Annotated in this window: 41 protein-coding genes and 1 pseudogene; 20 read left to right on the top strand and 22 right to left on the bottom strand. The window is 64.5% G+C overall.

All coding sequences use genetic code 11. The features are described from left to right. Positions 1–177: 177 nt before the first annotated feature. The 4 genes from lpdA to FJ957_RS30540 all read right to left on the bottom strand — a co-directional run bounded on the left by lpdA (position 178) and on the right by FJ957_RS30540 (position 5,462). Positions 178–1,590, bottom strand: coding sequence for a dihydrolipoyl dehydrogenase (gene lpdA, locus FJ957_RS30555; RefSeq protein ID WP_140837027.1), 1,413 nt, complete (start codon positions 1,588–1,590; stop codon positions 178–180). A gap of 295 nt (positions 1,591–1,885) precedes the next feature. After that, the gene (locus FJ957_RS30550; protein ID WP_140837025.1) at positions 1,886–3,199 is read right to left on the bottom strand and encodes a dihydrolipoamide acetyltransferase family protein; all 1,314 of its coding nucleotides are present in this window, start codon (positions 3,197–3,199) and stop codon (positions 1,886–1,888) included. A gap of 14 nt (positions 3,200–3,213) precedes the next feature. Next, complete coding sequence (locus FJ957_RS30545; protein ID WP_140837023.1) at positions 3,214–4,227, bottom strand: alpha-ketoacid dehydrogenase subunit beta; 1,014 nt, start codon at positions 4,225–4,227, stop codon at positions 3,214–3,216. A 2-nt stretch (positions 4,228–4,229) separates the two neighbouring features. Continuing rightward, the gene (locus tag FJ957_RS30540; RefSeq protein WP_140837021.1) at positions 4,230–5,462 is read right to left on the bottom strand and encodes a 3-methyl-2-oxobutanoate dehydrogenase (2-methylpropanoyl-transferring) subunit alpha; all 1,233 of its coding nucleotides are present in this window, start codon (positions 5,460–5,462) and stop codon (positions 4,230–4,232) included. Here FJ957_RS30540 and FJ957_RS30535 point away from each other — a divergent pair. The 3 genes and pseudogenes from FJ957_RS30535 to FJ957_RS30525 all read left to right on the top strand — a co-directional run bounded on the left by FJ957_RS30535 (position 5,433) and on the right by FJ957_RS30525 (position 7,403). Beyond that, positions 5,433–5,756 carry a hypothetical protein gene (locus FJ957_RS30535; RefSeq protein WP_140837019.1) on the top strand — a complete coding sequence of 108 codons (324 nt, stop codon included), beginning with the start codon at positions 5,433–5,435 and terminating at the stop codon, positions 5,754–5,756. The two genes, FJ957_RS30540 and FJ957_RS30535, sit on opposite strands and share 30 nt — an antisense overlap. Positions 5,757–5,815: 59 nt before the next feature. After that, positions 5,816–6,859 (top strand): DNA polymerase III subunit delta, encoded by a 1,044-nt coding sequence (gene holA, locus FJ957_RS30530; protein WP_140837017.1) that lies wholly within the window; start codon positions 5,816–5,818, stop codon positions 6,857–6,859. 256 nt (positions 6,860–7,115) lie between these two features. Next, positions 7,116–7,403: pseudogene (locus FJ957_RS30525) on the top strand (GIY-YIG nuclease family protein). 125 nt (positions 7,404–7,528) lie between these two features. Here FJ957_RS30525 and FJ957_RS30520 read toward each other — a convergent pair. The 6 genes from FJ957_RS30520 to mnmE all read right to left on the bottom strand — a co-directional run bounded on the left by FJ957_RS30520 (position 7,529) and on the right by mnmE (position 13,814). Next, on the bottom strand, positions 7,529–7,756 hold the full coding sequence (locus FJ957_RS30520; protein WP_281407705.1) for a DUF2182 domain-containing protein: 228 nt from the start codon (positions 7,754–7,756) through the stop codon (positions 7,529–7,531). 307 nt (positions 7,757–8,063) lie between these two features. Further along, complete coding sequence (locus tag FJ957_RS30515) at positions 8,064–8,957, bottom strand: ParB/RepB/Spo0J family partition protein (RefSeq protein WP_140837015.1); 894 nt, start codon at positions 8,955–8,957, stop codon at positions 8,064–8,066. Positions 8,958–9,023: 66 nt separating this feature from the next. Beyond that, entirely contained in the window at positions 9,024–9,821 is a 798-nt protein-coding gene (locus FJ957_RS30510) for a ParA family protein (RefSeq protein ID WP_140837013.1), read from the bottom strand. Between the two features lie 17 nt (positions 9,822–9,838). After that, a complete protein-coding gene (gene rsmG / locus FJ957_RS30505) occupies positions 9,839–10,474 on the bottom strand; it encodes a 16S rRNA (guanine(527)-N(7))-methyltransferase RsmG (protein ID WP_140837011.1) in 636 nt (211 codons plus the stop codon). After that, positions 10,471–12,345 (bottom strand): tRNA uridine-5-carboxymethylaminomethyl(34) synthesis enzyme MnmG, encoded by a 1,875-nt coding sequence (mnmG, locus tag FJ957_RS30500; RefSeq protein ID WP_140837009.1) that lies wholly within the window; start codon positions 12,343–12,345, stop codon positions 10,471–10,473. The genes rsmG and mnmG overlap by 4 nt, the downstream gene beginning before the upstream one ends. Before the next feature lie 161 nt (positions 12,346–12,506). Next, positions 12,507–13,814, bottom strand: a complete 1,308-nt coding sequence (mnmE, locus tag FJ957_RS30495; RefSeq protein ID WP_140837007.1) for a tRNA uridine-5-carboxymethylaminomethyl(34) synthesis GTPase MnmE — start codon at positions 13,812–13,814, stop codon at positions 12,507–12,509. Positions 13,815–13,941: 127 nt separating this feature from the next. Between mnmE and FJ957_RS30490 the strand changes: the two genes are divergently transcribed. Beyond that, positions 13,942–15,960, top strand: coding sequence for a thioredoxin domain-containing protein (locus FJ957_RS30490; protein ID WP_140837005.1), 2,019 nt, complete (start codon positions 13,942–13,944; stop codon positions 15,958–15,960). 218 nt (positions 15,961–16,178) lie between these two features. Here the strand turns inward: FJ957_RS30490 and rho are convergent, their stop codons facing one another. The 3 genes from rho to hemE all read right to left on the bottom strand — a co-directional run bounded on the left by rho (position 16,179) and on the right by hemE (position 19,249). Continuing rightward, a complete protein-coding gene (gene rho, locus FJ957_RS30480; RefSeq protein WP_140783138.1) occupies positions 16,179–17,444 on the bottom strand; it encodes a transcription termination factor Rho in 1,266 nt (421 codons plus the stop codon). 234 nt (positions 17,445–17,678) lie between these two features. Beyond that, positions 17,679–18,224, bottom strand: a complete 546-nt coding sequence (gene hemJ, locus FJ957_RS30475) for a protoporphyrinogen oxidase HemJ (protein WP_140837003.1) — start codon at positions 18,222–18,224, stop codon at positions 17,679–17,681. Beyond that, a complete protein-coding gene (gene hemE, locus FJ957_RS30470; RefSeq protein WP_140837001.1) occupies positions 18,221–19,249 on the bottom strand; it encodes a uroporphyrinogen decarboxylase in 1,029 nt (342 codons plus the stop codon). Before hemE ends, hemJ begins: the two co-directional genes overlap by 4 nt. A 403-nt stretch (positions 19,250–19,652) precedes the next feature. Here hemE and FJ957_RS30465 point away from each other — a divergent pair, with 403 nt between their 5' ends. The 5 genes from FJ957_RS30465 to dnaQ all read left to right on the top strand — a co-directional run bounded on the left by FJ957_RS30465 (position 19,653) and on the right by dnaQ (position 23,591). Further along, positions 19,653–20,474 carry a pyruvate, water dikinase regulatory protein gene (locus FJ957_RS30465; protein WP_140836999.1) on the top strand — a complete coding sequence of 274 codons (822 nt, stop codon included), beginning with the start codon at positions 19,653–19,655 and terminating at the stop codon, positions 20,472–20,474. Positions 20,475–20,778: 304 nt separating this feature from the next. Beyond that, the gene (locus FJ957_RS30460) at positions 20,779–21,378 is read left to right on the top strand and encodes a Maf-like protein (RefSeq protein WP_140836997.1); all 600 of its coding nucleotides are present in this window, start codon (positions 20,779–20,781) and stop codon (positions 21,376–21,378) included. Continuing rightward, positions 21,371–22,207, top strand: a complete 837-nt coding sequence (locus FJ957_RS30455; protein WP_140836995.1) for a shikimate dehydrogenase — start codon at positions 21,371–21,373, stop codon at positions 22,205–22,207. The genes FJ957_RS30460 and FJ957_RS30455 overlap by 8 nt, the downstream gene beginning before the upstream one ends. Further along, positions 22,204–22,809: a dephospho-CoA kinase gene (gene coaE, locus FJ957_RS30450; protein WP_140836994.1), complete on the top strand. Its 606-nt coding sequence runs from the start codon at positions 22,204–22,206 to the stop codon at positions 22,807–22,809. Before FJ957_RS30455 ends, coaE begins: the two co-directional genes overlap by 4 nt. Positions 22,810–22,883: 74 nt before the next feature. Beyond that, positions 22,884–23,591: a DNA polymerase III subunit epsilon gene (gene dnaQ / locus FJ957_RS30445; RefSeq protein WP_140836991.1), complete on the top strand. Its 708-nt coding sequence runs from the start codon at positions 22,884–22,886 to the stop codon at positions 23,589–23,591. 309 nt (positions 23,592–23,900) lie between these two features. Here the strand turns inward: dnaQ and secB are convergent, their stop codons facing one another. Then, positions 23,901–24,416 carry a protein-export chaperone SecB gene (gene secB, locus FJ957_RS30440; protein WP_140783131.1) on the bottom strand — a complete coding sequence of 172 codons (516 nt, stop codon included), beginning with the start codon at positions 24,414–24,416 and terminating at the stop codon, positions 23,901–23,903. A 383-nt stretch (positions 24,417–24,799) separates the two neighbouring features. Beyond that, positions 24,800–25,294: an FxsA family protein gene (locus FJ957_RS30435; protein WP_140836984.1), complete on the bottom strand. Its 495-nt coding sequence runs from the start codon at positions 25,292–25,294 to the stop codon at positions 24,800–24,802. Positions 25,295–25,494: 200 nt separating this feature from the next. Here FJ957_RS30435 and FJ957_RS30430 point away from each other — a divergent pair, with 200 nt between their 5' ends. Genes FJ957_RS30430 through FJ957_RS30415 form a run of 4 tightly spaced genes read left to right on the top strand, consistent with a single transcriptional unit; the run spans position 25,495 to position 28,232 of the window. Further along, positions 25,495–26,202, top strand: coding sequence for a Tim44/TimA family putative adaptor protein (locus tag FJ957_RS30430; RefSeq protein ID WP_140659563.1), 708 nt, complete (start codon positions 25,495–25,497; stop codon positions 26,200–26,202). A 23-nt stretch (positions 26,203–26,225) separates the two neighbouring features. Then, positions 26,226–27,332 (top strand): murein transglycosylase A, encoded by a 1,107-nt coding sequence (locus FJ957_RS30425; protein ID WP_140836977.1) that lies wholly within the window; start codon positions 26,226–26,228, stop codon positions 27,330–27,332. Further along, the gene (locus FJ957_RS30420; RefSeq protein ID WP_140836969.1) at positions 27,329–27,853 is read left to right on the top strand and encodes a Smr/MutS family protein; all 525 of its coding nucleotides are present in this window, start codon (positions 27,329–27,331) and stop codon (positions 27,851–27,853) included. Before FJ957_RS30425 ends, FJ957_RS30420 begins: the two co-directional genes overlap by 4 nt. Before the next feature lie 10 nt (positions 27,854–27,863). Beyond that, on the top strand, positions 27,864–28,232 hold the full coding sequence (locus FJ957_RS30415) for a helix-turn-helix transcriptional regulator (protein WP_140836963.1): 369 nt from the start codon (positions 27,864–27,866) through the stop codon (positions 28,230–28,232). Positions 28,233–28,306: 74 nt separating this feature from the next. On the opposite strand, the gene FJ957_RS30410 is transcribed toward FJ957_RS30415, so the two are convergent. The 4 genes from FJ957_RS30410 to FJ957_RS30395 all read right to left on the bottom strand — a co-directional run bounded on the left by FJ957_RS30410 (position 28,307) and on the right by FJ957_RS30395 (position 31,519). Then, positions 28,307–28,543, bottom strand: a complete 237-nt coding sequence (locus FJ957_RS30410; protein ID WP_140836956.1) for a hypothetical protein — start codon at positions 28,541–28,543, stop codon at positions 28,307–28,309. A 242-nt stretch (positions 28,544–28,785) separates the two neighbouring features. After that, positions 28,786–29,403, bottom strand: coding sequence for a transglutaminase-like cysteine peptidase (locus tag FJ957_RS30405; protein ID WP_140836949.1), 618 nt, complete (start codon positions 29,401–29,403; stop codon positions 28,786–28,788). A gap of 190 nt (positions 29,404–29,593) precedes the next feature. Next, positions 29,594–30,871, bottom strand: a complete 1,278-nt coding sequence (locus FJ957_RS30400; protein ID WP_140836942.1) for a polyhydroxyalkanoate depolymerase — start codon at positions 30,869–30,871, stop codon at positions 29,594–29,596. A 285-nt stretch (positions 30,872–31,156) separates the two neighbouring features. Next, the gene (locus FJ957_RS30395) at positions 31,157–31,519 is read right to left on the bottom strand and encodes a septal ring lytic transglycosylase RlpA family protein (protein WP_095767965.1); all 363 of its coding nucleotides are present in this window, start codon (positions 31,517–31,519) and stop codon (positions 31,157–31,159) included. Between the two features lie 309 nt (positions 31,520–31,828). Here FJ957_RS30395 and FJ957_RS30390 point away from each other — a divergent pair, with 309 nt between their 5' ends. The 4 genes from FJ957_RS30390 to FJ957_RS30370 all read left to right on the top strand — a co-directional run bounded on the left by FJ957_RS30390 (position 31,829) and on the right by FJ957_RS30370 (position 36,885). Continuing rightward, positions 31,829–32,014 (top strand): hypothetical protein, encoded by a 186-nt coding sequence (locus tag FJ957_RS30390; protein WP_140836935.1) that lies wholly within the window; start codon positions 31,829–31,831, stop codon positions 32,012–32,014. 474 nt (positions 32,015–32,488) lie between these two features. Beyond that, positions 32,489–33,829 (top strand): FAD/NAD(P)-binding protein, encoded by a 1,341-nt coding sequence (locus FJ957_RS30385; RefSeq protein ID WP_140836927.1) that lies wholly within the window; start codon positions 32,489–32,491, stop codon positions 33,827–33,829. A gap of 453 nt (positions 33,830–34,282) precedes the next feature. Then, positions 34,283–35,719, top strand: a complete 1,437-nt coding sequence (locus FJ957_RS30375) for a pyridoxal-phosphate dependent enzyme (protein ID WP_140836913.1) — start codon at positions 34,283–34,285, stop codon at positions 35,717–35,719. Beyond that, positions 35,716–36,885, top strand: coding sequence for a cystathionine gamma-synthase (locus tag FJ957_RS30370; RefSeq protein WP_140836905.1), 1,170 nt, complete (start codon positions 35,716–35,718; stop codon positions 36,883–36,885). The genes FJ957_RS30375 and FJ957_RS30370 overlap by 4 nt, the downstream gene beginning before the upstream one ends. Positions 36,886–37,042: 157 nt before the next feature. Here FJ957_RS30370 and FJ957_RS30365 read toward each other — a convergent pair whose 3' ends face one another. Further along, positions 37,043–37,330 carry a GIY-YIG nuclease family protein gene (locus tag FJ957_RS30365; protein WP_140836898.1) on the bottom strand — a complete coding sequence of 96 codons (288 nt, stop codon included), beginning with the start codon at positions 37,328–37,330 and terminating at the stop codon, positions 37,043–37,045. Positions 37,331–37,582: 252 nt separating this feature from the next. Between FJ957_RS30365 and FJ957_RS30360 the strand changes: the two genes are divergently transcribed. The 3 genes from FJ957_RS30360 (at position 37,583) to FJ957_RS30350 (ending at position 40,447) form a co-directional block, all read left to right on the top strand. Next, positions 37,583–38,824 carry a D-amino acid dehydrogenase gene (locus FJ957_RS30360; RefSeq protein ID WP_140836891.1) on the top strand — a complete coding sequence of 414 codons (1,242 nt, stop codon included), beginning with the start codon at positions 37,583–37,585 and terminating at the stop codon, positions 38,822–38,824. A 39-nt stretch (positions 38,825–38,863) separates the two neighbouring features. Next, a complete protein-coding gene (locus tag FJ957_RS30355) occupies positions 38,864–39,685 on the top strand; it encodes an aspartate/glutamate racemase family protein (protein WP_140836884.1) in 822 nt (273 codons plus the stop codon). 585 nt (positions 39,686–40,270) lie between these two features. Further along, complete coding sequence (locus FJ957_RS30350) at positions 40,271–40,447, top strand: hypothetical protein (protein WP_140645956.1); 177 nt, start codon at positions 40,271–40,273, stop codon at positions 40,445–40,447. 10 nt (positions 40,448–40,457) lie between these two features. Here FJ957_RS30350 and FJ957_RS30345 read toward each other — a convergent pair whose 3' ends face one another. Next, on the bottom strand, positions 40,458–40,763 hold the full coding sequence (locus FJ957_RS30345) for a UBP-type zinc finger domain-containing protein (RefSeq protein WP_140681002.1): 306 nt from the start codon (positions 40,761–40,763) through the stop codon (positions 40,458–40,460). Further along, entirely contained in the window at positions 40,763–42,436 is a 1,674-nt protein-coding gene (locus FJ957_RS30340; protein ID WP_140836876.1) for a cyclic nucleotide-binding domain-containing thioredoxin-disulfide reductase, read from the bottom strand. The genes FJ957_RS30345 and FJ957_RS30340 overlap by 1 nt, the downstream gene beginning before the upstream one ends. Positions 42,437–42,695 lie beyond the last annotated feature (259 nt).

The raw sequence follows: 42,695 nt of genomic DNA, 5'->3' as shown, positions 1-42,695 counted from the left end.
TGCGCCTGGAACGACGACTATCTCATCAATGCGATCACTCATATGCGATAGCCCTGCCCTCCGGAGGGAGAGGAAAGGAGCTTGGCAGACTAAGTTCGCGCGTTTCCTCTCCCCCGTCGACCGGGGGAGAGGTGTCGAGCGAAGCTCGACGGAGTGGGGGGTCGACCTGCGCCGGACTCAAACATGCAGCGCGTGGCCGAGCGCCTTCAGCGCCGCTTCCTGGAAACCTTCGCCCTGCGTCGGATGCGCATGAATCGTGCCGGCGATGTCCTCAAGCCGCGCGCCCATTTCCAGCGCCAGGCCAAAGGCGGCCGCCAGCTCCGAAGCGCCTTGCCCGACCGCCTGGATGCCCAGCACCAGATGATTGTCGGCCCTCGCCACCACGCGTACGAACCCATCCTCGCCTTGCTTGGTCATCGCCCGGCCGTTGGCGGCGAAGGGGAACTGGCCGATCTTGATCTCGCCGGCGAGCGCCTTCGCCTCTTCCGGTGACAGGCCCGCGGTGATCAGCTCCGGATCGGTGAAGCAGATCGCCGGAATGGCGCGCTTGTCCCAGCTTCGTTTGTGGCCGGCGACGATCTCGGCCACCATCTCGCCTTGCGCCATGGCGCGATGCGCCAGCATCGGCTCGCCGGTGACGTCGCCGATGGCAAAAATGCCGCGCATCGAGGTGCGGCACTGGTCGTCGATGCGGATGAATTTTCCCGCCTTGTCGAGATCGATCTGCTCCAGGCCCCAGCCCTCGGTCAGCGGCCTGCGGCCGACCGTCACCAGGATCCTGTCGGCGGCGAGTTTGGCGTTCTTGCCATCTGGAGTCTCGACCAGCAGCGCGTCGCCCTTGCCCGCCTGTCCCTGGGTCGACAATCCCTTCGCCTTGGCCCCCAGCATCACCTCGACGCCGAGCTCGCCGAGCCGTTTGAGCACCGGCCGGGTCAGCTCGGCATCATATTGCGCCAGCACGCGCGGCAAGGCCTCGACCACGGTGACCTTGGCGCCCATCTTGGCGAAAGCCATGCCGAGCTCGAGCCCGATATAGCCGCCGCCGACGACTGCGAGCTTCTTCGGCACATCGCTCAGCGCCAGCGCCTCGGTGGACGAGATGACCGGCCCGCCAAAAGGCAGGAACGGCAATTCGACCGGCGCCGAGCCGGTGGCGATCACCACCGTCTCGGCGCGGATCACCTGCGTGCCGGTCTCGGTCTCGACCTCGACGGTCTTGCCGTCCCGGAACGTCGCCCAGCCTTGCACGGTCTTGACCTTGGCCTTCTTGAGCAATCCGGCAACGCCGCTATTAAGCCGGCTAACGATCCCGTCCTTCCAGGCGACGGTTTTTGCGAGCTCCAGCGTCGGCGCGGCGACCTTGATGCCCAGCGGATCCTTGCCGCCTGCCATATGCGCGACCTTCTCGAACTCCTCCGCCGCATGGATCAGCGCCTTGGACGGGATGCAGCCGACATTAAGGCAGGTGCCGCCCGGCTTGCCTACCTCGACGATGACCGTGTCGACGCCGAGCTGTCCGGCGCGGATGGCGCAGACATAGCCGCCCGGACCGGCGCCGATGACCAGCAGCTTGCAGGAGATCTCTTTCATGGGGTCCTCGTCGCTAAGCACGGGGATTTTGCCAAGCGGGCACACGACGGCGAATGTCGAGAGCCCAGGCGGGAACCAAGGTGGTTGGCGGATATCGTCCGAACTTCGTCATTCCAGGGCGAAGCAAGGAGCGAAGCGACGCGCGCAGACCCTGGAATCCATGCCGTGACGTTCGAACGTTGCAACGGTGCAGAATTCTGCGCCGCTGCGTCCTTCGCCGTCGGGCGCGGCATGGATCCTCGGGTCAAGCCCGAGGATGACGAAGGTGCGCGGGCAACGTCTCTATCCATAACCTCTAATCCACGAAGATCAGCGCCGGCGTCTCGAGCAGCGCCTTGATCCGCTGCACGAACACCGCGGCATCCCAACCGTCGATGATGCGGTGGTCGAAACTGGACGACAGGTTCATCATCTTGCGCGGAACGAACTGCGTGCCGTCCCATACCGGCCGCACCATGATCTTGTTGACGCCGATGATCGCCACTTCCGGATAGTTGATGACCGGCGTGGTCGCGACGCCACCCATGGCGCCGAGCGAGGTGATGGTGATGGTCGAGCCGGACAGCTCCTCGCGCGTCGCCGTACCGGTCTTGGCCGCGTCGGCCAGCCGGTTGACTTCCGCAGCACTATCCCAAAGGTCGCGCGCCTCGGCATGTTTCACGACCGGCACCACCAGTCCGTTGGGCGTCTGCGCGGCGATGCCGATATGGATGCCTTCGTGCTGGTGGATGATGCCGGCATCGTCGTCGAACAGCGCGTTGAGATTGGGCTGCTCGCCGATCGCCTTGACCATCGCCCGCATCAAAAACGGCAGCAGCGTCAGCTTGGGCCTTTCCGCCCCCCTGGCCCCGCGCTTCTCCTTGTTCAGCGTCGCGCGCAATTCCTCCAATGCCGTGACGTCGATCTCCTCGACATAGGTGATGTGCGGAATGCGCGATTTGGCGAGCGACATCTTTTCGGCGATCTTGCGCCGCAGGCCAACCACCTTGATGTCCTCGACGCCGTCCTTCCGGGCAAGCCCGGTCGCGCGGGCCAGTTGCGGACCACGCGCGACGAACGCATCGATGTCCTCATGGCTGATGCGCCCGGCCGGACCGCTGCCCGCGACCTGGCGCAGATCGATGCCGGCCTCCCTGGCGCGCAGCCGAACGGCAGGCGAAGCCAGCGGCTTTTCGCCTTCCGCACGCGGCGCGGCGGAAACGGGGGCGGGACGCGTGGTTTTCGACGCGCCGGCGGCCGTCTTCGGCGCCTCTGTCGGCTTTGATGCCGCCTCCGGCGCGGCCGGCGCTGGCGCCGGCTTTGTTTCAGCCGGCTCAGCCGGAGCTTTCGCCGCGGGCGCGGCCTCGGCGCCCTTCACATTGCCCTCGCCGGCTACCTTCAACCGCACGATCGGCGAGCCGATCGCCACCGTGTCGCCGATCGCCGCGCCGAGCCAAAGGATTTCGCCATCGACCGGCGATGGGATCTCGACGGTCGCCTTGTCGGTCATGACGGCGGCGAGGACCGTGTCCTCGCGCACGAGGTCGCCGACCTTGACGTGCCACTCGACGAGCTCGGCCTCGGCGACGCCTTCGCCGACATCGGGCAGTTTGATGATATGTTCGCCCAACCAGGCCTCCCGCTCTAAGCTTCCAATGTTTCGATAAGCGCGCGCCCGACCCGCGCCGGGCCGGGGAAATAGTCCCATTCCTGCGCATGCGGATAGGGCGTGTCCCAGCCGGCGACCCGCGCCACCGGCGCTTCCAGATGGTAGAAGCAGTTTTCCTGCACCAGCGAGACCAGCTCGGCGCCGAAGCCGGAGGTGAGCGTTGCCTCGTGCACGACGACGCAGCGGCCGGTCTTCTTCACCGAGGCGACGATCGTGTCGAGGTCGAGCGGCAAAAGCGTTCTCAGATCGATCACCTCGGCGTCGATGCCGGTCTCCTCGGCCGCGGCCTGCGCGACATAGACCATCGTGCCGTAGGCAAGCACCGTGACCGCCGAGCCTTGCCTGCGTATCGCAGCCTTGCCGAGGGGGATCGTGTAATGGCCGTCGGCGACTTCGCCGAGCTCATGCTTCGACCATGGCGTCACCGGACGGTCGTGGTGACCGTCGAACGGACCGTTGTACAGCCGCTTCGGCTCAAGGAAGATCACCGGATCCGGATCCTCTATCGCCGCGATCAGCAGACCCTTGGCGTCATGCGGGTTGGACGGCACCACCGTCTTCAGGCCGGAGACATGGGTGAACAGCGCTTCCGGGCTCTGGCTGTGCGTCTGGCCGCCGAAGATGCCGCCGCCGGTCGGCATGCGCACCACGATCGGGCAGGTGAAGTCGCCGTTCGAGCGGTAGCGTAGCCGCGCCGCTTCCTGCGTCAGCTGGTCGTAGGCCGGATACATGTAGTCGGCAAACTGAATCTCGACACAGGGCTTCAGGCCGTAGGCGGCCATGCCGATGGCCGAGCCGACGATGCCGGATTCGTTGATCGGCGCGTCGAAGCAGCGGCTGCGGCCATACTTCGCCTGCAGGCCCTGCGTGGCGCGGAACACGCCGCCGAAGAAGCCGACATCCTCGCCATAGACGATGACTTTGTCGTCGCGCCCCATCGAGACGTCGAGCGCGTCGCGGATCGCCTCGATCATGGTCTTCCTGGGCATGGTCAGACTCCCGCCTGCTGGCGCTGGCGCCTCAGATGCGGCGGCATCTCTTCGTAGAGCCCTTCGAACATGTCGCGGGTCGATGGTTTGCCGCCGGCATGCAGCGTGCCGTGGCCCTCGGCCTCCTTCTGCGCGGCGATCACCGTTTCGAGGATCTCGGCTTCGGCCTGGGTGTGACGATCCTCCGACCAGACGCCCTTGTGGATAAGATGGTTCTTCAGCCGGATGACCGGATCGCCGAGCGGCCAGGCATCCGATTCCGCCTTCGGCCGGTAGGCCGACGGATCGTCCGATGTCGAATGCGCGCCGGTGCGGTAGGTGACATATTCGACCAGCGTCGGCCCGAGATTGGCGCGCGCCCGCTCCGCCGCCCATTTCGCCACGGAGTGCACCGCGAGATAGTCATTGCCGTCGACGCGCAACGCCGGAATGCCGAAGCCAAGGCCGCGCGCTGCAAACGTGCCAGAGCCGCCGCGCGCGATACCCTGGAAGGTCGAGATCGCCCACTGGTTGTTGACGACGTTGAGGATGACCGGCGCCTTGTAGGTCGAAGCGAAGACCAGCGCGGAATGGAAATCGGACTCCGCTGTCGACCCGTCGCCGATCCAGGCGGCGGCGATGCGCGAATCGTTGGAGATCGCCGAGGCCATCGCCCAGCCGACCGCCTGTATATATTGCGTCGCCAGATTGCCGGAGATCGAGAAGAAGCCGTGCTCCTTCGAGGAGTACATGACCGGCAGCTGCCGGCCTTTCAGCGGATCGGCCTCGTTGGAATAGATCTGGTTCATCATCGTGACCATCGGATAGCCGTCGGCGATGAGCAGCCCCGCCTGCCGGTAGGTCGGGAAGTTCATGTCGCCCGGCTGCAGCGCCTTGCGGAAAGCGCAGCTCACCGCCTCCTCGCCGAGATGCTGCATGTAGAAGGAGGTCTTGCCCTGGCGCTGCGCCATCTGCATGCGCGCATCGAAGGTCCTGAGCGTCATCATATGGCGCAGGCCTTCGAGCAGTTCCTGGTCGCTGAGCAGCCCGGCCCATGGCCCGACCGCCTCGCCGGCGCGGTTCAGCACCCGGATGATGGAGAAAGCCATGTCGCGGATGGTACGTGGATCGACGTCGATCTCCGGACGCGGCACCGAACCCGCCTTGGGAATGGTCACATTAGAGAAATCGGGCGTGCCGCCGGGCCGAACCTCGGGCTCGGGCACATGGAAGCGCAACATTCCAGCATCGGCCATGAGCTCACATCCTCCAATGTTGCCGGTGCGATCTTTGCACATCCGCGCCGCCAGACCAGTGCCAATTCGCCGGGTCTGGGCACGGCCTTCCCCTTCGGCCGTCGGCTCGTGGAACCGATGCGGCACACAAGCGCCAAGATGCAGATATGGCGGCGAAATTTCTTGTCGATGTTTTTGCGCTGCGCGCAATTTGGCGGAAGTTTGCGCACGGTTTCCCGCCAGATAAGGCAATTAAAGAGTGGCGACGGCCTCGCGCGGTCTTCCCTTCTCCTCTTGTGGGAGAAGGTGGAATGAGCGGCACCGCCACCCGATCTCCGGTTCACCACACCGGCCCGCCGTGCTAACCCACCCGCATGGCACAGAAGAAAGGATACGAGGTCGATTCGTGGCTGGCGAGGCCGGATCCAGTCATGGCGATCGTCCTGCTTTACGGCCCCGACCGCGGCCTCGTCGCCGAGCGGGCGAAGACCTTCGCCGCGAAAACCGGCCTGCCGCTCGACGACCCATTCTCCGTGGTCAGGCTGGACGGCGCGGAAGTCGACCGCGACGAGGGCCGGCTGCTCGACGAAGCCCGCACCGTGCCGATGTTTTCCGACCGGCGGCTGCTTTGGGTGCGCAATGCCAGCGGCCAGAAATCGCTGGCCGACGACGTCAAGGTGCTGACCGCCGAACCCGCGCGCGACGCCATCATCCTCATCGAAGCCGGCGACCTGAAGAAGGGCACCGGCCTCAGGGCCATCGTCGAGGCCGCCGGCAACGCCATCGCTTTGCCCTGCTATGCCGACGAGGCCCGCGACCTCGATACGGTGATCGACGACGAACTGCGCAAGGCCGGCATGTCGATGACGCTCGACGCCCGCCAGGCGCTACGCCGCAATCTCGGCGGCGATCGCCTCGCCTCGCGCGGCGAGATCGAGAAACTGGTGCTTTATGCGCACGGCCAAAAGGAGATCGACATCAGCGACGTCAACGCCCTGTCCGGCGATGTCTCCGGCGCGTCTTTCGACGCCGCGGTCGACGCCGTACTGGACGGCAAGGTCGGCGACTTCGACATCGCCTTCAACCGCCATTGCCAGTCGGGCGGCCATCCCTTCCTGGTCCTGTCCTCGGCGATGCGGCAACTGCAGGCGATCCAGGTGATGCGCGGCCAGATGGAGACCGGCGGCCGCAATGCCGCCTCGGTCGTCGCCGGCGCCCGTCCGCCCGTCTTTTTCTCGCGCCGCAGGCTGGTGGAAAAGACGCTGGAGCGCTGGACTGTCGAGGCGCTCGGTCGCGCGCTCGGCCGGCTGCAGACGGCGGTGCTGCAGACCCGCAAGCGGCCGGACCTGTCCGAAGCGCTGGCAAGGCAGGCGCTGCTAGGGATTGCGATCGAGAGTGCGAGGCTGGGGCAAAGGTAAACGCCGGCGATTGGCGACCGCCGGGCGACAGCTAACTCCCTCCTTGTAGCGGTGATGGCCGGTCCACCCTCCGGAGCTGCTGCGAAGGACGGGCAGGCCAAATGAGTGCTGTCCCACCAGCGTATTCTTCGTCATTCTAGGGCGGAGCAAGGAGCGAAGCGACGCGCGCAGACCCTAGAATCCATGCCGTGACATTGGCCGTAGACTGCTGCCGTCCAGAATAGCCGTTGCCGACAGCGCCAGCTAAGATCGCAACATGACAGGCTACGTTTACATGACCGCGAGCCAGAAGGGCGGCACGATCTATATCGGTGTCACCAACGACCTTGCTCGTCGCATGCCAGAGCACAAGACCGGCCAAGGCTCCAGCTTCACCAGCCGTTACGGTGTGCAGCGTCTGGTCTGGTACGAGGAATATCTCGACATCACCGACGCCATCCAGCGTGAGACATCATTGAAGCGCTAGCCGCGCCAATGGAAGATCGAACTTATCGAGAAGACCAATCCGGAATGGTTCGAGCTCTTTCGCGGAATTGGCTGGTGAATGTCCTGAACTGTCGCGGCGCTCAGGCGTCACGGCATGGATTCTAGGGTCTGCGCGCGTCGCTTCGCTCCTTGCTTCGCCCTAGAATGACGAAGGATACGTCCTGCCCTGTCGTTGCTCAATTCTCAATTCATCATCATCTGGTCCATCGGCTGGAAGGTCGGCAGCGCCTGGGGGAACACCGGTACCACCGCGCCATAAAGCAGCAGGGCGACGCCCAACACCTTGGCTATGCCCTTTCCCGCCGGCAGGGTCTTTTCCGCGAAGATCAGCAAAGTGACCACGGCTATTGCGGCAACATTCATGATTCCGAGCGGAAAGAGGGCGAGAAACAGGAGCCAGCAGCAGCACAGAATTTTGTACCGCTGAGCCCTTCGGCGTCGGTCACGGAATAGATCCTCGGGTCAAGCCCGAGGATGACGACGCGTCGGTTGCGGCTAGAGAAGCGCTGGTACGCTAGCCGGCAGCGTCCCTCCTGTCCTGCCGGATAACTGCCCTCGAGTCGGAGATCTGCCGCCACCATCGCCTTCGCCAATGATCGGCGCGCAACAAAAAAGGGCCGGTGCATCGCTCCAGCCCCGTTTATCACCGATATATCACGCGTATCCAGCCTTAAGCCAAAACCTCAGGTTCCGGCAAATACCGTTACGCCGCAGCCGCCTACCGCTCGTCCTTCAGCCGCCGGCACAACTCGTCGAGCTGATCCAGCGAGCGGTAATTGACCCTGAGCGTACCGCCCTTGCCCTTGTGCTCGATGCTGACGATCATGCCGATCGTATCGGTCATCAGCTTCTCGAGCGCCAGCGTGTCCGGGTCCTTGTCCGACGCGCCTGCCGCGGCCTTGGTCTTGGCCGGCGTCGGGCCGGCGGGCATCTGCGCCAGCGCTTCCGCCTGGCGCACCGAAAGTCCTTCCTTGACGATGCGCTTGGCGAGCCCGGCCGGGTCCTCCGCGGTTACCAGCGTGCGGGCATGACCGGCCGAGAGATCCCCGTCGACCAGCATGTCGTGAATGACATTGGGCAGCTTCAGAAGCCGCAGCGTGTTGGCGACATGGCTGCGGCTCTTGCCGATCACCTGGCCGAGATCGGCCTGGGTGTAGCCGTGCTCGTCGATCAGCTGCTGATAGCCTTGCGCTTCCTCGACCGGATTGAGGTCGGCGCGCTGCACGTTCTCGATGATCGCCAGCTCCAGCGCGGTGCGGTCGTTGACGTCGCGCACGATCACCGGGATTTCGGTCAGGCCGGCGCGCTGCGCCGCCCGCCAGCGCCGCTCGCCGGCGATGATCTCGTAGCGGCCGGGCTGCGAAGGCGAGGGGCGCGCCACCACCGGCTGCACCACGCCATGCTCGCGGATCGATTGCGCGAGGTCGGTGAGCTCGGCATCGCCGAAATGCCGGCGCGGATTCTTCGGGTTCGGGCTGACGAATTCGATCGGCACCTTGCCGTCCGCCGCGACCGCCGCGCTTGGCTTTTCCGGCGCCGCCGGGCGGTCGATTTCGCCGATCAACGCCGCGAGGCCACGGCCCAGTCTTTTTCTTGATTGGTCTTCGCTCATTGGTTTGTCCAGATCGTTTCGGAATCGAATTGGCTAATTAACCAAAGCTGCTGCCGCGCCTACGGCTCAGGCGGCGCGCAGCTTGCGCTCGCGGCGGATCACCTCGGAGGCGAGCTGCAGATAGGCCTGGCTGCCCGAACATTTCAGGTCATAGAGGATCGCCGGCTTGCCATAGGACGGCGCCTCGGAAACACGCACATTGCGCGGGATGATCGTCTCATAGACCTTGTCGCCCATATGGGTGCGCACATCCTGCACCACCTGGTTGGCGAGGTTGTTGCGCCCGTCATACATGGTGAGCACGATGCCTTGGATGGTGAGATCCGGATTGATGCTGTTGCGCACCTGCTCGACCGTCTCCAGCAACTGGCTGAGACCCTCGAGCGCGAAGAACTCGCATTGCAGCGGCACGAGAACGGAATCGGCCGCCGCCATTGAATTCAAGGTCAAAAGATTGAGCGAGGGCGGGCAGTCGATCAGCACATAGCCGAACGGCGCCCCGCGCTCGGCGGCGGCGCGCAGCGCGTTGCGCAGCCTGAGCACGCGGTCTGGCGCCGAGGCGATCTCCATCTCGATGCCGAGCAGGTCGAGCGTGGAGGGCACGATCGACAGACCCGGCACCGCCGTCGGCACCGCGGCTGCTTCCAGATCGAGCTCGCCGGTCAGCACGTCATAGGACGACACGGTGCGGTCCTTGCGGTCGATGCCGAGGCCGGTGCTGGCATTGCCCTGCGGGTCGAGATCGACGATCAGCACGCGCTCGCCGATCGCGGCCAGCGCCGTGGCCAAGTTGATGGCCGTCGTCGTCTTGCCGACGCCGCCCTTCTGGTTGGCAACAGTGATGATACGCGGTGCTGTGCTCATGGGCCTATGCCAGTAGTTCATTGCTGTTTCGCCGGGCGCAATTCGGTGATTTCAAGGATGACGCCGTGTGGGTCGGTCATGCTCGAATGTTCTACCAGATCGAAGCCCCAGCGGTGAGTGCTTTCTTCCACCTCGGTACGGTAATCCCGGCCTTTGTGGAAAAGCGCGCGTGACCCGTTGGTCAGCCACGGCGCGGCCAGGTCGAGCAGATCCGGCAGGGCGGCCAGCGCTCTGGCAGTTACGATTTCCGGTGCGGAAACAAGCGTGTAGCTGTCGCCGATGCGCTTGGCCAGGACCCGAGCCGGCAAATTGAACTGACCGATGACCGATTGCAGAAACGAAGCCTTCTTGCGGTTGCTCTCGACCAGGTCGATCGATGCGCCGGCACGCTCGGCCAGCAGAAAGCCGAGCACCAATCCCGGAAACCCGCCGCCCGAACCAAGGTCGGCCCAGCGCGTGGCAGTGGGCGCGATTCGCGCGAGTTGGGCGCTATCCAGGATGTGGCGGCGCCAGATGTCATCGAGCGTCGACGGCGCCGCCAGATTGATGCTGCGGTTCCATTTCAGGAACAGCTCTTCGAAGGCCTGAAGCCGCTCGAATGTTTCACGTGAAACCGGACCCGCCGCCTTTTGCAGGTCGTCCCAGGCGCTCACGCCACGTCCCTTCGCGCGGCGAGCTCGGCGTTGCGGACATGAGCCACGATGATGGCCAGCGCCGCAGGCGTCATGCCTTCCATTCGCTGGGCATCGGCGATCGAACGCGGCTGCCGCGTCTTCATCTTCTGCTTCAGCTCGTTTGAAAGTCCGGGAACGTCCGAAAAGTCGATGGTCTCGGGGATGAGTCGCGATTCCTCATGCCTGATCTGCGCGACATCGGCCTGCTGCCTATCAAGGTAAACCGAATATTTCGCTTCCGTTTCGAGCCGCTCCGCCGTGTTGGCGTCAAGCGCGGCAAAGCGCGGCTCGATGCCTGTCAGCCACGCCAAGTCGACGCCCGGATGCGCCAAAAGCTCATAGGCCGAGCGGCGCACGCCATCCTTGTTGATCTCCAGCCCATGCCGCGCCGCTTCGTTCGGCGTCAGCGTCACGGACTTTGCCAGCGCGCGCGCCTGATCCAGTTTCAGCGCGATCTCGCCGAACCGCTGCATCCGCGGCGAGGCTACGATGCCGAGCTTGTCGGCCAGCGGCGTCAGCCGCTCATCGGCATTGTCGGCGCGCAGCGACAGCCGGAACTCCGCCCGCGAGGTGAACATCCGGTAAGGCTCGGCGATGCCGCGGCTGGTCAGGTCGTCGACCATCACGCCGATATAGGCCTCGGTGCGGCTGAGCACGACCGGTTCGCCGGCGGAAGCCTTGCGCGCCGCATTGATGCCGGCGAGCAGACCTTGCGCGCCGGCCTCTTCGTAGCCGGTCGTGCCGTTGATCTGCCCGGCCAGGAACAGGCCGGTCACGCGCTTCGTCTCCAGCGTCGTCTTGAGCTCGCGCGGATCGACATGGTCGTATTCGATGGCATAGCCCGGCTGCAGCATCGTCGCCTTTTCCAACCCGGGAATGGTCTTCAGGATGCCGAGCTGCACATCTTCCGGCAGCGAGGTCGAAATGCCGTTCGGATAGACGGTATCGTCGTCGAGACCTTCCGGCTCGAGGAAGATCTGGTGACCCTCGCGGTCGCCGAACTTGACGATCTTGTCCTCGATCGAGGGACAGTAGCGCGGCCCGACGCCTTCGATCGACCCTGAATACATGGCCGAGCGGCCAAGATTGGCGCGGATCAGGTCATGCGTCGCCGGCACGGTGCGCGTGATGCCGCAATGGATCTGCGGATTGACGATTGCGTCCGTCATCAGCGAGAACGGCACCGGATCCTCGTCCGCCGCCTGGCTTTCCAGCGACGCCCAATCGATGGTGCGGCCGTCGAGGCGAGGGGGCGTGCCGGTCTTCAGGCGCCCGAGCTTGAAGCCCGCACGCGCCATGGTGGCCGAAAGCCCATGGCTTGCCTGTTCGTTCATGCGGCCGGCGACGATCTTCCTCTCGCCGATATGGATCAGCCCGCGCAGGAACGTGCCGGTGGTCAGCACCACGGCGCCGCAGGTCAGCCGCCGGTCGCCGGAGACCAGCACCGCCGCGACGCGACCGTCCTCGATTGCGAGATCGAGAACCTCGCCCTCGACCACGTCGAGATTGGCCTGTTCATCGATCGCGGCCTGCATGGCAAGTCGATAGAGCTTGCGGTCGGCTTGGGTGCGCGGACCGCGCACGGCCGGCCCCTTGCGGCGGTTGAGCAGGCGGAACTGGATGCCGGCGGCATCCGCGATGCGGCCCATGAGCCCGTCCATGGCGTCGATCTCGCGCACAAGATGGCCCTTGCCGAGGCCGCCGATCGCCGGATTGCAGGACATGACGCCGATCGTGTCGAAGCGCAGCGTCACCAGCGCGGTCCTGGCGCCGGCGCGCGCGGCAGCGCTCGCCGCCTCGCAGCCGGCATGGCCGCCGCCCACCACCACCACATCATAGTGATCGGTCATTTTCCAAGAATCCGCTTTCAGAGATTGCCCGACACATGTCCCCGCCATCACGCTCTGTCAAGGACGAAGGCCCGACTCGTTTCACGTGAAACACGCATCCGAAGCCCGAATGTTTCACGTGAGTCATCGCCGCACAGGACCCGCGTCGTGTTTCACGTGAATCATTTACCGATGCAGAACTGCGAAAAGATGACGTCGAGCAGATCCTCGACATCGACCGCGCCGATGATCCGGCCGAGGCGATCCGCCGCCAATCGTAATTCCTCGGCCCTCAGTTCCTGGCTGTGTCCGGCCAGCGCCGCCCGCAAGAAGCCCGTCGTCTCCTTGAGCAGCTCGACATGCCGCAGCCTCGACGGAAGGACTTCACCCGCGGCCCCGGCTGCCTTGGCGGCACGGTTTCTGATCTCGTCAAGAAGAGCGCCGAGCCCGGCGCCGTTCCTGGAAGAGATCGCCAGATCATATGCGCCAGCGCCGACGCCGGCGATATCGGACTTCGTCCCGACGCGCAGCAGCGGAGCCCCGCTCGCAACATCGCCGACGGGCACAGGGTCGGCCATGTCCTCCAGCAGCAGGATCAGGTCTGTCTCCCCGGCCCTGGCCCTGGCACGCTCGATGCCGATTGATTCGACCGTACCCGCGGCATCCCGCAGGCCGGCCGTGTCGACGATCCGCACCTTCAGCCCGTCGAGGTCCATGGCGACCTCGAGCAAATCGCGAGTCGTGCCCGGCTCGTCGGTGACGATCGCCGCGTCGCGCCTGGCCAGCGCGTTGAACAGGCTGGACTTGCCGGCATTCGGCGCACCGAGGATCACAACCTCGAACCCGTCGCGAATGATCTCGGCTGCCTTGAATCCTTCAACATGCCGATCGATCTCGCCGATAATTGCCGACACGTCAGACCAAACCGCATCCGAAACGGAGCCCGGCACGTCCTCTTCGTCGGCAAAGTCGATTTCCGCCTCGATCATGGCGCGCGCATGGATCAGCCGGCGCCGCCAGTTCGAATAGAGCCCGCTCTGCGCACCGTCCGCGTTGCGCAAGGCGAAACGGCGCTGCGCCTCGGTCTCGGCATTGACCAGATCGGCCAATGCCTCCGTCTCGACCAGATCCAGCCTGCCGTTGAGAAAGGCGCGCCGGCTGAACTCGCCAGGCTCGGCATGCCTGACGCCTTCGAAGCCCGTGATCGTCTCCAGCATCTTGGCCGCGACGGCGCGGCTGCCATGGACCTGGAATTCGGCAACATCCTCGCCCGTAAAGCTGCCGGGACCTGGAAAGAACAGGACAAGCCCGTGATCGATGACCGAGCCGTCCGCGGCCCTGAGCTTGCGCAGCGTGGTAAACCGATCCTTAACGGTGCCCGCAATCGTTTCGACCACGAATCGAGTCTTCGGGCCAGAGACACGGATGACGGCAAGGCCGGCGGGCAGGCGGCCGCTGGACAGCGCAACGATCGAATCCTTCGAAGCCATTGGTGAAACCATTTGCCGGACCTGCCGAACCGCCTAGATTAAAGGTAGAGCATGTCGGCCGAAAATCGCTCACGGTTTTCGGCATCACGCTTTGCCGCATCAAACCCAAATGCCGAGCCCGTCCATCGTGACCTTGCCCGCACGAAACCTGCTTGCCGAAGAGGCCAGCCCCTATCTGCAGCAGCACAGCGACAATCCCGTCCATTGGCGCGGCTGGTCGCCCGCGGCCCTTGCCGAGGCGAAGCAGCTCGGGCGGCCGATCCTGCTCTCCATCGGCTATGCCGCCTGCCACTGGTGCCATGTCATGGCGCATGAAAGCTTCGAGAACGACGCCGTGGCGGCCGTCATGAACCGGCTCTACGTGAATATCAAGGTCGATCGCGAGGAGCGGCCGGACATCGACCAGATCTATATGGCCGCGCTCCACGCCATGGGCGAGCAGGGCGGCTGGCCGCTGACCATGTTCCTGACGCCCGACGGCAAGCCCTTCTGGGGCGGCACCTATTTCCCGCGCGAGGCGCGTTACGGAAGGCCGGGCTTCATTCAGGTGCTGGAAGCGGTCGACAAGGCCTGGCGCGAAAAGCGGCAGAGTCTCGCCGAAAGCGCGGACGGGCTGACCGCCCATGTCGAGCAGCGGCTTGCCGGCGCGACAGGCAAGGCCGTGCTCGACCGCGATACGCTGGCCGATCTCGCCGGCCGCATCGACGGCATGATCGACCGCGAACTCGGCGGCTTGAAGGGCGCGCCAAAGTTCCCCAACGCGCCGTTCATGCACACGCTTTGGCTGTCCTGGCTGCGGGGCGGCCAGACGGAACATCGCGATGCCGTACTCGCCAGCCTCGAAAAAATGCTTGCCGGCGGCATCTACGATCATGTCGGCGGCGGCCTCAGCCGTTATTCGACCGACGCCGAATGGCTGGTGCCGCATTTCGAGAAGATGCTTTACGACAACGCCCAGCTCATCCGCCTGTGCAACTGGGCCCATGCCGCCACCGGGAACGACTTGTTCCGGGTGCGAATCGAAGAAACCGCCGGCTGGCTGCTGCGCGAGATGCTGGTCGACGGTGGCGCCTTCGCCGCCAGCCTCGATGCCGACAGCGACGGCGAGGAGGGGCTTTTTTACACATGGAACCGCGAGGAGGTCGAAGCCGCGCTCGGTGACGATGCGTCGACCTTTTTCCGGTATTTCGAGCTGGCCGCCCCGCATGGCTGGGAAGGCAAGCCGATCATTCGCCAGACCGAAGCACAGCAAAGTCAGGGCATCGCCGACTATGGTCAGCTCGTGCCGCTGAAGACCAAGCTGCTGGCCGTCCGCGAACAGCGGATCAGGCCTGGCCGAGACGGCAAGGCGCTCACCGACTGGAACGGGCTGATGATCGCGGCGCTCGCCGAGGCGGGCCGCTCACTTGGGCGCCACGAGTGGATCGATGCCGCCGCCAAGGCTTTCGCCCATATCGTCGAGGCCAGCCAGGATGGCCGCCTGCCGCATTCCATGCTCGGCGCGAAGAAGCTTTTCCCGGCGCTGTCCAGCGACTATGCCGCCATGACCAACGCGGCCATCGCGCTGTTCGAGGCGACCGGCGATCCGGCCTATTCCGATCGCGCCAGGCAGTTCATCGGCGAACTCGAGCGCTGGCACCTGGATGACGAAAAGACCGGCTACTGGCTGACGGCGTCGGACAGCGGCGACGTTCCGATCCGCATCCGCGGCGATGTCGACGAAGCGATCCCGTCGGCCACCAGCCAGATCGTCGAGGCGCTGGTGCGGCTGTCGTCGCTCACCGGCGATCTCGATATCTCGGAGAAGGCCTGGACCGCCGCCGAGCACGCCATGGGCCGCGCGTCCCAGCAGGCCTATGGCCAAGCCGGCATCGTCAACGCCTGCGCGCTGGCGCTCGAGCCATTGAAGCTTGTGATCATAGACAAGCCAGAGCCTTCAAGTTTTGTTCCGGTTGCTAATCGGAATCCCGATCCGCGCCGGGTGGACATCGTCCTGCCGATCGGTACAGAAGCGAATCGACCGCTATTGCCGGGCGGCGTGCTGCCGCCGACGGACAAGGCAGGCGCCTGGTTCTGCAGCGGGCAGGTATGTCTGCCGGTGGTGACGGATGCGGGTGAGTTGGAGAAGTTGCTGGGGCGAAGCTGAGAGGCCCGCGAGGCCGAGACCGGTTTCTTCGTCATCCTCGGGCTTGACCCGAGGATCCATGCCGTGACGTTTGCCGAAGAACGCAGCGGCGCAGAATTCTGCACCGCTGCAAGGCCCAAAAGTAACGGCATGGATTCTAGGGTCTGCGCGCGTCGCTCCGCTCCTTGCTCCGCCCTAGAATGACGAAGAAAAGGGGCGGACTACCGCGCCCACCCCAATCACGTATTCATCGAATCGAAGAAGTCGGCGTTGGTCTTGGTCTGCTTGAGCTTGTCGATGAGGAACTCGATCGCGTCGGTCGTGCCCATCGGCGCGAGGATGCGGCGCAGCACGAAGATCTTCTGCAGGTCCGCGCGCGGCACCAGAAGGTCCTCCTTGCGGGTGCCCGACTTGAGGATGTCCATCGCCGGGTAGATGCGCTTGTCGGCTACCTTGCGGTCGAGCTGGATTTCGCAGTTGCCGGTGCCCTTGAACTCTTCGAAGATGACTTCGTCCATGCGGCTGCCGGTATCGATCAGCGCGGTGGCGATGATGGTCAGCGAGCCGCCTTCCTCGATGTTGCGGGCGGCGCCGAAGAAGCGCTTCGGGCGCTGCAGCGCGTTGGCGTCGACACCGCCGGTCAGCACCTTGCCGGATGACGGCACGACGGTGTTGTAGGCGCGGCCGAGACGCGTGATCGAATCGAGCAGGATGACCACGTCGCGGCCGTGCTCGACCAGGCGCTTGGCCTTCTCGATCACCATTTCGGCGACCTGCACGTGGCGCGCCGCCGGCTCGTCGAAGGTCGAGGAGATGACCTCGCCCTTCACCGAGCGCTGCATGTCGGTCACTTCCTCCGGACGCTCGTCGATCAAAAGCACGATCAGATAGCATTCCGGATGGTTGGCGGTGATCGAATGGGCGATGTTCTGCATCAGCACCGTCTTGCCGGTGCGCGGCTGCGCGTTGATCAGCGCGCGCTGGCCCTTGCCGATCGGCGCGACCAGGTCGATCACGCGCGGCGAGATATCCTTGGAGGTCGAATTGTCGATCTCCATTTTCAGCCGCTTGGTCGGATAGAGCGGCGTCAGATTGTCGAAGTGGATCTTGTGACGGATCTTTTCAGGATCGTCGAAATTGATGGTGTTGACCTTGAGCAGCGCGAAATAGCGCTCGCCCTCTTTCGGGCTGCGGATCGGCCCTTCGACCGTATCGCCGGTCTTGAGCGAAAAGCGTCGGATCTGCGACGGCGAGATATAGATGTCGTCGGGACCCGGCAGGTAGTTTGCGTTGGCCGAGCGCAGGAAGCCGAAACCGTCCTGCAGCACCTCGACCACGCCGTCGCCGATGATCTCGATGTCCTGGGCGGCGAGCTTCTTCAGGATCGCGAACATCAGCTCCTGCTTGCGCATGACGCTGGCGTTTTCCACCTCGAGCGTCTCGGCATAAGCGATCAGCTCTGGCGGCTTCTTGTTCTTGAACTCTGCGAGTTTCATTTCTTGCATTAGATAGACTCTGGGTAGGCTTTGGGGAGGAAAATCGGCTGAATACGACAAATGCCGGGCGCGGCCGAAAGCGAGTGAAAGGGGCGGCGCATGACGGGAAGGAAGACCCGTCTTTTATCGTCGGTCGCCTGAAAGAGCAAGCCGCCTTTTGCTGGGCTTCTGCTGGATTGAAGGAAGCCTGGAGCACGATCCCGAAAAGTGGCAACCGGTTTTCGGAAAGATCATGCTCCCGATCTAAAACGGCTTCACGACGACCAGGATGACGATGACGATCATCAGCAATGTGGGGATCTCGTTGACGATCCGCCAGTGCCACGTCGGTTTTTCGTTCTTGTCCTCGGCGAATTTCCGGACCGCGGCGGCGAGATAGCCATGCAGACCCGACAGGACGAGCACCAGCGCGATCTTGGCGTGCAGCCAGCCGCCCTGGAAGCCAAAGCCCTTCCAGGCCAGCCAAAGCCCGAACACCCAGGTCACGATCATCGCCGGGTTGATGATTCCCCGCAGCAGCCGGCGTTCCATCACCTTGAAGGTCTCGGACTGCACCGAGCCTTTCTCGGCATCGACGTGATAGACGAAGAGCCGCGGCAGATAGAGCATGCCGGCCATCCAGGCGATGACGGCGATCACATGGATCGCCTTGGCCCAGGGGTAGAAGCCGTCGCCCGCCACGAAATAGAGCAGCGCGCTAAGCACGACGAGCACGACAATGCCGATCGCCATGCGCTTCATCGCCTGGCCAGTGCTGTTCCCACTGCTCGCGCTGTTCTCATTGCTCATCGGCGGCTCCTCACCATTTTCACCATCGCCTCGACATGCGCCACCGGCGTCTCCGGCGTGATGCCGTGGCCGAGATTGAAAATCAGCGGCCCACCACCCAAAGTTCTCAGAATCGCATCGACGCCGTCGGCCAGCGCCTTGCCGCCGGCGACCAGGCGCAGCGGATCGAGATTGCCTTGCACCGCTCCGTCGCGCTGCAAGTCCTTCGCCATCGACAGCGGCACGGTCCAGTCGAGGCCGAGACCGGCAATGCCGGTCTTCCTCCTGTAATCGCGATAGCGCTCGCCGGCGCCCTTCGGAAAACCGATCACTGGCACGTTCGGGTGAGCCGCCTTCACCTGCCGGACGATCTCGGCCACCGGTTCGACGCAGAAGGCCTCGAAGGATGGTTCGTCCAGCACGCCCGACCACGAATCGAAAATCTGCACCGCATCGGCGCCGGCTTCGATCTGGCGAATGAGATAGGCGGCCGAGTGTTCGGCCAGAATCTTCAGAAGCAGTGCGAAGGCCTCGGGCTCGCGATAGGCGAAAAGCCGGGCAGGGCCCTGGTCGGGCGTGCCGTGCCCGGCAATCATATAGGTCGCCACCGTCCAGGGCGCTCCGCAGAAGCCGAGCAGCGTCGTCTCGTCGGGCAGTTTTGCGCGCAACCGGCGCACCGTCTCGTAGACCGGTTCGAGATTCACGTGAAACATACCGCCGTCCAGCGCGTGAATCTCCGATGCCGAGATCGGCTTCAGGATCGGGCCGCGGCCCTCCTCGAAGCGGACATCCCGCCCCAGGGCGTTGGGCACGACGAGAATATCGGAGAACAGGATCGAGGCATCGAAGCCGAAGCGTTCGATCGGCTGCAGCGTCACCTCGACGGCAAGGTCCGGGTCATAGCAGAGATCGAGGAAGGATCCGGCCCGCTTCCTGGTCTCCCGGTATTCGGGAAGATAGCGGCCTGCCTGACGCATCATCCAGAGCGGCGGCGGTGCAACCGTCTCGCCCTTGAGGACGTCCAGCATGATCCGTTTCGCAGCCATTTGGCGCTGTCCCCTCCGGGTGTCTCTTAAATCAAATATCTATTTTTAAAGAGTCTTCTGATTCTAAGAGTCTGTTGGTTGTGATGGTTGCGACCTGTCCAGCCTGCGGCTCGAAAAGACCAGTCAGCATATTGTCGCGTACTCGCTTTCGCAATTTGTAGGGATCTGGGGACGAAGCGGATTCAGGCTTTCGAGTCAAAAGCTTGGCCTTTCGGGTCTGGACTTCCCGCTGTGGACGAAATCGGCCAAGAAAAGTTGATCCCCAGATTTGTCCCCAGCGCCGCGACAAAGCCTACAGCGGGTCGAATTGTGGACAAGCGGCCATCTGATACAGTCGCTTCCCGACCCGAGGCCTGCCCATCCAGCCTTGTCCACAATTGCCCACAGCCTGGACCCATCCCCTGTGAACAAACCTCAGAGCTTCTTCCACCTGCATCTGATCTCCGACGCCACCGGCGAGACGCTGCTCGCGGCCGGCCGCGCGGCGTCCGCGCAATACAAGGATGCGCGCGCCATCGAGCATATCTATCCGCTGATCCGCACGGAAAAGCAGATCGCCAAGGTCTTCGAGGATATCGAGGAGGAGCCGGGCATCATTCTCTATACGGTGGTCGACCAGAAGCTGGCGCGCTCGATCGACGAGCGCTGCGCGGCGATGGGCCTGCCTTGCGTGTCGGTGCTGGAGCCGGTGCTGACGGTCTTCCAGTCCTACCTCGGCACGCCGGCCGGCCGGCGCGTCGGCGCCCAGCACGTGCTCGACGCCGAATATTTCCGCCGCATCGATGCGCTGAACTTCACCATGGAGCATGATGACGGCCAGCTGCCGGCCAATATGGACGATGCCGATATCGTGCTGATCGGCATATCGCGCACCTCGAAGACGCCGACCAGCATCTATCTCGCCAATCGCGGCATCAAGACCGCCAACATCCCGATCGTGCTCGGCGTGCCGCTGCCCGAAAGCCTGATCGCCGCCAGGACGCCCTTGGTCGTCGGCCTCATCGCCACGGCCGAACGCATCTCGCATGTCAGGCAAAACCGCATCCTCGGCAACAGCGCCGCCTTCGTGCCGACCGACTATGTCGACCGCGCCGCCATCAACGAGGAGCTCGCCTATGCCCGCCAGCTCTGCACGCGGCATGGCTGGCCGATGATCGATGTCAGCCGCCGCTCCATCGAGGAAACCGCGGCCGCGATCGTTGCCCTGCGGGGAAAGACGCGCTAACTGGGATTTGCCGAGACGCCGGCCGCTTCGTCATCCTAGGGCGGAGCAAGGAGCGAACCGACGCGGCGTAGACCCTAGGATCCATGCCGTGACGTCGAACTGTTGCGACGGTGTAGAATTCTGCTCCGCTGCGCTCCTCGGCTGAGGGTATGGCATGGATCCTAGGGTCTTCGCGACGGAGCTTCGCTCCTGCTTCGCCCTAGGATGACGAAGTTCGTAAGGCTTTGGCCATTCTCCAAAGTTTGTGCTGGACCCAGACAAACGATGGGTCAACAGCGTCAGGGAGCTAGTTGGGCGAAACATCATGGCCGAGAAAATCATCCTCGCTTCGGGCAGCCCCTACCGTAAGGCGATGCTCGTCAGTGCCGGCCTCGACATCGAGGCGGTGCCGGCAAATGTCGACGAGCGCGCGCTCGAGGCGCCGTTGCAGGACAGCGGCGTGTCTCCAGAAGACGTCGCCTTAATCCTCGCCGAAGCCAAAGCGACCGGGGTCAGCGAGGGCAAGCCGGGCGCCCTGGTGCTCGGCTGCGACCAGACGCTGTCGCTGGGCGACGAGATCTTTCACAAGCCCGCCGACATGGAAAGCGCGCGGAGACATCTGCTCGCTTTGTCCGGCAAGACGCATCAATTGAACAGCGCCGCCGTGCTTTGCCGCGACGGCGAGGTGCTGTGGCGCCATGTCGGCGTCGCCAGCCTCACCATGCGCAAGCTCGATCCCGCCTTTATCGGCCGGCATCTGGCGCGTGTCGGCCCCAAGGCGCTGTCCAGCGTCGGCGCCTACCAGATCGAGGGCGAGGGCATCCAACTGTTCGAGAAGATCGAGGGCGATTATTTCACCATCGTCGGCCTGCCGCTTTTGCCGGTGCTGAAGGAGCTGCGCGAACTGGGGGCCATCGATGGTTGAGAAAAAGGCCTTCGTCACGGGACATCCGATCGCGCATTCGCGCTCGCCGAAGATCCACGGCTATTGGCTCGAGCAATACGGCATCGACGGAAGCTACCAGGCGATCGACGTCGCGCCAGCGGATTTCGCGCCCTTCCTGAAGGCGCTTGCCGACAATGGTTTTCGCGGCGGCAATGTCACCATCCCGCACAAGGAGGCGGCCTTCGCCGGCGTCGCCCGCCGCGATCACGCGGCCGACGCGATCGGCGCGGTCAACACGCTGTGGTTTGAGGATGGCCTTCTCTGGGGCGGCAACACGGACGGCTATGGCTTTGCCGCGAACCTCGACGAGCATGCGCCCGGCTGGGCAATCAATGGGCCGGCCGTGGTTCTGGGCGCCGGCGGCGCCTCCCGCGCGGTCATCCACGCGCTGAAGGAGCGTGGCATCAAGGACATCCGCATCGTCAATCGGACGCTGGCAAGGGCCGAGGAACTCGGGCGCCATTTTGGCGCCGGGGTCTCGGCGCATGGCGCCGATGCGCTCGGCGAGCTGCTTGCCGATGCCGGCCTGCTCATCAACACCACATCGCTCGGCATGCATGGCAATGAAACCTCGGCCGCCGATCCGGGCGCGATGCCGGACCACGCCATCGTCACCGACATTGTCTATGTGCCGATGGAGACGCCTTTGCTCGCCGCCGCCAGGGCGCGCGGGCTGAAGACCGTCGACGGTCTCGGCATGCTGCTGCATCAGGCGGTGCCTGGCTTCGAACGCTGGTTCGGCCGGAAACCCGACGTTACGTCCGAACTGCGAAGCATGATCGTCGCCGACATCGAGGGCCATCGATGATCGTGCTCGGCCTCACCGGATCGATCGGGATGGGCAAGTCGGCGACGGCGAAAATGTTCGCCAAGGCCGGCGTGCCGGTGCATGATTCCGACGAGACCGTGCATCGCCTCTATTCCGGCAAGGCGGCCCCCTTGGTCGAGGCGGCCTTCCCGGGCACGACGCAGGCAGGCGTGGTCGATCGCGTCAAGCTCGCCGGAAAAGTGCTCGCCGATCCCGCCGCGCTGAAGAAGCTCGAGGCAATCGTCCATCCGCTGGTGCGCGCCGATGCCGACGCGTTCCTGGCCAAGCACCTCGCCGCCGGCGCGCCGCTTGCCGTGCTCGACATCCCGCTTTTGTTCGAGACCGGCGGCCGCGGCCGGGTCGACAAGGTCGTGGTCGTCACCGCCTCGCTCGAGATCCAGCGCGAGCGCGTGCTTGCCAGGCCGGGCATGAGCGAGGAGAAGTTTTCGTCGATCCTCGCCAAGCAGGTGCCCGATGCCGAAAAACGCCGGCAGGCCGATTTCATCATCGACACTGGAAATGGCTTCGAGGCGGCCCGTCAGGCGGTCGGGGCCGTCATCGGCGAATTGACGGGGGATAAGTCCGGCCGCGATCGCTCCTGACGTCCGCTGACAGCAGTCCCCATTGCCATTTTGTTCTGGTTTGTGATTCTGCTCATTGGAGCGGATTGATTCGCATGCGTGAGATTATCTTCGATACGGAAACGACCGGCCTCGATTTGCGCGAAGACCGCATCATCGAGCTCGGCGGCGTCGAGTTGGTCAACCGTTTCCCGACCGGCCGCACCTTCCACAAATTCATCAATCCGCAAGGCCGCGCGATCCATGCCGAGGCGCAGGCCGTGCATGGCATCAGCGCCGCCGACCTTGTCGGCAAGCCGACCTTCGCCGAAATCGCGCAGGAATGGCTGGACTTCACCGACGGCGCCAAGCTGATCGCGCACAACGCCACCTTCGATATCGGCTTCCTCAATATCGAGTTCAGCCGGCTCGATCAGGCGGCCATCGATCCCGGCCGCATCGTCGACACGCTGGCGCTTGCGCGCCGCAAGCATCCGATGGGGCCGAACTCGCTCGATGCGCTCTGCCGTCGGTACGGCATCGACAACACCCGCCGCACCAAGCACGGCGCGCTGCTCGACTCCGAACTGCTGGCCGAGGTCTATATCGAGCTGATCGGCGGCAAGCAGGCGGCGCTGGTGCTGGAAGCCGTGGCGGTGCACATGAACGGCGCCGGCGAGGTGGCCGACATCGACATCTCGATCGGCGCCCGGCCGATCGTCCTCCCGTCGCGGTTGAGCGAAGCGGATCGTGCGGCGCATGCCGGGCTGGTTTCGACGCTGGGTGAAAAGGCGCTGTGGCTGAAAGTAGCGACAGCGGGCTGAGCGGGCGCGCTGGCGCCGACGTTGGAAATTGGCCGAAACCCCCGTGACGTCGTCATACTCGGGCTTGACCCGAGTATCCGTGCCGTGACCTCGGCCGTAAGGTGCAGCGGTGCAGAATTCTGTAATCGCCGCAAATGCCTTGGCGTAACATGGATTCCAGGGTCTGCGCGCGTCGCTCCGCTCCTTGCTCCGCCCTGGAATGACGCGGCGACGGCCAATCGCGAAGGTTGGCAACTGGTCGCTGGGCCTGATCAACAAAAAAGCCCGGCGCGAAGCCGGGCTCTCGATACGGTGTGGCGGTGCGCCTTTTCAGCTCACCTGGATCTTGCTCGCCGCCGCCTGATCCTCGGCGACGCGCTGCTGGAACATCTGCGCGAAATCGATCGGGTCGAGCATCAGCGGCGGGAAGCCGCCATTGCGGGTGGCGTCGGCGATGATCTGGCGGGCGAACGGGAACAAAAGCCGCGGGCATTCGATGAACAGCAGCGGCAGCATATGCTCCTGCGGGAAGCCGTTTATGGCGAAGACGCCGCCATAGACCAGCTCGACATTGAACAGCACTTCCTGGTCGAAGGAGGCCTTGGCGTTCAGCGTCAAATTGACGTCGAACTGCTTGTCCGAGAGCGGATTGGCGTTGACGTTGACATTGATGGCGATGCCCGGAGCCTTGTCGCGGCCGCGCAGCGAATTCGGCGCGCCGGGGCTCTCGAAGGACAGGTCCTTCACATATTGCGCAAGCACATTGAGCGAGGGCTGATTCTGGGCTCCGTTGCCGTTGCCGTTGCCGTTGGCGGCGCCGGTCGCCGCGTCATCGTTGCTGGCCATTAGCCTTTAAGTCCTTTTGCCTGGGCAGCATTGCTGACCGGATTGAAATCGCGGGTTCGCTACCATGGTCGGCCGGACAAAACAAGTTTTGCCGCCCTTATCGGCAGGGGGAACAGGAAAGCGCAAACGCTGGGGGTTGGCTGAAGCTCGTCAACCTCGTCATTCCAGGGCGAAGCGGCGTCGCGGAGACTTTGGAATTCATTCCGTGACCTGGGCCGTGGAATGCAGCGGAGCAGAATTCTGCACCGCGGCAACGCTCGGAAGTTACGGAATGGATGCGCGCTTCGCTCCTTGCTCCGCCCGTGAATGACGATCGCGATGGGCGCTCCGGCCAATCTCCAAGGCATCCTGCCTGCCGATGCGAACCACCGGCCTGAATCCGACTAGTCGTTCTTCAGCCGCCGCCAGGGTGAATTGTGGTCCGGCCGGTTCGGATAATCGTCGCGCGAATAGTCTGTGTCGTCGAGGTCGATGACAGTGTCGCGCCGGCGGGCCGAAAAGCCGCTGCTGAAGCTGGTCGCCATGACGATGCGGTTCTTGAGCGCGCGCCAGGCGAAGTCGCGCACCGGCGGCAGCAACAGAAGAATGGCGAAGATGTCGGTGATGAAGCCCGGGATGATCAGCAGGACCGCCGCCAGCACGATCATCGCGCCATGCGCGAGCTGGCGGCTGGGGTCGCGCCCGGCATCCATCTCCGTCCGCACCCGCGCCATGACGCCAAAACCCTGGTGCCGCAGCAACAGGCTGCCCGCGACGGTGGACAGGATGACCAGCCCGACCGTCGCCAAAGCGCCGATCTCGCGGCCGACAACGACGAAGCCGGCGATCTCCAGCAGCGGCAGCAGGAGCAGGAACAGCGGGATGAACGAAATGCGCAAGTCTCGACCGATCGCTTTCTTCTTTTGCGGCCCGGCGGACAATCGCCGCTGGCCTTGGCGCCCTTAGATAGGTATGGCTGCCTTTGATTTGAATGATTGCGCCTGCCGTTCTATATGCTTTGAGTGTTGAACGCTATGCGACCGCGATCCCCCAGGGGTTATGCCGGTCCGGCACGGACAGGGATCGGTTGGCGGAAAATATGGGTTTCTTCGACTTCGGCACGATTTTCTTCCTGATTGCGGCGGTTGTGATCTTTTTCCAGCTGCGCAACGTGCTTGGACGTCGCACCGGAAACGAGCGTCCGCCCTTCGATCCCTATTCGGCGAGCCGCACGCGCGAGGCCGATGCGGCGCAGAAGCCTGAAAATGTGGTGTCGCTGCCGCGCAAGCGCGCGCCGGGCGAAACCGCGCCCGAGACCTATGCCGATATCGACGCCTTCGCCAAACCCGACACCGATCTCAACAAGGGCCTGCGCTCCATCAAGGACAATGATGCGTCCTTCGAGCCGAAGGGCTTCGTCGACGGCGCCAAGATGGCTTACGAAATGATCGTCATGGCCTATGCCGATGGCGACCGTAAGACGCTGAAGAACCTGTTGTCGCGCGAAGTCTATGACGGTTTCGTCGCCGCGATCGGCGAGCGCGAGGCCAAATCCGAGAAGATCCAGTCCTCTTTCGTCGGCATCGACAAGGCCGACATCGTCGCCGCCGAGATGAAGGGTTCGGAAGCGCATATCACGCTGCGCATCGTCTCCGAGCTGATCTCGGCGACCCGCGACAAGGCCGGCGCCGTCATCGACGGCGACCCGGAAACCGTGGCCGAGGTCAAGGATGTCTGGACCTTCGCCCGCGACACCCGCTCGCGGGACCCGAACTGGAAGCTCGTCGCCACCGAAGAAGAAGATTGAGATCGAGCGGCGGGGCCCCAGTCGTGCCGCTCTCTCCCGCATTCAGCGAAAAATCCTTCGATGACCTGGCCGGTTGGAGCGGGGACGACCACGCCGCGGCCTTCGCCGCGTTCCGCCGTTCGGCCTTCAACGCCCCGATAAAACCTTACCGCACCGGATCGCTCGGCGTCGATTTCAATGCTTTTGCAGCGGCCCATGCCGAGGCGCGTGCCGTTTCGGCGCCGAGCAGGTCCGAGGCGCGGTCGTTCTTCGAACGGCATTTCGTTCCCGCCCTGGTCGTACCCGACAATGGCGGCGCCGGCCTCGTCACCGGTTTTTACGAACCCGAGGTCGAGGCCTCGCCGGTCAGGACCGAGCGGTTCACCGTGCCGCTGCTGTCCCGCCCCGTTGACCTGATCGACATCGACGACGGCAACCGGCCGGCCGGCATGGATGCCTACCTTGCCTTCGCCCGCCGGACGGATGCTGCTCCCGTCGAATATTTCGACCGCGGCGCGATCGAGCGCGGCGCGCTGTCCGGCCAGAACCTCGAGATCGCCTGGCTCGCCGAAAAGGTCGATGCCTTCTTCATCCATGTGCAAGGGGCGGCGCGGTTGAAGATGACCGACGGCAGGCTCGCCCGCGTCACCTACGCCGCCAAGTCCGGCCAGCGCTTTTCCGGCCCCGGCAAGACGTTGAGCGATCTCGGCGAGATCCCGCTCGAAAAAGTGACGATGCAGTCGATCCGCGCCTGGTTCAAGGTGCATCCCGACCGCGTCGACGAGATCCTGTGGCGGAACCGCTCCTACATCTTCTTCCGCGAAGCCGAAGTCGACGATGCAGCGCTCGGCCCGATCGCCGCCGCCAAGGTGCCGCTGACGCCCGGGCGCTCGGTCGCGGTCGACCGCCTGCTGCACACATTCGGCACGCCCTTCTATATCGACGCGCCGACGCTCACCGCCTTCGACCAAAAACCGTTCCGGCGGCTGATGATCGCGCAGGACACCGGCTCGGCCATCACCGGCCCGGCCCGCGGCGACCTCTTCGCCGGCTCGGGCGACGCCGCCGGCGAGATCGCCGGCGTGGTTCGCAACGCAGCCGACTTCTACGCGCTGGTGCCCCGCGGCCTGTTCGATGGAGCGCGCCGATGAGCCGCCGCGACGATCATCTCAGCGACGACGACCGCATCCTGTGGAACCTGGTGGCGCGTTCGGCGCGGCCGCTGAAAGGCAAGACCGCCGTCGAGATCCCCGACATCGTCGAGCCGAGACCGGCGCCGGCCGCCGCTCCGGTCAACGGCGTTCCGGCCGCTGCCGCAAAACCCAAGCCGCAGCATGTCTCGCACGCGCTCGACGACCAGACGCTGCACAAGCTGAAAAAAGGCCGGCTGCCGATCGAGGGCCGCGTCGACCTGCACGGCATGACGCAGGACGAGGCCTATTCGCTGCTGCTCACCTTCCTCAACCGGGCGCATGCCGGCGGCATCCGTTACGTGCTGATCATCACCGGCAAGGGCTCGTCCTCCGGCGGCGACGGCATCTTGCGCCGCGCCGTTCCGGCCTGGCTGTCGACGCCGGCCTTCCGGCATCTTGTGTCCAGCCACGATCACGCCGCCCGCAACCATGGCGGCTCGGGCGCGCTCTATGTGCGGCTGCGGCGGACGCGCCTATGAGGGACCTGGTATGACCCCGTTCGGCGAGAAGCTCAGGGCGCTGCGCGCCGAGCGCGGCGTCAGCCAGAAGGCGATGGCCGAGGCTATCGGCGTCAGCGCCGCCTATCTGTCGGCGCTCGAGCACGGCCGCCGCGGCGCGCCGACCTGGACGCTGATCCAGAAGATCATCGGCTATTTCAACATCATCTGGGACGACGCCGAGGATCTTGCCCGCCTCGCCGAAAGCTCGCACCCAAGGGTCAGGATCGACACGTCCGGCCTGTCGCCGGCGGCCACCGAGCTGGCCAACCTTTTGTCCGAGAGCATCGAAAGGCTCGATGAAGCGGAACTGCGCCGCCTCAGCGCATCGATCCGCGCGGCACTTGGGTTGCGAATATAGTCCCGGCGTTTTCGCACCAGCGGAGGAGTAGCGATCCGCTGGTGCTTGGCTGGTTTCCATCTGAAGCCGTGAGATCAGGACTTGCCGGCTCCAGCGCCGTTGGTGCTGCCCCGGGCGCCATTGTCGTGATCGCCGCCGCGACCGTGCCCGCCCATGCAACTCGCGTCGCCGGCGCCGCAGCAGTGGCCGTTCCACAGATCATTGAGGTTGCGCTTGGCGCAGCTTTTGACAGTCTCGTCCGCCAGAGCCGATCCGCTCAGGGCCGATACCGCGACGGCGGCAAGCAGGGTGTTCCGCAGAAAAGCAGTCATTTGAATTCTCCATGGTTTGGTTTCCGTCAACGGCCGTGTGTCGCCGGCCGGGAGGAAATGGTTCATGGAGCTGTGAGACTTCGTCATCCACGGGCGGAGTGGGAGCGAAGCGGACGCGTAGACCCGAGGATCGTTCCGTGACCTCGCGCGAAGAGTAAAAGCGGTGCAGAACGGAGGTCGTTTTGCACCGCGGTGACGCTTTTAGGTAACGGAGCGGATCCTATGGTCTGCGCCGTTGGCGCTTACTGCACCGAGCCGACCAGCACCGCCTGGCCGTCGCGGATCGAGACCCAGCGTCCGGTGTTGTCGATCGCCTGGCGCTTGAGGAAGCGGTAGCCGGTCGCGTCCCAGGCTTTGACCTTGTCGGTCAGGTTGTCGAGCACGTAGTCGCCCTTGTCGGTGCGCACCGTCAGCACCGAGTGGCCTTCGCCGTCGGGCTTGCGCACGACGGTGATCAACAGGTCGGCCAGCGACATGCCCAGGCGGTAGAGCTGGCGGCGCTTTTCCAGCACATAGTCCTCGCAGTCGCCATATCCGTCGTCCGGATAGGCCCAGACTTCGTCCTTGCCGTAGTGATCGAGGTCGCTCAACGGCTTGACGGCGGCGTTGACCTTGGCGCTCACGTTGATCAGCCGGCGCCACAGGCCGTCCGTCAACTTGGCCGGATCGAGATTGGCCGGGCGGATGTTGCATTCGTTCGGACGCGATTTGCAGAAATCATAGTGGCCGATCGGCTGCGAGGTCAGGCCGCCCGTGGCCATCGCGCCCGCCGCCCAGGCAGGCACCGCCCAATGCGCAGAGATCGTCAGCCCTGCGACCGCACACAAACGCAGAATCCGCGTCATCGCTGAGGAAGTCATTGTCCCCGCCGCCCTGTTCTTTATTAACGAAACGTTAAAGGCGATTTACAGTCCGTGTCAATTAGAGACGACGGCCAGTTTGACGGCATGGTTACCTGGACGATCCCGTAGCGGCACTTTCGCAACAGAGGTGTGGGCGCAACACGGCCGGCCGCCGGGCGGCGGCAGGGCTGACCTAGGGCTCCGGCGTTCAGCCTTTGGCCGAACGGACCAGCTTCGGCTTCACCGCCACCCGCTGCCGGCGGCCATAGCTGGAGATGAAGTCGGCGATGCGCGGCACGATCTCGGAGCGGAAGCGCGAGCCATTGAAGACGCCGTAATGGCCGACGGCCGGCTGCATATAATGGACATGGTTGTCGGCGGGAATGTTGACACACAGATCATGCGCGGCCTGGGTCTGGCCCAGCCCTGAAATGTCGTCGTTCTCGCCCTCGATGGTGAGCAGCGCCACGTTGCGGATCGCCGCGCAGTCGACGGGCTCGCCGCGATGCTTCATCTCGCCTTTCGGCAGCGCGTGGCGCACGAACACGGTGTCGACCGTCTGCAGGTAGAATTCCGCCGTCAGGTCCATCACCGCCAGATATTCGTCATAAAAGTCGCGGTGCTTTTCGGCGCTATCGCCGTCATGCTTCACAAGGTGCATGAAGAAATCCTTGTGGGCGATGATGTGGCGGTCGAGATTCATGCTCATGAAGCCCGAAAGCTGCAGGAAGCCCGGATAGACCATGCGGCCGAAGCCCGGCACCGGCCAGGGCGCCTGCATCACGACATTGTCGCGGAACCAGTCGATGCCTTTTTCCTTGGCCAGAAGATTGACCGCGGTCGGGTTGCGGCGCGTGTCGACCGGGCCGCCCATCAACGTCATGGTGGAGGGCACGAAGGGATCGCCGCGCTTTTCCATCAGCGCCACCGCCGCCAGCACCGGCACCGAAGGCTGGCACACGGCCATCACATGCGTGTCGGGGCCGAGCGCGTGGAACATCTCGATGACATAGTCGATATAGTCGTCGAGATCGAAGCTGCCTTGCGCCGCCGGTACCATGCGGGCATCGACCCAGTCGGTGATGTGCACGTCGGCATGGGGCAGCATCGCCTCGACCGTGCCGCGCAGAAGCGTCGCGTAATGGCCAGACATCGGCGCCACGATCAAAAGCTTGGGGTCCGGTTTGCGGCCGGCGGGCAGCGCGCGCTCGAAACGGATCAGGTTGCAGAACGGCTTCGACCAGACCGTCCTTTCCGCGACGGCGACGCTTTTCCAGTCGACCACCGTCTTGTCCAGGCCGAATTGCGGCTTGCCGTAGCGGCGGGTGGTCCGCTCGAACAGTTCCGCGGTCGCCGCGACCGATCGGCCGAAGGGAGTGTGGGAAATCGGATTGAGCGGATTCGAGTAGAAGAGCCGCACCGCGTCGGCATAGAGGCGGGCCGGCTGCAGCGCCGCATGGTTCATTTCGTAGAGCTGGTAGAACATCGCGAACCCCGCTGCCGTCCGATGACCAAAGGGACGACGGACAGCGCCGAGCCTTGAATGTCTCGCGCGGAGGTTAACAAGATATTGTTGCGATGCAATACGTCACGTCGCGTGAACAATGCGTCTTTGGTGTAAAGCGTTGAGAATCCGGCTCGAACGGCGGAGCCGGCTCAATGTGCGCTGCGGAAATGTGAAGGATATGTGTCCGGCCCCTCATGCCGGACACCGGCCATGATCCCGAACCACTTGGTCCGCATTGGGATCATGGTCCGATAAACGGAGGGCTCAGACGCGCGCCATGCAGACGGCGGTATGGCCCGAACCGATGAAGCCCAGCTGGCCGGCGGCGCCGCGGGAGAGATCGAGCATGCGTCCCTTCACGAACGGACCGCGATCGTTGATGCGCACGACGACGCTGCGGCCGTTGTTCTTGTTGGTAACCCTGAGCTTGGTGCCGAAGGGCAAGGAGCGATGGGCGGCGGTCAGCGCCGAGGGGTTCATGCGTTCCCCTGAGGCGGTTCTGGAATGCAGCGCATACCAGGAAGCGCGGCCGCACTGCGCGGCGGCGGAGGAGGCGGAAGAGGCGCCGGCCATCAGGCCAGCCGCGATCGTTACCGCGACAAGCGCGGTCTGATTGGTTTTCTTCATGCTTTGGGAGTGGCTCCGTTACAGGTAGGCCCCGCCGATATGTGCGGAATGAGGCGGGAAATGCGGCATGGATCTGGCGGTTCCATGGCGAGAGCACACGTTTGGAGTCGCCGCGAAACAGTTTGTCATGATATTTCCGGCACCGGGAAGGCGTATTCTCAATGAATATCGGACCGATATCCGGATCGTTCCGGCCAACATCGGTCATCAGGATTCAAGTACAGAGGAACGGAACCGCTTCGGTTCCTCTGCGTCTTTTGTCGTGTCCCCATTGCCGTTCAGGATCGACTTCCGGAGAGGGTCAAGCCTATGCGATTGATCAGGTTTGTGCTGGCGCTGATTGTGCTGGGGTTGGGTGCGCTGTGGTCGCTGCAAGGTCTTGGCCTCGTCAAGGGCAGCTTCATGACCGGCCAGACGCAATGGCTCTATATCGGCCTCGTCACCATGCTGGCCGGCGTGGTCGGGCTGCGCTGGGCGAACCGCTCGCGCATCTGACCTTGCCGGCCGCGCGGAGACGGTTGGCGAAAAGGTTAGTCTGCGACCCGATCATTGCGACCAGTACCGCCAGGCCCGGTAGAAGCTCTCGTCGCGCGGCGGCAGGCGGTCGCGTTAGCCGGCAAGCAGCACCCTTGCGCGTTGGCTGAGCGTCTCTTCTGTCGTCATTCTGAGGTCTACGCTCCGTTCCGCATCGGTTCGCCCGGAATGACCAAGGAACGTAGGCCGCCATTCTCAGGCCGAACGAAAAATCCGCCCGTCACACCACCCGGGGAAATCCATGCCTCAAATGGCGCGGCAATTGGAACTCTTGTTTCGTGCCCGGCTCGGTTAGTATAGTAATCTTATCAACATTGGGAGTGAGAGAACGATGCGCGATCTTCAAAAGACCGTTCCGGTGATCGTTCGTGGCTTGCGGCCGAGGCCGCCCGCGGCGCTCGCCGCGCGCTGATCGCTCCGTTTCGGCCAGCAGTCATGGTTGGACGCGCCAATTCCATCATCATTGTCGGCGGCGGCGCCAGCGGCGTCGTGCTGGCCGCGCATCTTTTGAAATCGCCAAATCCGGACCTGCGCGTCACGCTGATCGAGAAGCGGCCGCATTTCGGCCAGGGCATGGCCTATTCGACGCTGCTTTCGGCGCATGTGCTCAACGTCAACGCCTCCGGCATGAGCGGCTATGCCGACGACCCGACGCATTTCGCGCGCTGGGTGCTGGAACGCGGCCTCGCCAAGCCGGACCAAGGGCCGTTCTATGCGCCGCGCAGCCTCTATGCCCGCTATCTGCAGGAATTGCTCGACGGCCTCGTGGAGCGCGAGCGCGACACCCGCCGGCTCAGGCTGATCCGCGAGGAGAGCCTGTCGATCGCGCCGACGCCCGCCGGCGTCGAGGTCGCGCTTGCCAACGGCACCAGCGTCGTCGCGCATCTTGCCGTCCTGGCCACCGGCCACGACGAGCAGCCCGGCGCCTTCCAGGGCCACGCCGTCCGCATGGGGACGGAGGCCGACACCACGCTTGATCCGCAAGCCCAGGTGCTGCTGCTCGGCACCGGCCTGAGCATGGTCGACGCGTTTCTCTCGCTGGAACAGCGCGGCCATCGCGGCGCCATCGTCGCGGTGTCGCGGCGCGGGCTGCTGCCGTCGCCGCACCGCAAGGGCAATCCGATCAAGCTCGATATCGCCGACATTCCGCTCGGCACGGAGCTCTCCTATTTCGTCGGCTGGTTCCGCAATCTGATCCGCGAGATCCAGAAGGCCGGCGGCGACTGGCGCGACGTCGTCGATGGCCTGAGGCCGTTCAACCAGACGATCTGGCAGAACTGGCCGTCCTCGGCCAAACGCCGCTTCGTCGAGCACACCAAGGCCTGGTGGGATATCCACCGCCACCGCATGGCGCCGGAAGTCTACGCGCGCGTCACCGGGGCGGTCAGGTCCGGCCGCATCCGCCTCGTCGCCGGAAGGGTCGTGAACGTCGAGGCGAACGGTGGCTTCGCCGTGAAAATCCAGCCGCGCGGGAGGCAGGATGTCGAGACCCTGGACGTCGCCCGCATCTATGACTGCATGGGCATCGCCCGCGACATTTCGAGGACGTCGAACGGCGTCGTGCGCTCGCTGGTCGAGCGCGGCCTGGCACGGCCCGATCCGCTGCGCCTCGGCCTCGATGTCACCGCCAAATGCGAGCTGATCGCGGCCGACGGCACGGTGTCGTCGAAGCTGCTCGCCGTCGGCCCGCTGACGCGCGGCACCTTCTTCGAAATCGACGCCATCCCCGACATCCGCGTGCAATGCGCGAAGCTGAGTAAGCAGCTGCTGGGGTGAATTTCTGCCGAGGTCGGCGCTCTACGGCGCCCCCCTCTGGCCTGCCGGCCATCTCCCCCGCAAAGGGGGAGATTGGCTGTCGCCCCGGCTGTCGCCAATCGCCGACATTGCAGAAGAAGACGCTGCGGGCGGAGCTGCTGATCTCCCCCCAAGTGGGGGAGATGTCCGGCAGGACAGAGGGGGCGCTGTCCCGCCAAGTTCAACAGGAGAGGCGATAGAGCGCCCACAGCTGAAATTCCATTCCCCCACTCGCCGCCGGATTGGCATGATCTATCTTCTTTCCAGACGAAAAGGGCTTGAAAAGACACCTCGCGATCCGCGAAACCGGAATGGATTCCGGCGGCTAGAGCATGATCCCAAAAAGTGGGAACCGGTTTTTGGAAAAGATCATGATCCAACAAGGATGCGCAAGATTGCGAACACCCGCCGAACTGCTTCCATGGAGCATCTGAGATGAGCGAGCAGAGACAACCGGCGCCCGGCGGCGCGCACACCGAGCTGTCGAGACTCCGCCCGCCTTACGCCTCGGTGCTCGACCTGATCGGCCAGACGCCGGTCGTCGAGCTGACCAAGTTCGACACCGGCAAGTGCCGGCTGTTCATCAAGCTCGAAAGCCAGAATCCCGGCGGCTCGATCAAGGACCGCATCGCGCTGTCGATGATCGCGGCGGCCGAGAAATCGGGCGCGCTGAAGCGGGGCGGGACGATCGTCGAAGCGACCGCCGGCAACACCGGCCTCGGCCTTGCCCAGGTCGGCATCCCCAAGGGCTACCGCATCGTCCTCGTCGTGCCCGACAAGATGTCGCGCGAAAAGATCCAGCATCTGCGTGCTTTGGGCGCCGAGGTGCGCATGACCCGCTCCGACGTCGGCAAGGGCCATCCCGAATATTACCAGGACATGGCCGAGAAGATCGCCGCCGAACTGCCCGGCGCCTTCTATGCCAACCAGTTCGCCAATCCCGCCAATCCGCTGGCGCATGAGACGACGACCGGACCGGAAATCTTTTCGCAGCTCGAAGGCGATCTCGACGCGGTGGTCGTCGGCGTCGGCTCCGGCGGCACGCTGACCGGCCTCGGCCGCTATTTCGCGAAACATTCGCCGAAGACCGAGATGGTGCTCGCCGATCCGGTCGGCTCGGTGCTGGCGCCGCTGATCAAGACCGGCAAGATGGAAGAGGCCGGAAGCTGGACGGTCGAAGGCATCGGCGAGGATTTCGTGCCGCCCAATGCCGATCTGTCGCTGGTGAGAAAGGCCTATTCCATTCCCGACAAGCAGAGCATGCTGGCGGTGCGCGATCTGTTGTCGCGCGAAGGCATCTTGGCCGGCTCGTCGTCGGGCACGCTGTTGTCGGCCGCCCTTCGCTATTGCCGCGAGCAGACGGTGCCGAAGCGCGTCGTCACCTTGGTCTGCGACAGCGGCAACAAATACCTGTCGAAGGTCTTCGACGACATCTGGCTGGCCGAGCAGGGCCTTGCCGACCAGGAACAGCATGGCGATTTGCGCGACCTGGTCATGCGCTCGCCGCGCACCGGCGACATTGTGACCGTTGGCCCGGAAGAAACCCTACTCAACGCTTATGGCCGCATGCGCCGCTCCGACGTCTCGCAGCTGCCGGTGCTGGACGAGGGCAGGCTGGTCGGCATCGTCGACGAGAGCGACATCCTGGCCAAGGTCGACGGCCCCTATGACGGCCGCTGGGACCGTTTCAATGGCCCGGTCCGCTCGGCCATGACGTCCAACCTGCACACGCTGCAGGCCAGCCAGACGCTCGATGCGCTGCTGCCGGTCTTCGACCGCAACGAGGTCGCCATCGTCTTCGATGGCGAAGAGTTCATCGGCCTGATAACCCGTATCGACCTGATCAACCATTTGAGGCGCCGCGCAAAATGACGTCGACCGGCAAGAACCGCCTGGCCTTTTCCACCCGCACCATTCATGGCGGCCAGAGCCATGATCCGCTGACCGGCGCGGTGATGGTGCCGATCTACGCCACCTCCACCTACGGCCAGCAGTCGCCCGGCGTGCACAAGGGTTTTGAGTATGCCCGCAGCCAGAACCCGACGCGCTTTGCCTTCGAGCGTGCCGTGGCCGACCTCGAAAGCGGCTCGGCCGCCTTCGCCTTCGCCTCCGGCCTGGCGGCGATCGGCACGGTGCTCGAGCTCCTCGATTCCGGCGCCCATATCGTCGCCACCGACGACATCTATGGCGGCTCGTTCCGCCTGATGGAGCGGGTGCGCAAGCGCTCCGCCGGCCTTGAGGTGAGTTTTGCCGATTGCACCGACCTTGCCGCCGTCGAGGCCGCGATCCGCCCGGATACAAAACTGCTCTGGGTCGAGACGCCGACCAACCCGCTGTTGCGCATCGTCGACCTCGAAGCGATCGCGGCACTCGGCCGGCGCAAGGGGCTGCTCACCGTCGCCGACAACACCTTCTGCAGCCCCTATATCCAGCGCCCGCTGGAGCTCGGCATCGACATCGTCGTGCATTCGACGACGAAATATCTCAACGGCCATTCCGACATGGTCGGCGGCGTGGCGGTCGTCGGCGACAACAAGGATCTCGCCGACCAGCTGAAATTCCTGCAGAACGCCATCGGCGCCATCTCCGGCCCGTTCGACAGCTTTCTCGCTTTGCGCGGCATCAAGACCCTGGCGCTCAGGATGGAGCGTCACTCGGCCAACGGCCTGAAAATAGCGCAATGGCTGGAAACGCGAAAAGATGTCCGCCGGGTCATCTATCCCGGCCTCGCCAGTCACCCGCAGCATTCCATCGCCGTCCAGCAGATGCACGCCTTCGGCGGCATGATCTCGGTCGACCTCGACCGCGACCTGGCGGGGACCAAACGTTTCCTCGAACGCACGCAGCTCTTCACGCTCGCCGAAAGCCTGGGCGGCGTCGAAAGCCTGATCGAGCACCCGGCGCTGATGACGCACGGCTCGATCCCGGCGGAGAAACGCGGCGCCATCGGCATCACGGATTCGCTGGTGCGGCTGTCCTGCGGGATCGAGGACGGCGATGACCTGATCGCGGATCTGGAGCAGGCGTTACAGAGCTGAGAACTCGTAGATACCACGTCATCGTGGTGTTCCTTCGCGCCTCTCTCTGTCCCGCCAACCTGTCCTTCGTCATTCTAGGGCGGAGCAAGGAGCGAAGCGACGCGCGCAGACCCTAGAATCCATGCCGTGACGGTTGAGCCGCCACGGTCCAGAACATTCACCAGCCAATCCCGCGAAAGAGCTCGAACCATTCCGGATTGGTCTTCTCGATAAGTTCGATCTTCCATCGCCGTGGCCAGCGCTTCAATGACGTCTCACGCCGGATGGCGTCGGTGATGTCGAAATACTCCTCGTACCAGACCAGACGCTGCACACCGTAACGGCTGGTGAAGCTGGAGCCTTGGCCGGTCTTGTGCTCGGGCATCCGACGAGCAAGATCATTGGTGACGCCGATATAGATCGTGCCGCCTTTCTGGCTCGCGGTCATGTAGACGTAGCCTGTCATGTGGCGATCTTAGCTGGCGCCATTACCACCCGCTATTCTGGACCGTTGCATTCTATGGCCAATGTCACGGCATGGATTCTAGGGTCTGCGCGCGTCGCTTCGCTCCTTGCTCCGCCCTAGAATGACGAAGCGCTATTTGCGATCGTTCTGCCACGAGGGGGGCGCTGTCCCGCCGACATCTCTGTATGTGTGCCATTGCAGACCGCAATCCAAACTCTAAACTGCCCCCACTTTGCGATCTCCGGAGGCGTCATGCGCGTGATCGTGTTGGGTGGGGGCGTGGTCGGCGTCACCACCGCCTATCAGCTGCAGAAGGACGGGCACGAGGTGGTCATCCTCGAGCGCCAGCCTCAGGTCGCCGCCGAGACGAGCTGGGGCAATGCCGGCATGATCGCGCCGGGGCATTCCTTCGTCTGGTCCTCGCCCAAGGCGCCGATGATCCTGTTGAAGTCGCTGGTGATGAAGGACCAGGCGCTGCGCTTCAAGCTTTCGGCCGATCCCCGGCTCTACAGCTGGTCATGGCTGTTCCTGATGGAATGCACGGCTGAAAAGGCCAAGCGCAACACGCTGCTCAAGCATCGGCTGGCGGTCTATTCGCAATCGGTCCTGCAAGAGGTCGTCGCCGACGAGGCGATCGAATACGACCGCAACGATCGCGGCATCCTCTATTTCTATCGCAGCCGGCAGGCGCTCGACAAAGGCGTCGAGCATATGCGGCTGCTCGAATCCGACGGCCAGCTGATCAAGGTGCTCGATCGCGACGCCATCGTCGCGCTCGATCCGTCGTTGGCTTCTGCCAGGGAAAAAATCGCCGGCGGCATCCATTGCCCGACCGACGAGACCGGCGACCCGGCGAAGTTCACCCGCGCGCTTGCCGCCAAGGTCGTCGAGCGCGGCGGCGAGATCCGCACCGGCACGACCATCACCGGCATCGAGACATCCGGCGACGGCGTCGCGCAGGTGAGGACGGACAAGGGGACGGTCAAGGGCGACGCCTATGTGCTGGCGCTCGGCTCCTACAGCCCGCTGATCGCCAGGACCGTCGGCATCAGCCTGCCGATCTATCCGGTCAAGGGCTATTCGCTGACCATTCCGGTCGGCAACCGGCCGGCGCCACCGACCATCGCCGCCATCGATGAGCACAATCTGGTCGCCGTGTCGCGCTTCGGCGACCGGCTGCGCGTCACCGCCACGGCGGAGTTCGCCGGCTACGACACCAGCCACAAGCCGGCCGATTTCGCCTTCATGAAGGGCGTGACCGAGGAGCTTTATCCGGAAGGCGCCGACTACGACCGCGCCGAGATGTGGGCGGGCCTGCGGCCCATGACCCCCAACAATTTGCCCGAATTCGGCCAGCGGCGCCTGCGCAACCTCTATCTCAACACCGGGCACGGCCATATCGGCTGGACCATGTCGCATGGCTCGGCCCGCATCACCGCCGACCTGATCGCCGGCCGCAAGCCGGCCATTTCGATGGATGGACTTTTGAACTGAGAGCGGGATCGATCCCGCTCCGACAAGAAAGGGAACGCCATGTCCGCCAATCTCGCCCCCGCGCCGCTTGCCGCTTCGGGGCCTGTCGGTCCCATGCCAGTCGATCTGGGCGTGCTGCCATCGGAGATCGACGGCGGCCTCGCCTCGCGCGCGGCGATCGGCCTGGCGATCCTCGCCACCGACCAGACGCTGGAGCACGAGTTTCGCGCGCTGGTGCGCATTCCGGGCGTCGCCTTCTACGAGGCGCGCCTGTTCAACGACAATGACATCACGCCGGAAACGCTGCGCGCCATGGGCCCGCGCATCGCGCCCACCGTCGACCTTATCCTGCCCAGCATCCCGCTCGACGTCGTCGGCTTCGGTTGCACCTCGGCCACGATGACGCTCGGCGAGGAAGCCGTCTTCGCCGAGATCAGGAAGGCGCGGCCGGGCGTCGCCTGCACCACGCCGGTCACCGGCGCCTTGGCCGCCTTCAAGGCTTTGGGCGCCAAGGGCATCGGCCTGCTGACGCCCTATGCGCCCGAGATCAACCAGGGCTTGGTCCGCTATTTCACGGGGCGCGGCCTCGACATCGCGGCCGTCGCCACCTTCGACCGCCGCGACGACCGCGAGGCGGCCCGCATCTCGCTCGCCTCGATCGAGGCGGCGGCCGAACGGATGGCGCAAGTGCCGGGGGTGGAAGCGATCTTCATCTCCTGCACCAGCCTGCGCGTCGCCGAGGCGGTCGCCGATCTGGAACGGCGCATCGGCATTCCCGTCACCTCCTCCAATCACGCCATGGCCTGGCATTGCCTGCGGCTTGCCGGTATCGACGACGTCGTGCCGGCCGGTGGCCGGTTGTTTGCGCTGAAAGCCGTTTGAGTGTTGGTTTTCTCGACAGAGGAATTGGCGCAAGCGCTGGGCATTAGAGCAATTCCAGGCAAAGTGTGAGCGGTTTTCCGTCCGGAATTGCGTAGAAACAAAGAGATAGAGCGGTTCATCGTTTCCGTGAAACGGTGAACCGAGCTAGCTGAAGCTCTCAGCCTCGTCATTCCAGGGCGGAGCAGCCGCGAAGCGGCGTCGCGCAGACCCTGGAATCCATTCCGTGACCTGAGCCGTGGACTGCAGCGTAGCAGAAGCCTGCACCGCTGCGGCGCTCGGAAGTCACGGAATGGATCCTCGGGTCTGCGCGTCCGCTTCGCTCCCGCTCCGCCCGTGGATGACGATCGCGATGGGCGTTTCAGCCAATCTCCAACGCATGCCGAAGCCGCGACCCTTCGCAAGCTTGGCCACCTCTCCCCCGCCAAAGGCGGGGGAGAGGTGGCTCGGCGCGTAGCGCCGAGACGGAGCGGGGGCCAGCGCTACCCCCCGCGATTCCAGCAGATCGTCCCGCATTAACCGAATCGGAAGGAGATGTTTAACGCTTCCTCTCTATGTCCCCTTTCCGGGAGGCACCACAGAGCGAGCATGATGAACGACGAAAAGCGAAATGAATGGCGCGCCATCTTCTACGTGCAGGCGCGCGTCGCCATCCTGTTTGTGCCGGTCGTGCTCAGCCTGCTCCTCATCGGCATCTTCGCCGGCAACGATCGCAAATCCGTGCCCGACGCCATCGATCAGACGGTGACGGGTTCGGTGCGCTGAAAGCGCACCCTCAAACAAACTTCGGGATCGGCCCGTTCTGCGGCGTCGTATCGCCCTCGAGGTCGACAAAAACCTCGTCGACGAAGCACCAGCCCCAGCCTTCCGGCGGGTCGTAGCCTTCGATGATCGGATGCTGCGTGGCATGGAAATGCTTTGTCGCGTGGCGGTTGGGCGAGTCGTCGCAGCAGCCGACATGACCGCAGGTCCGGCAGAGCCTCAGATGCACCCACCAGGAGCCGCTCTTCAGGCATTCCTCGCAGCCCAGCGCGCTCGGCGTGACCTTTTTGATGTCCTTCGTATGCCGGCATTCATCCATCACGCTCTCCTCGCCAATTCGCCGTTCCGCGCCAGATAGGCATGCAATGCCGCGACCACCTGTGCGCCTTCGCCGACGGCGGCGGCGACCCGCTTGGTCGAGCCGCAGCGCACGTCGCCGATGGCGAACACGCCGCTTCGGCTGGTTTCCATCAGCCCATGCCCGGGTGTCGTCTCCGGTCCGGTGCGCACGAAACCCTTGGCATCCAGCGCCACGTTGCAATTCGCCAGCCAGTCGGTGTTCGGGTCGGCGCCGATGAACAGGAAGAGGTGGCGGATCGGGCGCGTCGTCTCTTCGCCGCTCGCCCGGTTGCGCCAGCGCAGCGCTTCGAGATTGCCGTCATGGCCCTCCAGCGCCGCGACCTCGGTCTCGGTCAGCACCTCGATGTTGGGCTGCGCCGCGATGCGCTCGACGAGATAGCGCGACATGGTGGCGTCGAGGCCGTCGCGGCGCGCCAGGAGCGTCACCTTGCGCACCTGGCTCGCCAGGTAGACGGCCGCCTGTCCTGCCGAATTGCCGGCACCGACCAGCGCCACCTCCTGGTCGCGGCAAAGCCTGGCCTCGATCGGCGAGGCCCAGTAATGCACCGAGGCCCCCTCGAACTGCGCCAGGTTGGCGATATCGAGGCGGCGGTAGCGCGCGCCGCTGGCGATCACCACGGCGCGTGAGCGCACGCTCTCGCCGTCGCCGATGGCAAGCCTGTAGCGGGCGCCGTCGCTGGCGTCGTCGAGCAGCTTCGCCTCGTCGGGGATGACCATCTCGACGCCGAATTTCTGCGCCTGGTTATAGGCGCGCGCCATCAGCGCCATGCCGGTGATTCCGGTCGGGAAGCCGAGATAGTTTTCGATCCGCGCCGAAGCGCCCGCCTGTCCGCCGAAGGCGCGGCAATCGAGCACGATGGTCGACAGCCCTTCGGAGGCGGCATAGACCGCCGCCGCCAGCCCCGCCGGTCCGGCGCCGACGATGGCCACGTCATAGACCTTCTCGGCATCGATCGGCAGCAGCATGCCGACGCAGCGGGCGAGCTCGGTTTCGCCCGGATTGTGCATCAGCTTGCCGTTCGGGCAGAGCACGATCGGCAGGTGATGCGGATCGATATGGAACCGCTCGATCAGCGTTTTCGCGCAAGGGTCGGTGTCGGAATCGAGAGCACGATGGGGAAGTCCGCTGCGCCGCAGGAACCCTTCGAGCCGGAGCACGTCGCCATTGCCGGGCGGGCCGATGACGACCGGCCCGCTGGCGCCGCTTTCGAGCAGGCCGACCCGGCGCAGGATCAGCGCCCGCATGACGCGCTCGCCGAGATTGGCCTCCTGCACCATCAAGTCGCGCAGCCGCTGCGAGGGGATGACGATGGCCTCGACCGGTCCCTTCGCCTCTGCATTGACCAGCGACGGCCGGTTCGACAACTGTGCCAGCTCGCCGACGAAGTTGCCGGCACCGTAGCTGATGATCGGCTCGCGCGGCCCGATCCCGCCGGCCTGGGTGATGTCGACCTTGCCCGACAGGATGAGGATCACCCCGGGCGACACCGTGCCGGCCTCAACCATATGCTCGCCGGCCGCGTAAGTGCGCGCCTCGCCGAACCGGCGCATGCGCTCGATATCCGCGTCGGTGAGCACGGGAAACATCTGGTCGCGGCGGTTGGCGATGGTCGGGCTGACGGAAGGGGCCATGAGACGGACCGTAGCGCCGAGGTCGCGAGGTTTGAAGCGGTTTGTTGAGGGACTGGCCGGAAGGGGAGATTGGGCCAACGGCCACATGTCGTCATTCTCGGGCTTGACCCGAGAATCCATGCCGTGACGCGGGTCATATAGTACAACGGAGCGGAATTCTGTAACCGCTGCAACGCCTCGACGTCACGGCATGGCAACTGTGTTCACGCGAATGCGGTTTTATCGCGCATGATGGCGTTGAGGACGACCAGGAGCTTCC

It is taken from the genome of Mesorhizobium sp. B2-4-6, from assembly GCF_006442775.1.
In the GTDB taxonomy this organism is placed as follows: domain Bacteria; phylum Pseudomonadota; class Alphaproteobacteria; order Rhizobiales; family Rhizobiaceae; genus Mesorhizobium.
The sequence above is the reverse complement of the archived record's forward strand: the minus strand, read 5'-3'. Positions and strand labels throughout refer to the sequence as shown.

What these genes read in the sequence shown, in the direction of transcription:
- lpdA (WP_140837027.1), bottom strand. Translation starts at nt 1,590, where the DNA reads ATGAAAGAGATCTCCTGCAAGCTGCTGGTCATCGGCGCCGGTCCGGGC.
- FJ957_RS30545 (WP_140837023.1), bottom strand. Translation starts at nt 4,227, where the DNA reads ATGCCCAGGAAGACCATGATCGAGGCGATCCGCGACGCGCTCGACGTC.
- FJ957_RS30535 (WP_140837019.1), top strand. Translation starts at nt 5,433, where the DNA reads ATGGAAGCGCAACATTCCAGCATCGGCCATGAGCTCACATCCTCCAAT.
- FJ957_RS30540 (WP_140837021.1), bottom strand. Translation starts at nt 5,462, where the DNA reads ATGGCCGATGCTGGAATGTTGCGCTTCCATGTGCCCGAGCCCGAGGTT.
- holA (WP_140837017.1), top strand. Translation starts at nt 5,816, where the DNA reads ATGGCACAGAAGAAAGGATACGAGGTCGATTCGTGGCTGGCGAGGCCG.
- FJ957_RS30515 (WP_140837015.1), bottom strand. Translation starts at nt 8,957, where the DNA reads ATGAGCGAAGACCAATCAAGAAAAAGACTGGGCCGTGGCCTCGCGGCG.
- FJ957_RS30510 (WP_140837013.1), bottom strand. Translation starts at nt 9,821, where the DNA reads ATGAGCACAGCACCGCGTATCATCACTGTTGCCAACCAGAAGGGCGGC.
- mnmG (WP_140837009.1), bottom strand. Translation starts at nt 12,345, where the DNA reads ATGACCGATCACTATGATGTGGTGGTGGTGGGCGGCGGCCATGCCGGC.
- mnmE (WP_140837007.1), bottom strand. Translation starts at nt 13,814, where the DNA reads ATGGCTTCGAAGGATTCGATCGTTGCGCTGTCCAGCGGCCGCCTGCCC.
- rho (WP_140783138.1), bottom strand. Translation starts at nt 17,444, where the DNA reads ATGCAAGAAATGAAACTCGCAGAGTTCAAGAACAAGAAGCCGCCAGAG.
- hemJ (WP_140837003.1), bottom strand. Translation starts at nt 18,224, where the DNA reads ATGAGCAATGAGAACAGCGCGAGCAGTGGGAACAGCACTGGCCAGGCG.
- hemE (WP_140837001.1), bottom strand. Translation starts at nt 19,249, where the DNA reads ATGGCTGCGAAACGGATCATGCTGGACGTCCTCAAGGGCGAGACGGTT.
- FJ957_RS30460 (WP_140836997.1), top strand. Translation starts at nt 20,779, where the DNA reads ATGGCCGAGAAAATCATCCTCGCTTCGGGCAGCCCCTACCGTAAGGCG.
- FJ957_RS30455 (WP_140836995.1), top strand. Translation starts at nt 21,371, where the DNA reads ATGGTTGAGAAAAAGGCCTTCGTCACGGGACATCCGATCGCGCATTCG.
- coaE (WP_140836994.1), top strand. Translation starts at nt 22,204, where the DNA reads ATGATCGTGCTCGGCCTCACCGGATCGATCGGGATGGGCAAGTCGGCG.
- dnaQ (WP_140836991.1), top strand. Translation starts at nt 22,884, where the DNA reads ATGCGTGAGATTATCTTCGATACGGAAACGACCGGCCTCGATTTGCGC.
- secB (WP_140783131.1), bottom strand. Translation starts at nt 24,416, where the DNA reads ATGGCCAGCAACGATGACGCGGCGACCGGCGCCGCCAACGGCAACGGC.
- FJ957_RS30430 (WP_140659563.1), top strand. Translation starts at nt 25,495, where the DNA reads ATGGGTTTCTTCGACTTCGGCACGATTTTCTTCCTGATTGCGGCGGTT.
- FJ957_RS30420 (WP_140836969.1), top strand. Translation starts at nt 27,329, where the DNA reads ATGAGCCGCCGCGACGATCATCTCAGCGACGACGACCGCATCCTGTGG.
- FJ957_RS30415 (WP_140836963.1), top strand. Translation starts at nt 27,864, where the DNA reads ATGACCCCGTTCGGCGAGAAGCTCAGGGCGCTGCGCGCCGAGCGCGGC.
- FJ957_RS30410 (WP_140836956.1), bottom strand. Translation starts at nt 28,543, where the DNA reads ATGACTGCTTTTCTGCGGAACACCCTGCTTGCCGCCGTCGCGGTATCG.
- FJ957_RS30405 (WP_140836949.1), bottom strand. Translation starts at nt 29,403, where the DNA reads ATGACTTCCTCAGCGATGACGCGGATTCTGCGTTTGTGTGCGGTCGCA.
- FJ957_RS30400 (WP_140836942.1), bottom strand. Translation starts at nt 30,871, where the DNA reads ATGTTCTACCAGCTCTACGAAATGAACCATGCGGCGCTGCAGCCGGCC.
- FJ957_RS30395 (WP_095767965.1), bottom strand. Translation starts at nt 31,519, where the DNA reads ATGAAGAAAACCAATCAGACCGCGCTTGTCGCGGTAACGATCGCGGCT.
- FJ957_RS30390 (WP_140836935.1), top strand. Translation starts at nt 31,829, where the DNA reads ATGCGATTGATCAGGTTTGTGCTGGCGCTGATTGTGCTGGGGTTGGGT.
- FJ957_RS30385 (WP_140836927.1), top strand. Translation starts at nt 32,489, where the DNA reads ATGGTTGGACGCGCCAATTCCATCATCATTGTCGGCGGCGGCGCCAGC.
- FJ957_RS30375 (WP_140836913.1), top strand. Translation starts at nt 34,283, where the DNA reads ATGAGCGAGCAGAGACAACCGGCGCCCGGCGGCGCGCACACCGAGCTG.
- FJ957_RS30370 (WP_140836905.1), top strand. Translation starts at nt 35,716, where the DNA reads ATGACGTCGACCGGCAAGAACCGCCTGGCCTTTTCCACCCGCACCATT.
- FJ957_RS30365 (WP_140836898.1), bottom strand. Translation starts at nt 37,330, where the DNA reads ATGACAGGCTACGTCTACATGACCGCGAGCCAGAAAGGCGGCACGATC.
- FJ957_RS30360 (WP_140836891.1), top strand. Translation starts at nt 37,583, where the DNA reads ATGCGCGTGATCGTGTTGGGTGGGGGCGTGGTCGGCGTCACCACCGCC.
- FJ957_RS30355 (WP_140836884.1), top strand. Translation starts at nt 38,864, where the DNA reads ATGTCCGCCAATCTCGCCCCCGCGCCGCTTGCCGCTTCGGGGCCTGTC.
- FJ957_RS30350 (WP_140645956.1), top strand. Translation starts at nt 40,271, where the DNA reads ATGATGAACGACGAAAAGCGAAATGAATGGCGCGCCATCTTCTACGTG.
- FJ957_RS30345 (WP_140681002.1), bottom strand. Translation starts at nt 40,763, where the DNA reads ATGGATGAATGCCGGCATACGAAGGACATCAAAAAGGTCACGCCGAGC.
- FJ957_RS30340 (WP_140836876.1), bottom strand. Translation starts at nt 42,436, where the DNA reads ATGGCCCCTTCCGTCAGCCCGACCATCGCCAACCGCCGCGACCAGATG.